Here is a 57671-nt window from a genome sequence, read left to right as displayed (position 1 = left end):
GGATGCGATCAGGGAACTATTGAATGTCCGCAATTGGGTCGTTACCAGCCGGTCCGCTTGTGGTCGCTCCTTAGCTCGGTGACGAGGTAATGAACTGGGTGGATAGCGGACCTTGGCTTAATCAGGTGGAAATGACCGAAAAATATTTGAGCACGTAGGAATCCACGTCTGGAACTGCGTTGGGGAGTCGGCCAACGGTTTCGCGGATCTCGCGATAAGAACCGAACCTGGGCAAGATCAACACGGACTGGTCCGCCCCATGCTGGTTGAGCAAGACCCAAGCCTTTCCTAGCGAGACTTGAGGCGGGTAGGTTGACGCGTCTTTTGTCTCGCCAACTCCGCGAATCGAAAGAACTGCAAATGTCTTGTCGCGGATTCGCTTAATCTCGGAAGAGACAAACGGCTCTTGCCGATGGTCCTACTCAAAGCCTTGAAGAGCCGACCAGCCCGCATTGTGAGAAAGCTCCGGGTCGTGGGTGAGGATGCACAAGAAGTCCGCGCCTAACATCACGAAGAAAGCGAAAGCGACAAGCATAATACATTTCATATCAGCAATGTCGCCGATTGGTTCGCGTGTCGTAATTATACAAGCGCCGTATGATTAAAGAGGTCACGCCAACAACTGCAATTTGGGTCGTTAGCGGCTGGTCTGCAGCAGGCTGCCCCCGGACCCGACAGCGAGGTCACGAGGTTGGTGGAAAGCGTCCGGTCGGTGTTGTGAAATGAGATGTGGTCTTGAGTCGTTGGCGGACTGTCTCTTTTCGAGCAAACCAGCCCGAAAGATCATACAGTGAGTTCATACCAAAGTACAGTGAACTCAGGCTCGTAAAGAGGTTGAATTGCTTCATTATGAGGTTTGCGCTTTCTCTTCCCATCGGGCGCGGAAGCTTCTACTTGCGCGAACCATTGCGCGGTCGAACGAATGTCAGCCCGAATGCCGAAGATGCAGCCACGCACGGGGCTCGAAGGCGCGTTCTTCGAGCATCGCGAGCGCCTCGTGCGCTTCCTCGCCGCGCGTGGCGCCGGCGATGCGGCCGAAGACCTCCTGCAGGAAGTCTGGCTGAAGATTTCGACCAGCCAGACAGGCCCAATCGCGTCGCCATTGCCCTATCTTTACCGCGTAGCCGACACCCTGATGATCGACCGCTTCCGCTCGCAGCGGCAGGCACTTCGGCGCGACAAGGCGTGGACTGAGCTCAGCGGCGGGCCAGAGGCCGGGATTTCCGATGCGCCGTCCGCCGATCGCAGCATTGCGGCGCGTGACTTCGTCAGGCTGGTGGAAGAGCTGCTCGCGCGGCTCGAACCCCCGCGCATCGCCGAAGTGTTCCGTCGCCACCGAATCGACGGAGTCCCGCAGCGACAGGTCGCCGCCGAGTTCGGCATCAGCTTAAGCACCGTGGAGAGCGATTTGAGGACTGCATATCGCGCCCTGGCCGATCTGAAAGAGCGCCACGATGAGGCGTAAACAGATCGACTCCGTCTGGTCGCCAGGAGGACTGCACGATGCAGCGTGACGACCTGATCCGCGATGAAGCCGTTGCCTGGGCCGTGCGCACGGGCGACCCCGCGTTCGCCGACTGGGAAGAGTTCGTGGCCTGGCTGGAGCAGTCGCCCGGTCACGCCGCGGCCTATGACCAGGTCGCGGCCTCGGTAGCCGACGCGGCCGATGGGCTGCGCGCCGCAAGACCGCAGGCTTCCAACGACGACGCGCTGCGTCCGGCCGTGCGGACCCGGCGCTGGTTCGGCGGTGCGCTGGCGGCGTCGCTGGTCGCTGTGTTGGCCATCTTTGCATGGCCATCGGGCAGCACGTACTACGAAGAGACCGCGCCGGGAGAGACGCGCATGATCGCCCTGGCGGACGGCGGGCGGATCGACCTCGCCGGAGGCTCGCGGGTCGAGCTCGATCGGAACGATCCGCGTCTCGTCCGGCTCGAGAGCGGTCGTGCGCTATTTACAGTCAGGCACGACGGGGACCATCCCTTCCGGGTCATCGCGGGGGACGATACGTTGCTCGATGTCGGAACCGTGTTCGATGTTAGGCTCGACAAGGCCAGTCTTGCGGTCGCAGTCGCGGAAGGCGCCGTGGTGTTTAATCCCGACCGACAAAAGGTTCGCCTCGCGCCCGGCGACCTGCTGCGAAGCGCGCGCGGCTCGGATACCTATGAACAAGTAAAGGTAGCGCCCGCGCAAGTCGGCGAATGGCGCGAAGGGCGCCTTACCTTCGACGGCACAAGCCTTGCCGATGCCGCCACGCAGCTTGAGCAGCTGACCGGAATTCCGTTCCGCGCCGCTCCCGGCAGCGAAACTCGCATTGCCGGCAGCATCATGCTGGACAGTGTGCGCGAGGATCCACGCGCCGCAGGGGCCTTGCTTGGCGTGCCGATGCGGCGCGACGGCGATACCTGGATACTCGGCGCAAACTGACATGATCCGGTCGCTCTACGTCGCGCTCGCGGCCGGCGCCGCCCTGGTCGCCAGTACGGCCCATGCCGAAAGCGTGCGCGTCGACGTCCCTGCCGGGCGTGCGGCGGATTCCGCCATCGCCATCGCCAAGCAGACCGGCACGAGCATAGTCATTACCGATCCCGATGTCGCCAATCGCAGTGTCAACGCCATTCGCGGGACGATGGACGCCGGCGAAGCGGTGCGCAGGCTTGCCCGCCTTGCCGATGCCCGTGCGGTTGCAGCAGGGAGTTACGGCTGGCGGCTGGTTCCGGCTCCCCAATCACGCCGGAGCGCGCCGGGCGCAACTCCGCCGCCGAGAGCGGCCCACGCGACGCCCACTCCCGCGCCTGGGGAAGTCGCCGAGGTCGAGGGTACGCCGATCATCGTCGAGGCGAGCAAGCGCGACCTTTCGCTTGGCGACTTTCCGGGACAGGTCTCGATGCTCGATGGCAAGGCGCTCGAACTGGGGGGAACGGGCGGGACCGAGAAGATCACCCAGAGGCTGGCGACGGTCTCCTCGACCCATCTCGGCAGCGGCCGCAACAAGCTGTTCATTCGCGGCATCGCCGATTCGAGTTTCACCGGTCCGACACAGGCGACGGTTGGGCAGTACTTCAGCGACCTGCGCCTAAGCTACAACGCGCCGGATCCCGATCTGCGCCTGTCCGATCTCGACCGGGTCGAGGTTCTCGAAGGGCCGCAGGGCACGCTTTACGGCGCGGGTTCGCTGGGCGGTATCATCCGGCTAGTGCCCAACACGCCCGATGCAGGCTTCACCGCCGCATTCGGACAGGTTGGTGTCGGCTACACCCAGCACGGCGCTGCCAGCGTCGACGGCACCGCAACTTTCAACCTGCCGATCGTCGGCGACCTCGCCGCGCTTCGCGTCACCGTGGATGCCGCAAGCCAGGGTGGGTACATCGACAAACCCCTGCTCGGCCGCGACAACGTCAATCGCACCGACCTCGTTGGCGGCAGGGCGATGGTTCGCGTCGAGCTGGCACCGAGCTGGCAGGTCGATCTCATCGGCCTCGCGCAGTCGACCGACAGCGCCGACAGCCAGTACGCCGACCGCCGCGGACCTCCGCTTACCCGGCAGGCAAGCGTCGCCGAGGGCTCGCAAAGCGACTACGCGCAAGGCCAGTTCGTCGTCACGGGCGAAATCGGGCCGCTCCGCTTCCGTTCCTCGACCGGCTACACCTCGCAGGACCTGCTCGAGCGCTATGACGCGACGGCGCCGGGCGATCCGCCGCGGCTGTTCATCCAGTCGAACGACACCGAGATGTTCGCCAACGAGACCCGGCTGTGGCAGCCGCTCGGCGACAGTGTCGGCTGGGTGGTCGGCGCGAGCTACACCCGCAACCGGATGCGCCTGACGCGGCAGCTCGAAGACCGGCAGACCTCGATCGCGACCACGGTCACGGGCGTTCGCAACGGGATCGACGAGCTGACGGTCTACGGCGAGGGCAGCCTGCGCCTGCTCGACAGCCTGGTCCTGACCGGAGGAACTCGCTACACCCGCTCGAAGCTCAATGGTCGGGGCGAGGACATCCTGCCGTCGCTAGAGGCGGCACTTGCTCGAGTGACTGCCGGGCGCACCGAGACCGCCTTCCTGCCTTCTGCTTCGCTGCTCGCCGAAGTCTTGCCCGATACGCAGCTTTATGTACGCTACCAGGAGAGCTTCCGGCCCGGTGGGCTGGCGGTCGAGGGGCCGGTGGTGCGTCGATTCGACAACGACCACAGCGCAACCTTTGAAATCGGCGCCCGGCACGGTAGCCGGGGTCGCGGCCCGTTCGATGTCGCAGCCAGCGTTTCCTATACCCGGTGGAACCAAATCCAGGCCGATTTCATCGATGTGTTCGGCTTTCCCAGCACCGCCAACATCGGCAACGGGCAGGTCTGGACCGCCACGCTCAACGGCGGGTTCGAAGTGGACTCGCGGTTGCGGCTCGATGCCGGGGTGAGCTGGAACCACAGCAACGTCGACGAACCGCAACTGGCCTTCGCCGCCCGCGTCACCCAGGTGCCGAACATTGCCGCCTTCACCGGACGGCTCGGCTTCGATTACCTGCGGCAACTCTCTGGCGACCTCGCCCTGACCGCGCAGGGCTGGCTCAACTACGTCGGCAAGTCGCGTCTCGGCATCGGGCCCGAGCTGGGCGAACTGCAGGGCGATTACCTCGACAGCGGTTTGACGGTCCGGGTCGGCCGGCCCGAGTTTGGCGTGACGTTTGGCGTGACCAACATCGCCGACGTTCAGGGTAACCGTTTCGCCCTCGGTACGCCGTTCGCGATCGGCCGCGACCAGGTCACGCCGCTGCGTCCGCGCACCATTCGCCTCGGCTTCGACGCCGCTTTCTGAAAATATTTCGCCCGCCGCCAAGGCTGCGCGCAAGGGGCTCCGTCCAGTCCGTCGATAACCGACGGGAAGGACCTCCATGCTTCGCTACCTGCTTGCTTCGACCGCCGTGCTCGCCATTGCGGCACCCGCTGCGGCCGAGACCATTTCCACCAAGGTAACCGCCCCGCTCAAGACCTCGACGGTCAAGGCGGGCCAGCCGGATTCGATCACCGTCGCCACCGCCGGCTCGGTGGTGCTGTCTGCCGGGACGGCGATCACCATGGACGACGACCACAGCGTCAATGTCCAGGGCGACCTGACTGTGACGGGAGCCAACGGCGGCGCGGGCATCGTTGCGGTCGCAGGCACGACGGGCGACATCACCAACTCAGGCAAGATTACGGTCGATGAGGCCTACACCGCGACCGACAGCGACAACGACGGCGACCTCGACGGCCCCTTCGCCGTCGGCTCTAATCGCTACGGTATCCGCACCGAGGGGGCGCACACCGGCAAAGTGGTCAATTCCGGCACCATCGCAATCGAAGGAAACGATTCCCACGGTATCCTGCTCGGCGGGCCACTGACCGGCGAATTCAAGCACGACGGCAAGACCACCGTGCTCGGCGACCGCAGCGTCGGCGTTGAGGCCGGGGCGATTTCGGGCAACGTCCGCCTCGCCGGCCAGGTGCAGGCGACCGGCAAGGACGCGGTGGGCACAAGGTTTACCGGTGATATCGACGGCGCACTGGTCGTCCAGGGCGGTATCGTCTCGACCGGCTATCGTTACACGACCGTTCCCGCCAGCACGTCCAAGCTCGACGCGGACGACTTGCTGCAGGGCGGCTCGGCACTGATGATCGAAGGCGATGTCGCGGGGGGTATCGTCCTCGCCATTCCACCCACCGACAGCAATCCCAACAGCACCGACGACGATGGCGACGGAATCGAGGATTCGAAGGAGGGTTCGGCCCAGATCACGACCTACGGCGCGGCCCCGGCGATGGTCGTCGGGGCCAGCGGCCGCGACATCGCGATCGGTCCGGTTGCGGGAACGGCGACGCAATTCGGCCTGCAGGCCGACGGCGGCATTGCCGGTCTCGGACTCTATTCCGGCGTCGAGGCCAATGGCCTGCAGGTCGGTGGGCGTGGCGGCGGGGTGACGATTGCCAAGGGCATCGGCATTTCCGGCACGGTCGTGGCTACCTCGATCGGGGCCAGTGCCACGGCCCTGCGTCTCGGCGCAGGTGCATCGACCCCGGTGCTGCAGGTCTCGGGCAAGGTCGAAGCGAGCGGCGGCAACAGCGCCACCGCCTACACGACCGCGGTGCAGATCGACGCCGGCGCCAACCTTCCGACCCTGCGCAACAGCGGCTCGATCAAGGCGACCGCCGGTACCGCAGGCACAGCGACCGCCATTCTCGACAAGAGCGGCGGCCTTGTCCTCATCGAAAACAGCGGCGCGATCACTGCAGTCGGCCCGGCGACGGACTCGGGTCGCCTCGTGGCGATCGACCTGTCGGCCAATACGAGCGGCGCGACGGTTCGCCAGACCGAGGTCGGCACCGGCCACACCGCCCCGTCGATGACCGGCGACATCCGCTTCGGCTCGGGGAACGACAAGCTCGAAGTCCTTGACGGGAACTTCAACGGCAACGTCCTGTTCGGTGGCGGCAACAACACCCTGTCGCTCGCAGGCGATGCGGTCCAGGCCGGCAAGGTCGGCTTCGGTGCTGGCAACGACACGATGACGCTGACCGGAACCTCGGCATATTCAGGGACGATCGACTTCGGAGGCGGCGACGACCTGCTGACGCTGGCCGGAAGCTCGAAGCTGAGCGGCAAGCTGATCAATTCTGGCGGCCTTGCCCTGAACGTGACCGGCGGGGCGCTCGGCCTGACCGGCCCGGTAACGCTCAAGTCGCTCACCGTGGGCTCGGCCGGCATCCTCGACGTCACGCTCGACAAGGCCGCCGGCGCAGGCACGTTCTACGACGTCACTGGCACGGCCAGCTTTGCGGCGAACGCCACCCTGTCGCTGCACATTGCTGACCTGACCGATGCGGTAGGCCGCTACACCATCCTCCAGGCCGGAACGCTCCAAGGCGCGGCGGGGATCAAGACCACGACCGACCTGATCCCGTTCATGTTCAAGGCCACGGTGGCGACAAATGCTCCGGCTGACACTCTGGCCATCGATGTGGCCAAGAAGACCACGACCGAACTCGGCCTAAACCAGTCGCAGAGCACGGCGTACAACGCGGTGTTCGCGGCGATCGGTGCCGACGACCAGATCGAAAAGATCTTCCTCGGCATCACCGACGGCAAAGTATTCCGGAATTCTGTGAGCCAGATGTTGCCCGACCATGCCGACGGCGCTTTCGAGGGTGTGAGCCTCGGCAGCCGGTCCTTCATCGCACAGGCCTTTGAGCCGGTAGGGCCGAAGTATTCGTTCGGCGGCCTCGATATCCTCTTCACCGCAGTTGGCTGGGCAACCGACAAGGACCAGGGCGCGACCGCGGCCTACAACCTCGACGGGTTCGGTTTCGGCGCCTCGGCCGAGATCGATACCGGGTTCGGCAGCATCGGCGGCTCGCTCGACTGGTTCTGGAACGAATACGACAACGGCAGCGATCAGAACCGCGTGCTGTCCAACAACTACGAGCTGGCCGCCTACTGGCGCGGCCAGTGGGGCGGCTTCGCGGCCTTCGCGCGCGGGTCCTACGGTTTCGTCGACTTCCGGGGCCGGCGCACCTTCAGCGGCGACATCGGCACCCAGCACGTCACGCGCAACGTCATCAGCAAGTGGAGCGGCAACATCGTCACCGCCAGCGGCGGCGTATCGTACGAGGGTGGCACCCGCCACTTCTTCTTCCGCCCGACGGTGACCGCAGATTACCTCAAGCTCGACGAGGACGGATACACCGACAAGGACGGCGGGGGCCTCAACCTCATCGTCGATGGCCGCAAGAGCGACGAATTCGCGGTCAATGGCGGGCTCGCGCTCGGCATCGACTTCACCGGAAACTCGCGGCGCGACGAGAACTGGTTCCGCATCGAGACCGAGGGCGGCTGGCGCGAGCTGGTCGGTGGTACGCTAGGTTCGACAACGGCCAAGTTTACCGGCGGTACCCCGTTCACGCTCGATCCCGAGCAGCGCGACAGCGGCTGGTACGCCCGCCTGCGCGCCCGCGGCGGCACGTCCGAATTCGAACTGAACGGTGAGATGGGTGTCGAAGACAACAGCGGCAACACCGCCTTCACGCTTCGGGGAACCCTGCGCATGCGTCTCTGACCGGTCATCGAATGCTGGTGGGATCACATGATAGGCCTTCCCGTACCCGGCCTGCGGTCCCAGCCAGTACCGGCGCCGAAGCCTCACCCCCAAGGCTTCGGCGCCACCACATTCAGAGGTCTGAGGCTTTGGCCGCTTCATCGCACGATCACTTAGCAATCTGCCCATTTCACTTCTTCTCGTCCTGGATTGGACGATTGCGAAACATATGCGTTGGCAAGACAACGGCGTAAAAGGGCAAGCTCTAGGCGAAATGAACGCAAAGTAGAACGGTCGGAACCAGGGTGAATTGCGAATCTTGCTCGAACGACCGCAATTGGGTCGATAGCGGAATGGCGGCTTCTAGGACGAATGTCGCTAAAGCAGCCGCTGCCACCAGCCAACGTCGCGCCAGGCGCCGAGCTTCCAGCCGACTTCGCGGTAAGTGCCGAGGTGGGTGAAGCCGACCGCCTCGTGCAGCGCCACGCTCGCCTCGTTGGGCAGGGCGATGCCGGCGAAGGCGGCGTGGTATTGCTGCGATAGACGGACAAGCAGGTTGTCGTAGAGCGCTCGACCGATGCCCTGCCGCGTGTAGGCCGGATCGACATAGACCGCCACGTCGCAGCTGCTGGAATAGGCCGCCCGCGTCCGGTGTGGCGAGCCGTAGGCGTAGCCGGCCACCTGCCCGTCCGCCTCCGCCACAAGCCAGGCGTGGCTCGCGCCATAGTCGGCGATGCGCCGGGCCATTTCGGCTTCGTCGGGCGGCTCGAGTTCGAAACTGATGCAGGTCTCGCGCACGAACGGCGCGTAGATTGCCGCGCAGGACGCGGCATCGCGCGCCTCGGCCGGGCGGATTATCGCGCTCAGACGAGCACCGCCGTGCCGCTGACGCTGACCATCAGCATCGAGCCGTTGCGGCCGACGACCTCGTAGTCGATGTCGCAGCCGATCACCGCGTTGCCGCCAAGGGCGCGGGCGTGGGCGCACATCTCGTCGATGGCCTGGTGGCGGGCGCGGCCGAGGACTTCCTCGTACTGGCCCGAGCGCCCGCCGATCAGGTCGGTGATCGAGGCGAACAGGTCGCGGACCATGTTGGCGCCGACGATGACCTCGCCTGTGACGATGCCGTAGTAGTCGCGCACCGGGTGCCCCTCGATGGCGTTCGTCGTGGTGACGATCATACCGGTCGGGTTGCGTCCCCAAGGAGTGCGGCTGGCCATTGGCGTGTCTCCGTCCTTGCGAAAATCACGCCGAGACTAGCGCAGGATCAGCCGGGGCCCAAGGCCGCCTTGCCAACGGTCGCAGGCGTCAGCCGAGACCGAGTGCCGCCTTATAGGTGTCGAGGATGGCTTCCATCTCGCTGCGATCGTCGGGCTTCATCTTCCGCAAGCGGACGATCTGGCGCATGATCTTGGGATCGTATCCGACCGCCTTGGCCTCGGCGTAGACGTCGCGGATGTCGTCGGCGATGCCCTTCTTCTCTTCCTCGAGGCGTTCGATGCGCTCGATCAGAAGGCGCAGGCGGTCGTCGGTGGCGTCGGCCATTAGGTACTCCGGTGAGTGAATGAGAATCGGTTGAGCGCGCTGATAGCGGCGCGCCCGCGCCGGGTGAACCGGGTGGAAAACTTTTCCTTAGTCTGCCTGGTTGAGCTTCACGCTCGCGGCCATCCGGGCCATCTGCTCCGGCGTCGCCTCGCCTTGGAACTTCGCCTTCCACTCTTCCTCCGGCATGCCGTGGATGACTTCGCGCGCGGCGGCCTTGTCGCCCTCGTAGCCGGCATCGCGGATCCAGTCGGCGAGGCAGTTGCGGCAGAACCCGGCGAGGCCCATCAGGTCGATGTTCTCGGCATCGTGGCGATGGCGCAGGTGGCGCACCAGCCGGCGGAACGCAGCGGCTGCGACGTCGTCGGGGAGCTGGTCGATTTGATCGGTCATTTCACTATTCCTTGTCTTGTCGCGCGGCTCTGACATAGGCACTTGCCGATGACAAAGCTCGAACCGCGCGGCCGCAAGGTCAAGATTCTCGCCACCCTCGGCCCTGCTTCGCGCGATCCGGAGATGCTCCGGCGGCTGCTGCGCGCCGGGGCCGACGCCTTCCGCGTCAACCTGAGCCACGGCGACCACGCGACCCATGCGGAGACGATCCGCACCGTCCGCGCGCTGGAAAAGGAAACGGGCCGCCCGATCGCCATCCTCTGCGACCTGCAGGGACCGAAGCTGCGCGTCGGCACTTTCAAGGACGGCGAAGCGCGCATCGCGCACGGTGCGACCTTCACGCTCGACCGCAAGGACGAGCCAGGCGATGCGACGCGCGCCTGCCTGCCGCATCCGGAGATCTTCGCGGTCATCGAAGTCGGCCAGCGCCTGCTTATCAACGACGGCAAGATTCGCCTGAGGGTGACCTCCGCATCGGCCGACGAGATCGTCTGCAAGGCCGAAGTCGGCGGTGTGATCTCCGACCGCAAGGGCGTCAACGTGCCCGACGCCGAAGTGCCGATCCCCGCGCTGACCGAGAAGGACCGCAAGGACCTCGCCTTCGCCATCCGCGAGGGTGCCGACTGGATCGGCCTCAGCTTCGTGCAGCGCCCCGAAGACCTCGCCGAGGCGCGGCGGTTGATGGGCGGATACGGCGCGCTCTGCGCCAAGATCGAGAAGCCGCAGGCGGTCAAGCGGCTCGACGAGATCATTGCCCTGTCCGACGGCGTGATGGTCGCGCGCGGCGACCTGGGCGTGGAGCTAAATCCCGAAGAGGTCCCGCCGCTGCAGAAGAAGATCGTCAACAAGACGCGCCTCACCGGCAAGCCGGTGATCGTGGCGACGCAGATGCTCGAATCGATGATCGAAAGCCCCGCCCCGACCCGCGCCGAAGTCTCCGACGTCGCCAACGCGGTCTACGACGGGGCCGACGCGGTCATGCTCTCGGCCGAAACCGCCGCCGGGAACTGGCCCGAAGAAGCGGTGCTGATGATGGACTCGATCGCCAAGCAGGTCGAGCAGGACGAGTCCTACCGGGAACGCGTCCACCTGCTCGACACGCCGTCGGACGCGACAACCGCCGACGCGCTGAGCCACGCCTGCCTGACCATCGCCGACACCGTCGCCATCAACACTATCATCGTTTTCACCGCGAGCGGGTCGAGCGCGCGGCGCGTGGCGCGCGAGCGGCCGGCGGTGCCGGTCATGGTGCTGACGCCTTCGGTCGCGACCGCGCGGCGCGTCGCCCTCCTATGGGGGGCGCACCCCGTTGCCACCAAGGACATCGGCAGCTTCGAAGAGATGATCGCCAAGGGCAAGCGCATGGCCCTGCGCCACGGCTTCGGCGCGGCAGGGTCGAAGGCGGTGGTGATGGCCGGCGTGCCGTTCGGCGTGCCCGGCGCGACCAACCTGCTCCACGTCGTCACCATCTCGGGCGACGAACTCGAGAAGCACCAGGGCGATTAACCCGCGGCGGCTTCCAGCCGCGCACGCGCTTCGGCTTCGCCAATAAGCGGTAGCAAAGCGGCCATGTCAGGGCCGGACGCACGGCCCGTCAAAGCGAGCCGCAGCGGCAGGAAGAGAGACTTGCCCTTGCGGCCCGTCGCTTCCTTGAGCGCGCCGGTCAGGCCATGCCACGGGTCGTCGCTCCACTGCAGCATGGCTGCAGCATCGGCGAGGTAGGCGCGGTCCTCGGCAGGCATGTCCGGCACCTCGACCGGCCCGGTCACGACCTCCCACCAGTCGGCTGCTTCGCCGACATGCGAGAGGTTCGGGCGGATCGCCTCCCAGCCCTCGCGGCTCATCCCGGCAGGCAGCCTTGCTGCAACATGGTCGAAGTCGAACTGGTGGACGACCGCAGCATTGAGGCGTTCCAGCTCGGCATCGTCGAAGCGCGCCGGGGCGCGGCCGAAGGTGCCGAGGTCGAAGCTCTCGACCAGCACCTCTCGCTGCAGAATCGGCTCGACCGGGAGCGAAGTCCCGATGCGTGCGAGCAGTGCGACGATGGCCTCTGGCTCGATGCCTTTATCGCGGAACGCATCGCAGCCAAGCGAGCCGAGGCGCTTCGAAAGCTTGCCCTCGCTGCCGGTCAGCAGCGCTTCGTGGGCGAAGCGCGGAGGTGCAGCATCGAGCGCAGTAAACATCTGAATTTGCAGCGCAGTGTTGGAAACATGGTCCTCACCGCGCAGCACGTCGGTGACGCCCATGGCGATGTCGTCGACCGCGCTCGGCAGCATGTAGAGCCACGATCCGTCGTGGCGGCGCACCACCGGGTCCGACAGTTGTGCCGGGTCGAAATGCTGCGGACCGCGGATGCCGTCGAGCCATTCGATCGCCTCGCCGTGGTCGAGCTTGAAGCGCCAGTGCGGCTGCTCTCCGGCGGCCTCTTTTGCTGCACGTTCGGCATCGCTCAGCTGCAATGCTGCACGGTCGTAGATCGGCGGCAGTCCGCGTCCGAGAAGGACCTTGCGCCTGAGTTCGAGTTCCTGCTGCGTCTCGTAACAGGGATAGACCCGGCCCGCTTCGCGCAGCCTCGCGAACGCCGTTTCGTAGTGCGCCAGCCGCTGCGACTGCCGCTCCTCGCCATCGGGATCGAGCCCGAGCCAGGCGAGGTCGGCGCGGATCGCGTCGACGTATTCCTCGCGGCTGCGCTCGGTATCGGTGTCGTCGATGCGCAGCAGGAAGTGTCCGCCCGCCTGCCGCGCCAGCATCCAGTTGTGCAGCGCGGTGCGGATGTTTCCGACATGGAGCCGCCCGGTGGGCGAAGGGGCAAAGCGGGTAACGATGGACATGGCCGGGTCAGCTAGACAAGAATGCGGCGGGGAGAAAGCTATTGATTGAAACCTCCGGTCCCGTTCGCAGCGGTTGTCTTGCCGCAGCCCTTGCCGTGGCCCTGCTTTCGGATCCGGCTTCGGCGACCACCATGTTTCCACAAAAGTTCACCTGCCCGGTCGGCGGCGAGACCTTCACGGACAACGTGATCGGAAGCTACACCACGTTCGGCCAGCGGCCCGACGGTCGTTCTTACGGCACGTTGCCGATTTATCCCCTCGTCGAATGTCCCGGGAACGGCTTTCCAATCTACCAGGAGGAGTTCACGCCGGAGGAACTGGCCAAACTCACAAAGCTGGTCGAGAGCTCCGAATTCCAGGCGCTGCGCAAGACCGAAACCTCGTACTTTCGGCTCTGGTGGCTGTTCCGCCAAATGGACAAGCCACCTACGCAGTTGGCGAATACGCTGCTGGTGGCCAGCTGGGAGAGCGACGACGACCCGGTCCGCAAGGCGCGGTACCAGGCCCTCTTCGTTACCGCCGCCGCGCAGGTCCCCCGGGAGGATGGCGAAGAATGGTACTACTACAACCTGCGGGCGGCGAACGCGCTGCGCGAGTTGGGGCGCTTCGAGGAAGCTGCCGACCTGTTGCACGCCATCGGGCCAAGCTCAGCCTCAATGGCTGACAAAGACGAGCTCGAAGCGGTGAACAAGCTGGTCGATGGCCTGACCCGCCTGATCGCGGAAGCCAATCCCGCGTCGGAGCCCACGAACCTCATTCCGCCGATGCAAGCCGCCCGGCGCTGCCTGGACGAAGCGTCCGCGCTTTCGCCGGTGGAAACGCAGGCCTGCGCCTCGCCGGACTATCGCGAGGCGATCGACGACTGGAGGGAATATCAGTCCAAGAGAAGCGAAGCGGACGGATACCTGGGCTAGCCGCCGCGGCTATTGCGAAAACAGCGTTACGCTGCGCAGCCCGCCCTTGAGGTCGATGCCGTTCTCGGGCGTGCGTTCGGCCTTCTTGGCGGAGTCGATCGCGCTGATCATCTGCACGACGTAGACCGGCAGCGGCTCGTCGCAGGGCTTGGCGTCGAGGCCGCCCGGCGGCGAGCGCTCGGTCGAAACCTTGCCGTCCTCGAAGGTGTAGCTCCAGCCGATCTGGCGGCAGTTGGGAAAGTCGATGCGCTCGTCGGTGATGCTCAGCGCAATCCCGTAAGCCGCATCGAGCGGTTGCCCGTCGATCCCGGCCACGCGGTATTCGCCGACGAGCGAGTCGAGCGGGGCCGGGGCCGGGGCCGGCGCGGCGGTACTCGGCGCGGGTTCGGGCGGCGGAGCGCCGCCGTCACACGCGGTCAGGGCCAGGGCGGCGAGAAGTGGAAGCAGCCGGTGCATGGCGGCCATGATGCGCCAGGATGGCGCGTCAGACCAGTTCCTTCATCGATGCCGGGTCGAAATCGGCCAGTTCGTCCTCGCGGCCGTCGCGGACCTTTTCGACCCACAGCGGGTCGGAGAGCAGCGCCCGGCCGACCGCGATGAGGTCGAACTCGCCGCGTTCCATCCGCTCGACGAGACCATCGAGTCCCTCGCGCTCGGCACCCTTGCCGCGGAACGAGCCGAGGAATTCGCTCGACAGCCCGACCGAGCCGACGCTGATCGTCGGCGCGCCGGTGAGCTTTTTCGCCCAGCCGGCGAAGTTGAGCCCGCCCTCGCCGTCGATCTCGGGGAACTCGGGCTCCCAGAAACGGCGCTGCGAACAATGGAGGATGTCGACCCCGGCGGAAACCAGCGGGCCGAGCCATTGCTCCATCTCCTGAGGCGTGGCGGCGAGACGCGTGTCGTAATCCTGCTGCTTCCACTGGCTGACGCGCAGGATCAGCGGATACTGCGCGCCGACCCGCGCACGCATCTCGCGCACGATCTCGGCGGCGAAGCGGCTGCGCTCGGCGATCGTCGCCCCGCCCCACTTGTCATTGCGCAGGTTCGTCCCCGGCCAGAAGAACTGGTCGATCAGGTAGCCATGCGCGCCGTGGATCTCGACCGTGTCGAACCCGAGATCGGCCGCGTCCCCGGCGGCGGCGGCGAAGGCCTCGATCGTGTCGGCAATCGCCTCCTCGCTCATCGGTTCGCCCACGCTCTCGCCTGGCTTGTTGATGCCCGAGGGCGTATCGAGCGCGCCGCGTTCGAACGAGGGGTCGGCCGTCGTGCCCCCGGTGTGCCAGATCTGCGGGCCCATCTTGCCGCCGGCGGCATGGACCGCGTCGATGACGCCTTTCCATCCGCCCAGCGGCGCTTCGGAATGGAAGTAGGGGATATGCGGCAGGTTGCGCGAAGCGGGCCGCCTGACCACCGTGCCTTCCGAGACGATCAGACCGACGCCGTGCGCGGCTCGGCGGGCGTAGTATTCGGCGTTCGGCTGCCCCGGAACGCCCTCGGGCGCCATGTTGCGCGTCATCGGCGCCATCACGATGCGGTTGGGCAGCGACAGCTTGGCGCTCGCGAACGGCTGGAACAGGACGCTGGTATCGGTCATCGGGAACTCCGTTTCGTTTCGCCACCCACGATGGGGTGCGGTGCAGTCCTGCTCAAGGGGCCTTGTCGGGGGTAAAGAAAAACCCCGCCGGATCGCGCCGGCGGGGCCATGTCCTGGTATCGCGGTGTCAGCCCTGGCGCTTGGCCGTGAACGACTCTCCGCCCTGCCCGGCAACGTCGCGCTTGAAGCTGATCTCGTCGGCCGAGACGATCTGCCCGGTGTAGGTGATGGCGAGCGGCTGGCCCTGGTAATTCAGGTTCTCGACGAAGGTGACCTTGTCGCCATCGACGGTGCCCTTGATGTCACCTTCGCCAAGGTTGGACTTGGCATGCCCGGTCAGCACCCCGCCCTCGACCTTGAAGGTGTAGGTATAGGTCTGCTCGCCGACCTGGCTGTCGAACTTCGTGGTCCAGGTTCCGCTGATGTCGGCGGCCGGTTCGGCGGCGACGGCCACTTGCGGCGCCAGGGCGACGGACGCGATCGCGACGAGCGCCGCGGCGGCGAATGCGTATGCAATCTGTTTCATGACAGTATCTCCCCTGAGTCCCCGTGCGGCAATCCTAGCGCCGAACGGGAACTTTGCCAGCCACAGCGTCCCGACCCTCGCTCGGGGCAAAGAAAAACCCCGCCGGATCGCTCCGGCGGGGTCTTGTTCTTTCCCGAGGCAGGCGAAGATTACTCTTCGTCTTCACCCTCGTCTTCGTCGCTCGCAGCGGGCTCACCGCCACCCATCGCGGCCTTCATGGCCTCTTCGCTGGGCACCGGATCGGCCTGCTCCAGGTAATCGCCGGCGTCGGCATCGGTGCCGTGGGTCTCGCCCTCGACCGCTGCCAGGGGATCGTCGCCGAGGTCGTCAGCAGGATCACGCATGGCTTCGGCCTTGCGCTCTTCCTCGGCCGAGTTGGCGGCGATCAGCGCTTCCTGCGCCTTCTTCCACGAAGCGCGCAGCGCGGCGTCGCGGCTGGAGGCGGTGACGCGCATCCGGTTCATGCCCGCGCCGGTACCGGCAGGGATGAGACGGCCGACGATCACGTTCTCCTTGAGGCCGATCAGCGTGTCCTTCTTTCCTTCGACCGCCGCCTGCGTCAGCACGCGGGTGGTTTCCTGGAACGAAGCGGCGGAGATGAAGCTGCGGGTCTGCAGGCTCGCCTTGGTGATGCCGAGCAGGATCGGCTTGCCTTCGGCGGGCTTCTTGCCCTTGGCCAGCTTGGCGTTGGCCTCGTTCATCTCTTCCAGGTCGACCTGTTCGCCCGGCAGCAGCACAGTGTCGCCACCGTCGGTGATCTCGACCTTCTGCAGCATCTGGCGAACGATCGTCTCGATGTGCTTGTCGTTGATCTTCACGCCCTGGAGCCGGTAGACTTCCTGGATCTCGTTCACGAGGTACTCGGCGAGCGCCTCGATCCCCAGAACCTCGAGGATGTCGTGCGGGTTCGGCGAGCCCGAGATCAGGGTGTCGCCCTTCTTCACGAAGTCGCCTTCCTGGACGTCGATCACCTTGGTCTTCGGGACCAGGTACTCGACCGGATCGCCCTCTTCCGGGATGATCGCGATCTTGCGCTTGGCCTTGTAGTCGCGGACGAATTCGATCCGGCCGCTGATCTTGGCGATGATCGCGTTGTCCTTCGGCATGCGCGCTTCGAACAGCTCCGCCACCCGCGGCAGACCGCCGGTGATGTCGCGGGTCTTGGCCGCCTCGCGCGAAGCACGGGCGAGAATGTCGCCGGCTTCGACCTCCTGGCCGTCCTCGACCGAGAGGATGGTGCCCGGGGCGAGCATGTAGCGCGCCGCCTCGGTCTCATCCGACTTCTTGGTCTTGCCCTTGCCCGCTGCATCGGCCTCGCCGAGCAGGGTCAGGCGCGGACGCAGGTCTTCCTTCTTGGAACGACCGGCGGCGCGGTACTCGGTGACCACGCGCTGGGCGATGCCGGTGGCTTCGTCGACGCGCTCTTCCATCGTCTTGCCGTCGGCCAGGTCCTGGTAGCGGACCACGCCCGACTGCTCGGTGATGATCGGCAGGGTGAACGGATCCCATTCCGCCAGCCGGTCGCCTTCCTTCACCTTGCCGCCGTCCTTGAACATCAGCACGGTACCGTAGGGCACGCGGTGGATCGCGCGCTCACGGCCCTCGGCGTCGATGATCGCCATCTCGCCGTTGCGGGCGAGCGAGAGGATGCGGTTCTTCTTGTCGACAATGGTCGGCATGTCGCGATATTCGATCTTGCCGTCCGAGATCGCTTCGAGGTGGCTCGTTTCGTTGAGCTGCGCCGCGCCGCCGATGTGGAAGGTCCGCATCGTCAGCTGGGTGCCGGGCTCGCCGATCGACTGCGCGGCGATGACGCCGACAGCCTCGCCGATGTTGACCGGCGTACCGCGAGCGAGGTCGCGGCCGTAGCAGCTCGCGCAGACGCCCTGTTCCGCTTCGCAGACCAGCGGCGAACGGATCTTGGCCGACTGCACTTCGGCTTCCTCGATGACCTTGACCATCGCTTCGTCGATCAGCGTGCCGGCCTTGACTAGCACTTCGCCGGTCTTGGCATCTACGATGTCCTCGGCCGAGGTACGGCCGAGGACGCGCTCGCCGAGGCTGGCAATGACCGAGCCGCCCTGGATGATGGCGCGCATCTCCATGGCGTTCTTGGTCTTGCAGTCCTCCTCGACGATTACGCAGTCCTGCGACACGTCGACGAGACGGCGGGTCAGGTAACCCGACGAAGCAGTCTTGAGCGCGGTGTCCGCGAGGCCCTTGCGGGCGCCGTGGGTCGAGTTGAAGTATTCAAGGACGGTCAGGCCTTCCTTGAAGTTCGAGATGATCGGGGTCTCGATGATCTCGCCCGACGGCTTGGCCATGAGGCCGCGCATGCCGGCAAGCTGCTTCATCTGCGCCGGCGAACCACGCGCACCGGAGTGGCTCATCATGTAGATCGAGTTGACCGGTGCCTCGCGCCCGTCGTCGTCCTTCGGCGTCGCGCGGATCTCGTCCATCATGGCGTTCGCCACCTGGTCGCCGCAACGGCTCCAGGCGTCGATCACCTTGTTGTACTTTTCCTGCTGGGTGATGAAGCCGTCCTGGTACTGCTGTTCGTAGTCGGCGACGAGCTTCTTGGTCTCCTCGATCATGTCGTTCTTGGAGTCCGGGATGATCATGTCATCCTTGCCGAAGCTGATGCCGGCACGGCAGGCGTGACGGAAGCCCAGCGCCATGATCGCGTCGGCGAACAGCACCGTGTCCTTCTGGCCGGTGTGGCGATAGACCTGGTCGATGACGTCGCCGATGTCCTTCTTGGTGAGGAGCTTGTTGATGACCGAGAACGGCACCGTGTGGCTCTTCGGAAGGCATTCGCCGATCAGCATGCGGCCCGGCGTCGTGTCGACGCGCGCCATGTACTCCTTGCCGTCCTCGCCCGTCTGCGGGACGCGGGTGGTGATCTTGGAGTGCAGCGTCACCGCGCCGACCTGCAGCGCCTGGTGGACTTCCTTGATGTCGGCCAGGACCTTGCCCTCGCCCGGCTCGCCTTCGCGGTCCATCGAGAGGTAGTAGAGGCCCAGCACCATGTCCTGCGAGGGCACGATGATCGGCTTGCCGTTGGCCGGCGAGAGGATGTTGTTGGTGCTCATCATCAGCACGCGCGCTTCGAGCTGGGCTTCCAGCGACAGCGGCACGTGAACCGCCATCTGGTCACCGTCGAAGTCGGCGTTGAAGGCCGAGCAGACCAGCGGGTGAAGCTGGATCGCCTTGCCCTCGATCAGTACCGGCTCGAAGGCCTGGATGCCGAGGCGGTGGAGCGTCGGCGCGCGGTTGAGGAGGACCGGGTGCTCGCGAATGACTTCGTCGAGGATGTCCCAGACTTCCTTGCGCTCCTTCTCGACCCACTTCTTGGCCTGCTTCAGGGTCATCGAGAGACCCTTGGCGTCGAGCCGGGCGTAGATGAACGGCTTGAACAGCTCGAGCGCCATCTTCTTGGGCAGGCCGCACTGGTGCAGCTTGAGCTCCGGACCGGTCACGATGACCGAGCGGCCCGAGTAGTCGACGCGCTTGCCGAGCAGGTTCTGGCGGAAGCGGCCCTGCTTGCCCTTGAGCATGTCGGACAGCGACTTGAGCGGACGCTTGTTGGCGCCGGTGATGACGCGGCCGCGGCGGCCGTTGTCGAACAGCGCATCGACCGCTTCCTGCAGCATGCGCTTTTCGTTGCGGACGATGATGTCCGGCGCGCGCAGCTCCATCAGGCGCTTGAGGCGGTTGTTACGGTTGATGACGCGGCGGTAGAGGTCGTTGAGGTCCGAGGTCGCGAAGCGGCCGCCGTCGAGCGGGACGAGCGGGCGCAGTTCCGGCGGAATGACCGGCACGACGTCGAGGATCATCCATTCCGGGCGGTTGCCCGAATCGATGAAGCTTTCGACCACCTTGAGGCGCTTGATGATCTTCTTCGGCTTGAGCGCCGACTTGGTCGTCGCCAGCTCTTCCATCAGCGCGTCACGCTCGGCCTCGAGGTCGAGGTCCATGAGCATGATCTTGACCGCCTCGGCGCCGATCCCGGCGGTGAAAGCGTCCTCGCCATACTCGTCCTGCGCGTCGAGCAGCTCGTCCTCGGTCAGGAGCTGGAATTTCTCCATCGGGGTCAGGCCCGGCTCGGTGACGATGTAGCTCTCGAAGTAGAGCACGCGCTCGAGCTGCTTGAGCTGCATGTCGAGCAGCAGGCCGATGCGCGAGGGCAGCGACTTCAGGAACCAGATGTGCGCGACCGGCGCGGCCAGTTCGATGTGGCCCATGCGCTCGCGGCGGACCTTGGTCACGGTGACCTCGACGCCGCACTTTTCGCAGACGACGCCCTTGTACTTCATGCGCTTGTACTTGCCGCACAGGCACTCGTAGTCCTTCACCGGACCGAAGATGCGGGCGCAGAACAGGCCGTCACGCTCGGGCTTGAACGTGCGGTAGTTGATCGTTTCCGGCTTCTTGATCTCGCCGAACGACCACGACCGGATGCGCTCCGGGGAGGCGATCCCGATCTGGATCTGGTCGAAGGTTTCCGGCTTGGCCAGCTGGTTGGTGAATTTGCTCAGTTCGTTCATTTTTTCAGTTCCCGTACGGGGTGAAATTCATAGGGCGGATGGGGAGAGTGCCGAGGCGCCCTCCGTCACTCCGCCGCCATCAGCGCCGGATCGTCGTCTTCGTCCTCGTCTTCCCCGAGGCTGGAGAGTTCGACGTTCAGGCCGAGGCTGCGCATTTCCTTCACGAGCACGTTGAAGCTCTCCGGGATGCCGGCCTCGAAGGTGTCGTCACCCTTGACGATCGCTTCGTAAACCTTGGTCCGGCCGACCACGTCGTCGGACTTCACGGTGAGCATTTCCTGCAGCGTGTAGGCGGCACCGTAGGCCTGGAGCGCCCAGACCTCCATTTCGCCGAAGCGCTGGCCGCCGAACTGCGCCTTGCCGCCCAGCGGCTGCTGGGTGACGAGCGAGTACGGACCGATCGAACGGGCGTGGATCTTGTCGTCGACTAGGTGGTGCAGCTTGAGCATGTAGATGTAGCCCACGGTGACCTTGCGGTCGAAGGCGTCGCCGGTGCGGCCGTCGTAGAGCGTGACCTGGCCCGAGCTGTCGAACCCGGCCTTCTCGAGCATCGCGGTGACGTCGGCTTCCTTGGCGCCGTCGAACACCGGGGTGCCCATCGGCACGCCGTTCTTCAGGTTCTCCGCCAGTTCGACGATCTCGTCGGTCGAGCGGCCCTTGATCTCGTCGGCGTAGTTCTCGCCGTAGATATCGACGAGCTTGTCGACCAGCGCGCTCGGCGGCTTCGAGGCCACCGGGTCCGGATTGGCTTCGCGCCACTTCTCGAGCTCGGCAGTGACCTGCTGGCCAAGGCCGCGCGCGGCGAGGCCGAGGTGGGTCTCGAAGATCTGCCCGACGTTCATGCGCGAAGGCACGCCCAGCGGGTTGAGCACGATGTCGACCGGGGTGCCGTCTTCCATGAACGGCATGTCCTCGGCCGGCAGGATGCGGCTGATGACGCCCTTGTTGCCGTGACGGCCGGCCATCTTGTCGCCCGGCTGCAGCTTGCGCTTAACTGCAACGAAGACCTTGACCATCTTGAGCACGCCCGGGGCAAGTTCGTCACCGCGTTCGAGCTTCTCCTTGCGGTCTTCGAACTTCTCCTCGATCGCTTTGACGGCGTCGTCGTACTGGCCCTTCACCGCTTCGAGCTGGGCCTGCATCTTGTCTTCGGCGACCGCGAACTTGAACCATTCGTACTTGTCGACGGTGTCGAGCAGGGCCGCATCGATCTTGGTGCCCTTCTTGATGCCCTTCGGCGCCGCCGAAGCGGTCTGGCCGTCGAGCATCTCGGCAAGGCGGTTGTAGGTCGCGCGGTTGAGAATGTTGCGTTCGTCCTCGCTGTCCTTCTTGAGGCGTTCGATTTCCTCGTTCTGGATGGCGCGGGTACGGTCGTCGATCTCGATGCCGTGGCGGTTGAAGACACGGACCTCGACGATCGTGCCGGCCACGCCCGGCGGCAGGCGGAGCGAGGTGTCGCGCACGTCGCTGGCCTTTTCGCCGAAGATGGCGCGCAGCAGCTTCTCTTCCGGCGTCATCGGGCTTTCGCCCTTGGGCGTGATCTTGCCGACCAGGATATCGCCCGGATGCACTTCGGCGCCGATATAGACGATGCCCGCCTCGTCGAGGTTGCGCAGGGCTTCCTCGCCGACGTTCGGGATGTCGCGGGTGATGTCTTCCGGACCCAGCTTGGTGTCGCGGGCCATGACCTCGAATTCCTCGATGTGGATCGAGGTGAACACGTCGTCCTTCACGATGCGTTCGGAGATCAGGATCGAGTCCTCGTAGTTGTAGCCGTTCCACGGCATGAACGCGACGAGGCTGTTGCGGCCCAGCGCCAGTTCGCCGAGGTCGGTCGAAGGACCGTCGGCGATGATGTCGCCGGCCTCGACCACGTCACCGACCTTCACCAGCGGGCGCTGGTTGATGCAGGTGTTCTGGTTCGAGCGCTGGAACTTCTGCAGCGTGTAGATGTCCACGCCGGGGTTGGTCGTGTCGACCTCGCCCGAGGCGCGGATCACGATGCGGGTGGCGTCGACCTGGTCGACCACGCCCGAGCGCATCGCGCCGATCGCGGCGCCCGAATCGCGCGCCACGGTCTCTTCCATGCCGGTGCCGACGAACGGCGCTTCGGCCTTCACCAGCGGCACCGCCTGGCGCTGCATGTTCGAGCCCATCAGAGCGCGGTTGGCGTCGTCGTTCTCGAGGAACGGGATCAGCGAGGCGGCGACCGAGACGAGCTGCTTGGGCGAAACGTCCATCAGCGTCACGTGCTCGCGCTGGCTCATCACGAACTCGCCGTTCTGGCGGGCCGAGACGAGCTCTTCCTCGAAGCTGCCGTCCTTGTTGAGTTCGGCCGAGGCCTGGGCGACGGTGTGCTTCTGCTCTTCCATCGCCGAGAGGTAGGTCACCTCACCCTTCACCTTGCCGTCGACGACGGTGCGGTACGGGGTTTCGATGAAGCCGTACTTGTTGACGCGGGCGAAGGTCGACAGCGAGTTGATCAGGCCGATGTTCGGGCCTTCCGGCGTTTCGATCGGACAGATGCGGCCGTAGTGCGTCGGGTGGACGTCGCGGACTTCGAAGCCGGCACGCTCACGGGTGAGACCGCCCGGGCCGAGCGCCGAAACGCGGCGCTTGTGGGTGACTTCCGAGAGCGGGTTGGTCTGGTCCATGAACTGCGACAGCTGGCTCGACCCGAAGAACTCGCGCACCGCGGCGACCGCGGGCTTGGCGTTGATCAGGTCGTTGGGCATCACGGTCGAGACGTCGACCGAGCTCATCCGCTCCTTCACCGCGCGCTCCATGCGCAGCAGGCCGACGCGGTACTGGTTCTCGAGCAGCTCGCCGACCGAGCGGACGCGGCGGTTGCCGAGGTTGTCGATGTCGTCGACCTCGCCCTTGCCGTCCTTCAGGTCGACCAGTTCCTTGACCACCGCGAGGATGTCTTCCTTGCGCAGCGTGGTCACGGTGTCTTCGGCGTCGAGGCCGAGGCGCATGTTGAGCTTGACGCGGCCGACGGCGGAGAGGTCGTAGCGCTCACCGTCGAAGAACAGGCCTTCGAACAACGCTTCGGCGGTTTCCTTGGTCGGCGGTTCGCCCGGGCGCATGACCTTGTAGATCGCCTCGAGGCCTTCGTCGCGGTTCTCGGCCTTGTCGACCTGCAGGGTGTTGCGAATCCACGGACCGGTGTTGACGTGGTCGATGTCGAGCAGGTCGAGCTGGTCGATGCCGGCCTTGTCGAGCTTCTCGAGGTTCTCCGGCGAGACTTCGTCGCCCGCTTCGATGTAGATGCGGCCGGTGCTCTCGTCGATCAGGTCGTCGGCGGCGTAGCGGCCGAAGATTTCCTCGGTCGGGATGAGCAGGGTCTTGAGCCCGTCCTTCTCGGCCTTGTTGGCTGCACGCGGCGAGACCTTCTGGTTGGCGGGGAACACTTCCTCGCCGGTCTTGGCGTCGACCAGCGCGAAGCTCGGCTTGGCGCCGCGCCACTGTTCGGCGACGAACGGGATTTCCCAGCCCTCGCCCTTCTTGCCGGTGGTCCGCTTCCAGGTGATGGTGTTGTAGAAGCGGTGCAGGATCTGCTCGCCGTCGAGGCCGAGGGCATAGAGCAGCGAGGTGACCGGCAGCTTGCGCTTGCGGTCGATGCGAACGTTGACGATGTCCTTGGCGTCGAATTCGAAATCGAGCCACGAACCGCGGTACGGGATCACGCGGGCAGCGAAGAGGAACTTGCCCGAGGAATGGGTCTTGCCGCGGTCATGGTCGAACAGCACGCCGGGCGAACGGTGCATCTGCGAGACGATGACGCGTTCGGTGCCGTTGATGATGAAGGTGCCGTTCTCGGTCATGAGCGGCATATCGCCCATGTAGACGTCCTGCTCCTTGATATCGAGCACGGAGCGGGTTTCGGTCTCGGTGTCGACCTCGAACACGATCAGGCGCAGCGTGACCTTCATCGGCGCCGCATAGGTGATGCCGCGCTGGCGGCATTCGGTGGTGTCGTACTTCGGGTCTTCGAGTTCGTAGTGCACGAAGTCGAGCTCGGCGGTGCCGGCGAAGTCGCGGATCGGGAAGACCGAGCGCAGGGTCTTCTCGAGACCCGAAACGTAGCCGGTGCTGCGGTCGGAACGCAGGAACTGTTCGTAGCTCTCGCGCTGCACCTCGATCAGGTTCGGCATTTGCACCACTTCGTGGATGTTGCCGAAGATCTTGCGGATGCGCTTGCTCTTGCTGCCGGCCTTGCTCGGGGCCTTGGTCTTGGTCGCCATGGGGTGGGACTTGCCTCTTCGCTTCGCGCCGGCAACTCGCGCCGGCTATTGAAATTCGCTCGGAGCGGTAGGTGCCGGGAGACGCAAAAGGGCCGCAGCTAGGGCGCACCTTACCGGTGGCCGGACTGCAGCCTCGTATCGAGTCTCACGGGAGCCGGGCTTCCTTCCTGAAACACACCCCCGCGTTAGGTGCGCCTTGCTCGAAGCGATCGGCTGAGCGCCATATAGGAATGCGGCCCTTCGCGGTCAACACCCGAACGCGGTGAAATTCCCCTCGTCAGGCAGGCGTGGTAACAGCAGTGCCGAACGATCCGGAAGAGGGAAAGGCATGGCGAAAATGGCGCGCTGGATGCTGGCGGTGCTGGCGCTTTGCGTCCTCGGCCCCGCGGCTTCCGGCGAGGCGGGCCCAGCGGCCCCGCGGATCGTCGCCGTCGGCGATTTGCACGGCGACTTTGCCGCCTTTCTCGATATCGTCGAGGCGGCGGGCGTGGCAGACGCAGGGGGGCGCTGGACCGGCGGAAAGACCACCTTCGTCCAGCTCGGCGACGTGCCCGACCGGGGTGCGGATTCGCTCAAGATCATCCGCTTCCTGCAAAAGCTCGAAAAGGCCGCGCCCAGGGCCGGCGGCAAGACGATCCTGCTGGTCGGCAACCACGAGGCGATGAACGTGACCGGCGACCTGCGCTACGTCTCGGCGGGCGAGTACGCCGCCTTCGCCGACGGCAAGTCGAAGGCGCGGCGCGACAGGCTTTTCGACCGCAACAGCGCCTCGATCATCGCCTCATACAAGGAGCAGGTGCCGGACGGCTCGATCCCCGCGATCAAGAGGCTGTGGGAAGGCACCTACCCGCTCGGCAAGATCGAGCACCGCCTCGCCTGGGCGCCCAAGGGCGAGATCGGCATGTGGGTCATGTCGCACCCCGCCGTCGCCGAGATCGACGGGACACTGTTCGTCCACGGCGGTCTCAGCGTGGAATATTCGGTCCGTCCGATCGCCGAGATCAACAAGCAGGTCCGCGCGGCGCTGGCGTCGGACACGGGCGAGGAACCTTCGATCCTCACCGATCCGCATGGTCCGCTCTGGTATCGCGGCAACGTCTCGCGCGCCGGCGAGGACGAGACCGAGCGCAAGGACGAGGTCGAGCCACCGTCTATCGAGGACGAGCTTGCGCAGGTCCTCGCCGCATATGGCGCGAAGCGGCTGGTCGTGGCGCACACGCCCGACCTCAACGGCATCGAGGCCAGCAACGGCGGGCGACTGGTCCGCGTCGATACGGGCATTTCGTCGGTCTACGGCGGTCCGCGCAGCTACCTCGAGATCACCGGCGGCAAGGCGCTGGCGTGGCGCAAGACGGCCGAGGGCAAGTGGGAGAGCATGGCGCTGCCGTCACCCGACTAGGCCGCAAGGAGACAGAGGGGATTGCGATGAAGCTTGCACTTTTGCTCGGCGCCATGGCGACAACTTTCGCCGCACCCGCGCTGGCCGATGACGAGCCAAAGCCGCTGTTTGCGCAGGACGCGCCGCTGACGATCACCATCGACGGCCCGATCCGCAAGATTTCGCGCAGCGCCGCGCGATCGACCGACCCCTACCCGGCGACACTGACGATTGACGGCGAGACGATCCCGATCACGCTCGCCGCGCGCGGACTGTCGCGAAGGCAGCCGACCAGCTGTTCGTTCCCGCCGCTGCGGGTGCAACTGACCGGCAAGCCGACTGAGACCTCGCCGTTCGCCGGGCAGAAGACCCTCAAGCTGGTCACGCATTGCCGCGAGAGGGGAGACTTCGAACGCTACGCGCTGCGCGAATACGCCGCCTATCGGCTGTACAACCGCCTGACGAGCGAAAGCCTGCGCGTCCGCCTCCTGCGCGTCCGCTATCTCGACGCCGGCAAGGATGTGTCGGAGCACTGGGGCTTCTTCATCGAGGACATCGACGATGCCGCCGAGCGCATGGGCGGCAAAGAGCTGGAGGTACCGGGTGTCTCCTACGCCGCGCTCGACAGCGCCGATGCCTCGCGGGTCGCGATGTTCCGCTACATGATCAGCGATCTCGATTTCGATACCGCGCAGGGCCCGGAAGGGACCGACTGCTGCCACAACTCCAAGCTCGTCGGAGAAACGAAGGAATCGCGATCCGCACTCATTCCGGTACCCTACGACTTCGACTTTTCGGGCTTCGTGAACGCCCCATACGCCTTGCCGCCGGAAAGCATCGGTGTCAGGTCGGTGCGCGAGCGCCATTACCGCGGACTGTGCCGCGACAACGAGACCGCCCGGCAGGCGGCGCGCGAATTCATCGCCGCGCGGCCCGCGCTGGAAGCGGAAATTCGCGGCATTACCCAGATCGAGGCAGACGATCGCGACCACCTGATCGGTTTCATCGCCGACTTCTTCGACGATGTCGCCACTCCCGACCTCGTGGAGAAGAAGCTGCTCAAGGATTGCCGCTAAGGGGCGATCTTCAGCCGCCGCGAGGGGGACAAGGGTACTGCGCCAGCGTCGCCTTGCGGGTGCGCGATCCCTCGTCGGCCAGCAGCAGCCGGCAGCCCCGTATCACAGCGATGCCTTCGGTCTGCGGGTGGCGCTGGTGGTCGAGCGTGTCCTTGGCCAGCAGGTTGCCGTTGCGGTCGATCTGCAGCAGCAGGCGATTGCGGCCCGAGACGACGAAGAGCCGGCTGTTGGATTCATCCCATTCGAAGCCTGACGGGGCGAATTCCGCGCGCTCCTTCCTCTTGAGCAAATCCCTGAGCGGCCGCGACAGCCAGGGCTCCTGCGCGGCCTGCTCGTCGCCGATGCGCCAGGTGTAGATTTCAAGGCGCGGCTTGCCCTCGTCCTTGCGCAGCCGCTTGCACAGGATCAGCAGGTGCCCAGCTTCCGGGGCGTTGGTCAGCCCTTCGATCTCGCACCGGGCGCCGACACCGCTGTCGTAGACGGTATAGGGCACGCGCTGGCCGCTCTTGCCCGGTCGGGCAGCGTAGATCAGTCCGTCGCTGGAAATGAGGAACACATCACCACCGGAATAGGCGATGCCTTCGAAATCGCCCTCGATCGTCGGATCGCCGAGGGCGAAGGTGCGCCGGACGTGCCCATCCTCAAGGTCAATTTCGTAAACGATGGCGTATTCGTCGTCGTGCGCGAACACGCTGTTTGGTCCGGCCACGGCCAGTCCCGAGACCTCCTGCAATTCGTTGCCGAGCGCGAAGCTGACGTTCCCCTCGGGCGCGGCTCCGCAGCAGGCAAGCACTGCGAGGAGAGGCGCGGCAACCGGTAGGCGGATCATTCCCGCGGGGCCTGCGCGGCAGGCGGTGCGATGAGACCGGCCTCGGGCGGTTCGGGTTTCACCTTGACGGAGTTGCGGCGCAGGAAACGATGCGCGCCCTTCACGCCGCCGTAGTCGGTAAGCCAGAGGGCGACGAACAGGTAGTTGAACAGCACCGTCGTCACGAGCGCGATCTCGATCGCCCCGACCCCGGCGGCGAGGCCCATGGCGATGGCGAGCAAGACGTAGAGCGCATCGCCCGAGCTCTTGAGCGTGTTGCGGAAGCGCACGGCACCAACGATCCCGGCGAGCGAGAAGGCCAGCGCCAGCGAATTGTGCACGAGGATGACGATGGCGGTGACGATCACCGGCAGGACGATCATCGTCTCGACCAGCGACTGGTCGAATTCCTTGCGGCTGCGGCTGGCCATGTACGACCAGCTTACCGGCAGGGCCGTGAGCAGGGCGCCGGTCACCGCGATGACCAGCCACAGCACGCTGCCGGCAAGGTTGGCGACGCGCGTGGCGCCGATTTCGATCGATTCGAAGGGGTCGCTGGCTGGCCCGGCGAGCAGGTTCTCCGCCCCGCCGATCGGCAGGAAGTCGGCGAAACCCGGGATGAACGCGGCGAGCGCGAAGACCAGCGCGGTGATCGCCGCATAATAGAGCGTCAGTATGACGAACAGCCTGGCAGCCCGCATTTGCGCCTCCCCTACCGTCCTCGCAGATACCCTATTGTCCCGGGCGCGCCAATCGCGACGCAGGCAGATATCGTTTTTCGATATTATCGATTGACTATATGGCGCACTTCCCTTATTGAATATCGATATTGCCCTTAGTGGAGATCGATAAATGTCTCGCCTGACCCGCACAGCCGCCGCTGCCATTGCCGCTCTGTTCCTTGCCGCCGGTACCATCGTTCCGGTCGTAACCGTCCCTGCCGCCCACGCGGCATCGCTCATCGCCGTACCGGCGCTCGCCTGAGGGGAGAGACACGATGGCTATCCTCGGAAAGGATCCGCTGATCGCGGTGCTGCGCTTCGTGATCGGCTTCGCGATGGGCATCTGCGCCCTCATCGTCATCGGACTTGTGTGCGCGATGGTCGCCCTGCCGTTCATCGACGTCTCGCTCGGCGATGCGGAAGTTGCCAAGGGACTGACGACAACCCAGGCCATCCTTTGCCTGGAGGCCCTGGCGGCGGCAATCGCCATCCTCATGGCCATGGGGTTCCAGTTCCTGCGCCTGCTCTGGCGCGTGCTCGCCAGCATTCGCGAGGGCGACCCCTTCGCCTCGGCCAACTCGGTGCGCCTGTCGCAAATGGCGTGGCTTGCGCTGGCCGCCAACATCTGGGGCGTCGTGCTGGGAGTCTATAGCTACTGGCTGTCGGGATTTTTCGACGACGAGGATTTTCAGGTCGACATCGATTCCGGCGGCGGCGTTCTGCTGGTGCTGGTGCTGTTCGTCCTCGCCCGGGTATTCCGGTACGGCACGGCCCTGCGCGAAGACCTCGAGGGGACCGTCTGATGCCGGCCGAAGACGACGCGGCGGAAGGAACGCGCATCGTGGTCAAGCTCGACGACCTGCTGCACGCCCGGCGCATGACCCTGACCGAACTCGCCGAGCGGGTCGGGCTGACGCTGGCCAACCTGTCGATCCTCAAGACCGGCAAGGCCAAAGCGATCCGCTTCACCACGCTGGAGGCGATCTGCCGCGAACTGGATTGCCAGCCGGGCGACCTGCTCGGATACGACGCCGGGGCCGATGCGTAGGAACCTGGTCGCAGGGATCGTCTGTGCGGCAATGCTGCTCACGGCCGGTCCCGCACCTGCCCAACAGGACCCAGCCGACGCCCCCCAGTTGACCACCGCACAGTGGCACGAGGATCTCGTCGCGATGGCAGCGGACCTGCGAGCCCGTCATGCCAACCTGTTCCACCAGGTGAGCGAGCAGCAGTTCGATGCCGCGGTGGCCGAGCTCGACGCACGAATACCGACCGCGCGGCGCAACGAGATCATCGTCGGCATGATGCGTATCGCGGCGATGATCGGCGACGGCCACACGCGGATCGAGCCGCGCAAGGACACGGCGTTCAAGTTCCCCTCGCTGCCGCTCAAGCTCTACCTGTTCGACGACGGCCTCTACGTCCGCGCCGTGCGGCCGGACCAGCGCGCGCTGCTCGGCGGCAGGGTGACCGCGATCGGCGGCGTTCCGATTGAAAAGGCGATCGAGCGGGTGAACCCGCTCATCTCGACGGACAATGCCATGGGACGCAAGCTCATGGCGCCGCTCTACCTTGCCATGCCCGACATCCTGCAGGCGCTGGGCCTGTCGGGCAGCACGAGTTCGGCCAGCCTGACGGTGGTGAAGGACGGAGTGACGCAGACTGTCGCCGTGCCCGCCGGCGATATCGATCCGCCGTGGCCGCCGGACACCGACGTGAGCCTCGTCACCCCCGAGGGCTGGCTCGATGCCCGCACTACCCCGGCACCGCCAAACTTCCTCGCCGCACCTCTCGATCTTCACCGGCTCATTCCGATGCCCGAGCGCGAGGCGGTCTATGCGCAGCTCAATCAGGTGACAGATCTCGACGACGAGACGTTGGCCGCATTCGGCTGGAAGATCCGCGAAGCCGCCGAGGCGATGCCGGCTAAGCGGATCGTGCTCGACCTGCGGCTCAACCAAGGCGGGAACGGTTCGCTGCGCAACGGCCTCGTCAGCGAGCTGATCCGCGCCGACGACGGGACGCGCGAACTCTATGTCCTCACCGGGCGCGGGACCTTTTCGGCCAGCCAGTTCATCCTCGACGATCTCGACCGGCTGACCGGCGCGCGGTTCGTCGGCGAACCGGCCTCGTCCAAGCCCACGAGCTATGGCGATTCCTTCCGCACGAAGCTGCCCAACAGCGGCCTCTCGCTGCGCACCTCGATCTACTACTGGCAGGCGGGCCAGAACCACGACCCCTGGACCTGGATCGACATCAGCGCGCCGATGACTTTCGCCGACTACGTCGCCGGCCGCGATCCCGCGCTCGAGGCGGCCTTGAGCTATGTCCCGCCCGCCCCCCTTGGCGCGCGGCTGGCGCAGGCCTACCGCGACGGCGGAGACGCTGCGCTGGACAAGGCGGTCGCCGACTACCTCGCCGATCCGCAGAACCGCTACGCCCAGCTCGGCACCCGGCTGGCGGAGGCCGCGCTGAACCTGTTCGGCAACGACAGACAGCACGAAGCGCTCGGCGTCGCCCAAGCCGGCGCCACAGCCTTCCCGGACGAACTCGATCCGCAACTGGTCCTCGCCTACGTCGCGGACAGCATGGGCGAGACGGCCCTAGCGGCAAGGGCCGCCGCCGCACTGGCGATCGATCCCGACGAGCGGCTGGCCCGCGACATAGCCGAACGGAGCAGCACGCCAGCGGACGACGAGTGAGCCTTTCCCTGTTTCGGCCAAGCTCGAAGCGATCTGTTGCGTGCCGGATTGCCAGCATGGGGGCCTCTTGGGATAAGAGCGCACACAACAAGGAGCTTCGGTGCGGTTAGGGCAATCTCTGGTCTTCATGCTCGACGAAACGGGGGCGTTCTTTCGTCGGGCATGGTGGCTGGCCATAACGTCGGCACTGCCGGGCTTGGCGTCGTACGCAATGTGGCGGCTACCGATGCCATGGGACAATTCGGCCGGGGTCCGGATCGTCAATGCAATGACGGCATTTGCCGTCGTCGCGCTCACTTATTGGGTTGTCCGGTTCATCGCCCTCGAACACGATCTTCGGGCAGCCTTGGGGGTTGATCGCAACTCAGTTCGGACATTCCTCCCCTATGCTGTCACGGCATTTTCCATAATCTGGTTATCACTCACGGTTTCAACGATGATTGGCAACATGGCGGGCACAACTCTGCGGCTGCTGCCGGAATTTCTGTTTTTCCTTGCTCCTTGGGCAATGACCGCGCCGTCAAGGTCGAATGTCATCGGGCCCGTCAGGTCGGTGAAGTTGGTCGCGCCCCATTTGGGTTGGGCGATCGGCCTGCTCTTCGCTGTGCTGCTGCTCAACACCATCCTCGTATTCGGCGTCGGCTTCCTTGGCGGGCGCTTGACCGCAGGAACCGCATTGACTTTTCTGGGCGGGTTTTCGTTGGCGAGCACAATCGGCCGGGCAGCGATCGAAGTGGCGTTCAACGTGATCTTCCCTGTGGCGACTTACGCATTGGCATTGCGGACGGGAGTAAGGGTGAACGAAGCCGCAGGTCTGAGCGCGGTCTTCGAGTGAGTTCTTGACTTTCGGGGCCAACACAGCCAATGGCCCGCTCCGACCGCTCAGGCGGTCATCCGTCCGAGACAGTTGCTGCGGGTTTCCCGCTTAATTTGCAGCCTAGACGGGGAAACGAGATTTTCCGCGGTGGCCCCGGCCGCCGCTCGGCACGTTCAACGCGTGCACTCCTTCCCCATCAACGGACTTTGCCCGTGTCGGTGAACGGCATGGGCGAACGTAGCCGGTCGTACGGGGTTCGCCCCTGCGATCACATGTGAAGGAGTAAGGCATGGATCGTTCGCAGAAAACCGATTCGGTCGCCCAGCTCAACGCGGTCTTCAACGAGGCGGGCGTGGTGGTCGTCACCCGCAACCTCGGCATGTCGGTGGCCCAGTCCACCGAACTGCGCGCGAAGATGCGTGATGCCGGTGCGTCCTACAAGGTTGCGAAGAACCGCCTCGCCAAGCTCGCCCTGAAGGACACCGACTACGCTTCGATCGAAGCGTACCTGAACGGCCCGACCGCACTCGCCTATTCGGCGGATCCGGTTGCCGCCGCCAAGGCCGTGGTCGATTTCGCCAAGACGAACGACAAGCTCGAAATCGTCGGCGGTTCGATGGGCAGCACCGCGCTCGACGCCGATGGGGTCAAGGCACTCGCCTCGATGCCGTCGCTCGACGAGCTGCGCGGCAAGATCGTGGGTCTCATCAACGCGCCGGCGACGAAGGTCGTCCAGCTCGTCAATGCGCCCGCGAGCAAGCTCGCCCGCGTCTTCGGGGCCTATGCGGCCAAGGAAGCGGCGTAAGCGGTTTTTGCAATTGCGAATTCGCCGGGCGCCCAACGGCCCCGGTCCATCATTTGAACGGAGTATGAGTCATGGCCGATATCGCCAAGCTTGTTGAAGAACTGTCGAAGCTGACCGTCATGGAAGCCGCTGAGCTTGCCAAGGCGCTCGAAGAAGAGTGGGGCGTCAGCGCCGCCGCTGCCGTTGCCGTTGCTGCCCCCGCGGGCGGTGGCGCCGCTGCCGAAGCCGCCGAGGAACAGACCGAATTCGACGTCATCCTCACCGGCGACGGTGGCAAGAAGATCCAGGTCATCAAGGAAGTCCGCGCCATCACCGGCCTGGGCCTGACCGAAGCCAAGGCCCTCGTCGAGAGCACCCCGAAGGCGGTGAAGGAAGGCGTGAACAAGGCCGAAGCCGAAGAGATCAAGAAGAAGATCGAAGAAGCCGGCGGCACCGTCGAGCTGAAGTAAGCTTTTCGCCTACTCTTCGATCCGTTTCGGATCACCAAGGGGGCGGTGCCGCGAGGCGCCGCCCTTCTTCGTTGCGGCTAGGGCCTGTTGCACTAGGGAGGGCCGACGTTGATCACGGTGTAGACCGCCGGCTCGTCGCCGATGTTGCGCACCGCGTGCCAGTCCTGCGACAGGAAGACCATCACCGAGCCGGGCCCGATTTCCTCGGTCACGCCGTTGACCTCGACCTCTACCCGCCCCGATTGCAGCACCAGCACTTCCTCGTAGCGGTGGCGGTGGGGCTCGTGCGAATTGGCCCCGGTCTCGACGATCGTGGCGTGGATTTCGAGCAGGTCGAGCGTGCGCGAGGAGCGATTGATGAGGAAGGCCTGCTTGCCGAACGCCTTGTTCTCCCAGGTGAAATCGCTGGCCGAGAAGACCGTCGGGGCATTGCCAGGCCGCGGCGGCGGGGAGACTTCGGGCGGCGTCGCCTCGACTGCCGCATCGTAGGCCGAGGGCGGCTCGGCTCCTGCCAGACCGCCCGCCGCGCCAAGCAGCAGCAGCCCTTTCAGTATCCGTCCGGTCATCGCGTCTCTCCCTTCCCCTACTCCTCCACCGGCTTGCCTCGCGCCGCGCGCGCCTCCTGCGTGATCATTCGGTCGATGCCGGCGCGGTAATTGCCCTCGCCTTTCTGCAGGTCGAGCCGCTCGCTGTCGTTGGCGCGATAGGCCGCTTCGGCCTTGTCGACGTCCTGGAGACTGTCGCCCAGTTCCTCCAGCGCGGCACGGGCCATCTGCACCGCGCTCTCCATCACTTCGCGGATCGCATAGTCGAGCGGCGCGTCGCGAAGGTCGATCAGGCTGCGGCGGTCGAACACGCGGGCGTAGATCTTTGCTTGCGGGAAATGCTCGCGCACCGATTGCAGCAGGTCGGCGGTCGGGTTGTCGCCGTCGAGGCAGAACAGGATCATGCTTGCCTCGCCCGCCCCGGCCTGGCGCAGCAGGTCGATCCGCGTGCCGTCGCCGAAATAGACCTTGGCCCCGAACGTGCCGGCGACGTCGATCATCTCGGTATCGGTGTCGATCAGCGTCACGGGGATGTCGGAGAGGATCAGCATCTGCGCCACGGTCTGGCCGAAGCGGCCGTAGCCGACGACCAGCGCGCTGGCCCCGTCGCGCCGCGGCCCGTCACGAACTTCGGCGACCGGGACCTCGCGGCGGATGCGCTTGGTGAGCATCATCAGGAACGGCGTGGTCGCCATCGAAAGCGTGACGATCGCGCCGAACAGGCTCGCCGCCTCGGGCTCGATCAGCAGGCCTTGCTGCGCGCGGGTGAACAGCACGAAACCGAATTCGCCACCCTGGCTGAGCAGCAGGCCGAGCGCGAGCGCCCCCTGCCAGCGCATCCCGAAGGCAAGTCCGAGCGCGCCGATCACCACGGTCTTGGTGGCGATCAGCGCCAGCGCCGTGCCGACCACGAACAGCGGGTTGGCGGCGATCACCGAGAGATCGAGCATCATGCCCACGGCGAGGAAGAACAGCCCGAGCAGGATCGAACGGAACGGTTCGACGTCGGCCTCGATCTCGTGGCGGAAGGGGGTATCGGCGAGCATCACCCCGGCGATGAAGGCCCCGAGCGCGGTCGACAGGCCGAGCGCCTCCATCAGCGCCGCCGCCGCGACCACCACCGCCAGCGCCGCGACGATGAACATCTCGCGCTCGCCGAGCCGCGAGATCAGTCGGAACAGCGGCCGCACGAGAAAGCGCCCGGCAAGGACCAGCCCGGCCACCGCCAGCAGCGTCTGGATCACCATTTGCCAGCCGGGTGGCCCGGTATCCTGCGCCGGGTTGCGGCTCAGCGCGGCGACGATGGTCAGCAGCGGGATGATCGACAGGTCCTGGAACAGCAGGATCGAGAACGCCCGCTCGCCGAACGGGGTGTGCAGCCGCCCGGCCGACTGCAGCATCGGCAGGACCTGCGCGGTCGAGCTGAGCGCCAGCGGCAGGCCGATCGCCAGCGCCGCGCCTATTGTGAACGGTGTGGCGAAATAGAGTAGCGCGCTCAGCGCCAGCCCGCACAGCACGACCTGCAGCAGGCCAAGCCCGAAGATCTCGCTCTTCATCGCCCACAGGCGACTCGGCGACAGCTCGAGCCCGACGATGAACAGCAGCAGGGTAATGCCGAGTTCGGCGACGGGGATCATCGCCTCGGCATCGCCGGCAAGGTTCAGGACATGCGGCCCGACAACCGCACCGGCGACGAGGTAGCCGAGAGTGGCGCCCAGCCCGAGCTTGCGGAACAGGAGCACGAAGCCGAGCCCGAAGCCCAGCAACAGCACTCCGTCCATCAGGAACGAAGCGCTGTGTTCCATGCCCGAGGCCTTACAGCGACTTGATGTAGGCGATGATGTCCGCCCGCTTGCCGGCGTCCTTGATCCCGGACAGCGCCATGGTCGTGCCCGGCACGACGCCCTTGGGGTCGGCGAGGTAGCGGTCGAGCGTCTCATCGTTCCAGGTGAGCCCGGAAGTCTTCATCGCTTCGGAGAACTTGAACCCGGCGACAGCGCCGGCCTTCTCGCCATAGATGCCGGCGAGCGAGGGGCCGATAATGGTCTTGCCCGGTTCGGTCGAATGGCAGGTCGCGCACTGCGTGAACGCTTCGGGCGGACCGGCGGCGGCGACCTTGGCCGGTGTCGGGGCATGTGTCGGCGTTGACGTCGGAGTTGGGGCCGGAGCCGCGGCGTCGCTCGCCGACGGGGTCGGCGCAGCGCTGGCATCGGCTGTCGGGGCATCGCTCTCCGCGGCCACGGGTTCGGCCATCGTCGGCGTAGCGCTCGGCTCTTCGGCGGGGGTTTCGCCGGAACCGCAGGCGGCAAGGATGAATGCGAGCGTTGCGGCAACGGCAAGGCGGGACGTCATGACGGTCTCCTGAAGACTTTCGCCGGTGTCCTACCGTGGCGCGCGCGATTCACAAGCGCCAGTTGAACCGGACCCCGATCATGTCGATGCCCGGGTTCTGTTGAGCGTTGAAGATGCGCCCCTGGCTGATGTGCACCCAGCTCACCTCAATCGCCACCCGTTCGGTCACCTGCGTGCCGACGGCGATCTCCGGTTCGAACAGCACCCGGCTGCCAAGCTCCGTGTGGCGGCCTGTGAAGGGGTCGATGCGTTCGGACGGCCCATCGTGCACCACCAGCCCGACACCCGGGCGGACATAGACCGGTCCCTTGCCGATCTTCCACGAAAGTCCGACCCCGGCGAAGCTGGTGCCACCGCCGGTGTTGAGCGAGGCGATGACGTAAGGCGACGGCTTGCCGATCGCGCCCAGTTGCTCGATGGGGTCGAACCGGTAGCCCAGTTCGGCGTCCGCCCCGCTCTCGCCCGTGTAGAGCGTGAACGGTGTGTCGACCTCGTGGACATAGGCACCTGCAAAGACCTCGCCCGCCTGCGCGGGAACCGCGCACATTCCGGCGATGGCAAGCGAAAAGCGATGCATCGGAATCACTCCGAACAAGAGGCATTAGGCGCTCGGCTGTTGCAAGCTTGCAGCAAACCCAAGGAATGTTTCTGCCGCAACCATTCGTCGCTTCCCCGGCCCCGGCAGCGCTCCTATCCGGGTCGGCTTTGCGACGAGCAGACGACCATTACCACGGATCCGATCCTTAGGCCCCCGCATTCGCGGGAAGGCTGGCGCGGCGAGATTCTCGCCACCCTGGCGCTCGCCTGGCCGCTGGCGCTCGCCAACCTCGCGCAGATGCTGGTCCACGCCATCGACGTCATCTTCGTCGCCCGGCTAGGCGATGCCGAACTTGCAGCGGCGAGCCTGGGCATTTCGCTGTTCGCCGTGATCCTCGGCCCACTGACCGGCATGGCCGGGATGACCGCGGCGCTGATCGCGGCGGAGCTTGGCCGCAAGAAGCACGCGGTGCGCGAAGTGCGGCGCTCGGCGCGTATGGGGCTGTGGCTGGCCATCGGGCTCGGCCTGCTGGCGCTGCTGCCGCTGCAGTTCACCGAAGAGCTGATGATTGCGACCGGGCAGGACCCGCACGTGGCCGAACTGGCGGACCGCTTCCTCGCCATCCTGATGTTCGCGACGCTGCCGATGCTGGTGGCCAACGTGCTGCGCAACTTCGTCTCCTCGCTCGGCCGGCCGATCTTCGCCACGATGATCACGGTCATGGCGGTCGGCGTCGGCGCGCTCGCCAACTACGCCTTCGTGTTCGGCCACTTCGGGTTTCCGGCGCTCGGCCTCGAAGGCTCGGCTTTGGCCAGCGTGACCGTGTCGTGCTTCAGCGTGCTGGCCTATGTCGTCGCGATCCACAGCGACCGCCGCCTGCGCCGCTACCGGGTGTTCGGCAACTGGTGGCGGCCGGAATGGACCCGGCTGCGCGAGCTGGTGCTCAAGGGCACCCCGGTCACCCTGACGATCCTCGCGGAAATGGGCCTGTTCAGCAGCGCCGCCTTCCTGATGGGGCGGATCGGGGCGATCGAGCTCGCCGGCCATGCGCTGGCGCTGCAGCTTGCCGCGCTCGCTTTCCAGGTCCCGTGGGGCGTGTCGCAGGCGGCGACGATCCGTGTCGGCTATTTCTACGGCGCGCGCGATCCTGCGGGCGTGGGCCGGGCGGGCTGGTGTGCGCTGATGATCGGTTCGGGCTTCATGGTGCTCACCGCCAGCCTCATGCTGTTCGTGCCGACCGCGATCCTGCGGCTCTACGTCGATCCCGACCTGCCGCGGAATGCCGCCATGGTCGGCTTCGCGGTCCAGTTCATGGCCGTCGCCGCCGCGTTCCAGCTGTTCGACGGAGTCCAGGCCGTCGCGGCGGGGGCCCTGCGCGGCCTGCAGGACACGCGGGTGCCGATGTGGCTGGCGCTGTTCGGCTACTGGGTGCCCGGCCTCGGCACGGCGGTCTGGCTTGGCTTCTACACCCCGCTCGCCGGAGTGGGCATCTGGATCGGCCTCGCGGTCGGACTGGTCGTGGTGGCGTGCCTGTTGACCTGGCGCTGGGCGGCGCGCGACCGGATCGGCCTGGCGCCCGCCTGACCCGGCCCGGCCTGCCCGGCATAATTTAGTTCGCGACTCTGCTTGACGCCCACGCGGCGCGTACTCATATGCGCGCCGCTGGCACTCGATGAGAGAGAGTGCCAATCACAGGTTCACTTTGTAGAGAGGCTACCACAATGGCATTTCGTCCGCTGCACGATCGCGTGCTGGTTCGCCGCATCGAGGCCGAGGAAAAGACGGCTGGCGGCATCATCATCCCCGACAACGCCAAAGAAAAGCCGAGCGAGGGCGAAGTCGTCGCCGTCGGCACCGGTGCGAAGGCCGAAGACGGCACCGTCACCCCGCTCGACGTGAAGGCGGGCGATCGCGTGCTGTTCGGCAAGTGGTCGGGCACCGAGGTCAAGCTCGACGGTGAGGACCTCCTCATCATGAAGGAAAGCGACATCATGGGGATCATCGGCTGAGGCCGGATTTTACCCCAGGACACTGTCAACGTGTCAACCTGACAACATCTAATTCGAAAGGTTTGCCCCATGGCTGCCAAGGACGTAAAATTCTCACGCGACGCGCGTGAGCGGATTCTCAAGGGCGTGGACACGCTCGCCAACGCTGTGAAGGTCACGCTCGGCCCCAAGGGCCGCAACGTCGTCATCGACAAGAGCTTCGGCGCGCCGCGCATCACCAAGGACGGCGTTACCGTCGCCAAGGAAATCGAGCTCAAGGACAAGTTCGAGAACATGGGCGCGCAGATGCTGCGTGAAGTGGCCTCGAAGACCAACGACCTCGCCGGTGACGGCACCACCACCGCCACGGTGCTGGCCCAGGCCATCGTCCGCGAAGGTATGAAGTCGGTCGCCGCCGGCATGAACCCGATGGACCTGAAGCGCGGCATCGATCTCGCCGTGACCAAGGTCGTCGAGAACCTGCAGGGCCGTTCGAAGGCCGTTTCCGGCTCGGCCGAAATCGCCCAGGTCGGCATCATTTCGGCCAACGGCGACAAGGAAGTCGGCGAGAAGATCGCCGAGGCGATGGAGAAGGTCGGCAAGGAAGGCGTGATCACCGTCGAAGAGGCGAAGGGTCTCGAATTCGAGCTCGACGTCGTCGAGGGCATGCAGTTTGACCGCGGCTACCTCAGCCCCTACTTCGTCACCAACCCGGAGAAGATGATCGTCGAGCTGGATAACCCCTACATCCTGATCCACGAGAAGAAGCTGTCGAACCTGCAGTCGATGCTGCCGGTGCTCGAAGCGGTGGTGCAGAGCGGCCGCCCGCTGCTGATCATTGCCGAGGACATCGAAGGCGAGGCGCTGGCCACGCTGGTGGTCAACAAGCTGCGCGGCGGCCTCAAGGTCGCGGCGGTCAAGGCCCCGGGCTTCGGCGATCGCCGCAAGGCGATGCTGCAGGACATCTCGATCCTGACCAAGGGCGAGATGATCTCCGAAGACCTCGGCATCAAGCTCGAGAACGTCACGCTCGGCATGCTCGGTGAAGCAAAGCGCGTCACCATCGACAAGGACAACACCACGATCGTCGATGGCGCCGGCAATGCCGACGACATCAAGGCACGGGTCGAGCAGATCCGCGCCCAGATCGAGACCACGACCAGCGACTACGACCGCGAGAAGCTGCAGGAGCGGCTGGCCAAGCTCGCCGGCGGCGTTGCGGTGATCAAGGTCGGCGGCGCTTCGGAAGTCGAGGTGAAGGAGCGCAAGGACCGCGTCGACGACGCTCTCCACGCGACCCGCGCCGCGGTCGAGGAAGGTATCGTCCCGGGTGGCGGCACCGCGCTGCTTTATGCCACTGCGGCCCTCGAAGGCTTCAAGGGCGCGAACGACGACCAGACCCGCGGTGTCGACATCGTCCGCCAGGCGATCATGGCGCCGGTGCGTCAGATCGCCGAGAACGCCGGCCACGACGGTGCGGTGGTTTCGGGCAACCTGCTGCGCGAGGGTGACGAAGCGCAGGGCTTCAACGCCGCGACCGACACTTACGAGAACCTCGCCGCTGCCGGCGTGGTCGACCCGACCAAGGTCGTTCGTACGGCGCTGCAAGACGCGGCTTCGGTCGCCGGCCTGCTGATCACCACCGAAGCGGCGATCAGCGAAGTTCCGGAAGACAAGCCGGCGATGCCGATGCCCGACATGGGCGGCATGGGCGGCGGCATGGGCTTCTAAGCCCAGCGCCAGACAGGCAAGCGAGGGGCCGGCGGAGCGATCCGCCGGCCCTTTTGCTTTGCTACGTGTAAGCCCTGATTAACGGTCCAGGAGGTGGTTGACCGCTGCACTGCAGCAAAGCTAGAGGATCGCAAAACGGTCGCAAGCAAGGGGTTGTGACCTGTGGCTGCGAAGAAGAAATCCGTCATCACGCGTATGGGCCGGCGCCTGCGTCGCCCCATCAATCGGTGGTTGGCCGGGCGATCGTTGATCGGCGACGACAAGATCGTGCCGGCAGAAGTGGTGCCAGGGCTCGCAGCGCTGCAACCGCATTGGCAAGCAATCCGCGACGAACTCGAACCATTGCTGGCCGCGCGCGAAGCAATCCCCTCGCTCGGCGACATTTCTCCCGACCACAAGCGCATCGCCCCGGGCCAGCACTGGAAGAGCTACTTCTTCAAGGGCTACGGTTTCCGCTCCGACGAAAACCTTGCGCAGTGCCCGCTCACCGCAGAGTTGATCGAGCAGGTACCTGGCCTCGTCGTCGCCTTTTTCTCGATCATGGAGCCGGGCACCCACGTCCCGCGCCACCGCGGGCTGACCAAGGCCTGGCTCAACTGCCACCTGCCGCTCAGGGTGCCCAAAGGTCCTGGCCGCTGCGAGATCGATGTCGGCGGTACGATGTGCCAGTGGCGCGAAGGCGAATGGCTGGTGTTCGACGAGACCAACGAGCACGAGGTGTGGAACGAAAGCGAAGAACTGCGCGCCGTGCTGTTCCTGCAGGTTCGCCGGCCAATGACCAGGGTGGGCCGCGCGGCCGCCGGCCTGTTGTTCCAGGCGATCCGACATTCGCCTTTCGTGCAGGACGTGAAACAGGAAATCGGCGCGCGGTGAGGGCATTGACAGGGCGCTTGGCCACAAGCGCCCTGCACTCTATCCTCGCTCGTAGACCGGAGAGGAGATTCCCATGCGCCGAAGCCTTCTACTGTTCACCTTTGCATCGCTGAGCCTGGCCACCGCCAGTGTCCCTGCCGCGGCCGAAACCCCCAGTTATGCCGCGGCAATCGCGGATTCGCGCCGGCCCGCCGCCGACACCGAGCGCGACGCGGCGCGGCTGCCGGAGCAGGTCCTCGAGTTCACCCAGGTGAAGCCGGGCGACGTGGTCGGGGACTACCTGATGGGCGGCGGCTACTGGACCCGCATGCTCGCCGCCGAAGTCGGTCAGTCCGGCAAGGTGTATGGCTTCACCGCCGACGAGTTCGTTAACTTCCGTCCGGCCTATGCCGACGAGCAGGATGCGGTGGTCAAGGACTACGACAACGTGGTCAAGGTGCGCTCGCCGATCGCCGCACCGGCCTTCTCCGAACCGCTCGACATGCTGCTCACGGTGCAGAACTTCCACGACTTGTTCATCACCCAGATGCCCGAAGGAACCGGGTCCAGGGCGATCAAGGCGTTCTACGATGCGCTGAAGCCCGGCGGTACGCTGGTGGTGATCGACCATTCTGCGCCCGATGGCAGCGGCATCGGCAAGACCAGCGAGTTGCACCGCATCGACCGGCAGTTCGTCATCGATGCGCTGACCGCCGCCGGCTTCGCGCTCGACGGCAGCGCCGACTTTTATGCCCGGCCCGACGATCCGCGCGACGCCAACGTGTTTTCGCCTGCGATCCGCGGCAAGACCGACCAGTTCGCGCTGCGATTCAAGAAGCCCGGCTGAGCCTGCAAACCTCTCGAATATAGGTTAGTTTTGGGCAAAGAGCCGTCCGCGGACTCGTCTCGACCAGATGGGCCCGTCCATTCGTCGCTTGCAATATTGCCAGCGGGCGACAGAAAGGATTAACCTTTCCTCAGGATTGGACGGGTAGTTTTTTCAGAATGGTTTTTCGTACGATCGGACGCCTGATCGCCCCGCTGGCACTCGCGCTTGCCATGGCGGTCCCGGCACATGCCAACGACGCTCAAGGCTCCAGCCTCGAGGCAGCCTTCGACAGCACCTTCGGCACCGACTCTCGCGTACCGCGCGATTTCACCCCGCGTTTCGACAGTCCGTTCGAGCGACTGGTCGCACAACTTGCGGACGGATCGAACGGTCGCATCGGCGTTGCCGCAGTCGACCTCTCTACCGGACAGGAAGTGGGCGTGCTGGGCGACCAGCGCTTCCCGATGGCCAGCACCAGCAAGGTTGCCATTGCCGCGACCTATCTCGAGGGAGTCGACAAGGGCCGGTGGACGTTGACCCGCGAACTGCCTCTGCTCGTCCCGGTGCGCTCGGCGCCATTTTCGAGCAAGGCCGCACCGGTCAAGGAAGGGCAGTACTACACCGCGCTTGAGCTGATCGACCTGATGCTGACGCGCAGCAACAATGCGGCGACCGATTCGCTGCTCCATGCGGTAGGTGGCCCCGCGGCTGTCAACGACTGGGCGCGACGGGCCGGAATCAAGGGCTTCAACCTGTCACGCGACATCGCCACTCTGGTGCGCGACGACGGCGAGTTCGACCCGGCTTCGCATATAGACATCCGCGATAGTTCGACGCCGCGCGACATGGTCCTTCTGCTGACCGGCCTGTACCAGGGGCAATGGCTGAGCGCCGAGAGCCGCCGCGTGCTGATCGATACGATGGAGCGTTGCCGCACCGGCACGCACCGCATCCCGGCACTGTTGCCGGAGAACGTCCGCGTGGCGCACAAGACAGGCTCGCTCAACAACACTTCCAGCGATGTCGGCATCATGATGGCGCCCGACGGCCGGTCGATCGCGGTTGCTATCTATGTCACCGGCCAGGGTTCGCGGGCCAATCGCGAGGCGAAGATCGCCAGCATCGCCCGGGCAATCTACGACGGCTATGCTCAGAGCTACGCCCAGCGCCAAGCCGAAGCGCGTGAGTGGACGTCGGCCAAGTACTCAGACTCGGGCGGCTGACGCCTTTCTCCGGACGGGCGGAGGGCAAAAGAAAAGGGCGCGGCCTTCCGGCCGCGCCCTTTCCTTTTGTTCGCTTGACGCGCGAGGATTACTCGGCGGCTTCGCTGGTCGCTTCGCTAGCAGCTTCAACGGCTTCGCTAGTGGCTTCGGTGACTTCCGAAGCGGCGTCGGTCGCGGCGTCAGCAGCGGCGTCGACGTTGGCTTCAGCGTCGGCCATGGCCGAATCAGCGGTTTCCGAAGCGGCGTCTTCGGTGGCTTCCGAGCAAGCGGCGAGCGACAGGGCGCCGGCGGCAATCGCGGCAACGAGAACGATCTTGCGCATGTTTTAGTATCCTTAAACAGCGAGTTTGGAATGCGTTGGACAGGCTGTTTGCCTTACCCCCCGCGAAACCCACCCTGGGGTGAATTCCGGAGGCGGGAAATAATGGCGACTTTGTGGCAAAGCAAGCAGATTGTGGCGATGCGCCATATTTGGTTCATCGCGGTGCAAGGCGATTTCCCACCCCCAGAGCGCTGACCCGGCGGGGCAAAAGCATGGCAAAACGTGCTGACCTGACCCGCGCTCGCTGCTACCACCCGCGCCATGGCCGATAAGCAGCACCTCTATCTCGTTGACGGGTCGAGCTACATTTTCAGGGCCTACCATCGCCTGCCGCCGCTGACCAATCCGGAAGGTACGCCGGTCGGCGCGGTCTACGGCTACACCACGATGCTGTGGAAGCTGGCCGACGACCTCGACAAGGCCGAGGGGCCGACACACCTGGCGGTGATCCTCGACAAGTCGAGCCATTCGTTCCGCAACGAACTCTACGCTGAATACAAGGCGCACCGGCCCGACCCGCCCGAGGACCTGGTGCCGCAGTTCCCGCTGATTCGCGACGCCACCCGCGCCTTCAGCCTGCCGTGCATCGAGGAGCAGGGCTACGAGGCCGACGACCTCATAGCCAGCTACGCCAAGGCGGCGACCCGCAAGGGCTGGGACGTCACGATCGTATCGAGCGACAAGGACCTGATGCAGCTCATCGGCCAGTGCGCCGAAGACCATCTCGACCCCGGCGTCGCCGAAGGCGGCTGCATCGATATGCTCGACACTATGAAGGACGCCCGCATCGGCCGCGAGGAAGTCATCGAAAAATTCGGCGTCCCGCCCGAAAAGGTCGGCGATGTCCTCGCGCTGATGGGAGACAGCGTCGACAATGTGCCGGGCATCTTCGGCATCGGCCCCAAGACCGCGAGCAAGCTCATCGCCGAAAACGGCGATCTTGCCGCAGCCCTCGATTCGGCGGCCGACATGAAGCCCTCCAAGCTCAGGGAGCGCCTGCTCGAAGGGCGCGACATGGCAATGCTCAGTCGCGAGCTGGTCGAACTGAAGAGCGACATCGCACTACCCGTGGCGCTCGAAGACATGAAGCTCGACGGTATTCCACCCGAGCCGCTGGCCGAGTTCCTCACCACACACGGCTTCAACTCGCTGCTCAAGCGCCTCCACGCCGGAAGCGGCAGCCCAACACGCACGACCAACCTCAACCCGGCGAAGCAGGAGACCGCCGGGGCGCCGGCCTCGCGCGAAGGCAACCGCCAGGCGCCGCCCGAGATGCCGCCGGTCGACCGCTCGGGCTACGAATGCGTGCAGACGATGGAGCGGCTGCAGGCGTGGATCGATCGCGCCTTCGCCGCGCGCCTGGTCGCGGTGGATACCGAGGCCAGCAGCCTCGATTCGATCCAGGCCGACCTCGTCGGGGTGAGCCTTGCCCTCGGTCCGAACGATGCCTGCTACATCCCGCTCGGACACGGCGGCAGCGACATGTTCGCCGAAAAGCCGGAGCAGGTGCCGCTTGCCGATGCCGTCGCCACGCTCAAGCCGCTGCTCGAAAGCGATGCGGTGCTCAAGGCCGGACAGAACATCAAGTACGACATCAACGTCCTCGCCCGGCATGGCATCGCGCTGGGCCCGGTCGACGACACGATGATCATCAGCTTCGACATGGACGCCGGGCGGCAGGCCGACGGGATCGGCGGCGGGCACGGGATGGATGAACTCAGCGAACGCCACCTCGGCCACACCACGCTCGCCTTCAAGGACATCTGCGGCACCGGCAAGAAACAGATCCCGTTCGGCGAAGTGCCGATCGCGCGGGCGACCGAATACGCCGCCGAGGACGCCGACGTCACCTGGCGGCTGCATACCCTGCTCAAGCCGCGGCTAGCGCTCGAAGGCAGCACGCGGGTCTACGAGCGAGTCGACCGCCCGCTGATCCCGGTCGTCGCGCAGATGGAACGTCACGGCATCAGGGTCGACCGCGCGAGACTCGCCAAGCTGTCGGATGAATTCGCCACCGAGACGGCCAAGCTGGAGGGCGAGATCCATCAACTCGCCGGGCAGGAATTCACCATCGGCAGCCCCAAGCAGCTGGGCGATATCCTGTTCGACAAGCTCGGTTACAAAGGTGGACGCAAGGGCAAGAGCGGGCAGTATTCGACCGACCAGGGAATCCTCGAAGGCCTCGCCGCGCAGGGCGCCGAGATCGCCCAGAAGGTGCTCGACTGGCGCCAGCTGGCCAAACTCAAGAGCACTTATACCGACGCGCTGCAGGAAGCGATCAACCCGGCGACGGGCCGCGTTCACACCAGCTATTCGCTGGTCGGCGCGCAGACCGGGCGGCTCTCATCGACCGACCCCAACCTGCAGAACATCCCGATCCGCACCGCCATCGGGCGGCAGATCCGCGAGGCCTTCGTGCCCGAGGAGGGCAACGTCCTGCTCGCGGCCGACTATTCGCAGATCGAGCTGCGTCTCGCCGCGCACATGTGCGACGTGCCGACGCTGAAGGAAGCGTTCCTCGCCGGCGAGGACATCCACGCCCGCACCGCGCAGGAAATGTTCGGTACGGTCGACCGTGACACCCGCGCCCGGGCCAAGACGGTGAACTTCGCGATCCTCTACGGCATCAGCCGCTGGGGCCTCGCCGGCCGCCTCGGCATCGAGCCGGACGAGGCGCAGGCGATCATCGACACCTATTTCCAGCGCTTCCCCGGCATCCAGGCCTACATTCACTCGACGCTCGAGCAGGTCCGCACGCGCGGCTATTCGGAGACACTGTTCGGCCGCAAGACATGGTTCCCCCGCATCACCTCGACGCACCAGGCAGAGCGGCAGGGCAGCGAGCGCGCGGCGATCAACGCGCCGATCCAGGGGACCAGTGCCGATATCATCAAGCGCGCGATGGTCCGCATGATGCCCGCGCTCGACGAAGCCGGCTTGGGCCACGTGCGAATGCTGCTGCAGGTCCACGACGAACTGGTCTTCGAGCTGCCCGAAGGTGACGTGGATACCGCCGGTCCGGTAATCGAACGCGTGATGGCGGAAGCAGCTCTGCCGGCGGTCGAACTGACCGTTCCGCTCGGCATCGAAATCGGCCACGGCAAGAGCTGGGACGCGGCGCACTGAGCCCGCCCCAGGCAGCGAAGCGGTAGTCGGCGGACGGACGCCGGGGTTGAAGCTGCCGCACGCACCCCCTACCCGGCTGGCATGACCGATACGATCGACAGCCTCGCTGCCAGCTTCCAGCCCTGGGCATGGGACGTGATTGTCGCGACGGTCGCCGCAATCCTTGGCGTCGCGCTGGCACTGTTTGTGCACCGCCTGCTGTTCAACCTTCTGCGCAGGCTGGCCAGCCACAACACCACCGAGACCGACGATGTCATTGTGGATGCGATGGAACGTCCGACGCGCTGGTCGATGGCCGTGCTCGGCCTCGTGCTTGCCGCGCGCGAGACACCGGCGCTGGACCTTGTCTGGGTCAAGTTCGCCGGGCTGGTCATGCCGCTGCTGCTCGGCTGGATCGCCTACAGTCTGGTCAAGGGCTTCGCGCAGGCGATGACGATCCATGCCCTGAGCTCCGACGACATCGCCGCGGCGCGAAGCCGCCAGACCCGTATCGCCATTCTCTCGCGAACCGCGCTGCTGGTCATCGTGGTCGTCACTGTGGGCCTCGTGCTGCTCGATATTCCCGGCGTGAAGGATGTCGGCACGACGTTGCTTGCCTCGGCCGGCCTCGCCGCCCTCGCCGTCGGCGCCGCGGCGCAACCCGCGCTCAAGTCGCTCATCGCTGGGCTGCAGATGGCGATCACCGAACCGGTGCGCATCGGCGACCTCGTGGTCATCGACGGCCACACCGGTCGAATCGAGGAAATCCGCATGAGCTTCGCCATCATCCGCACCTGGGACGAGCGGGCCGTCCTTGTGCCGACGTCTCGCTTCCTCGACTCGAGCTTCGAGAACTGGTCGCGCAGGAGCGAGAAGCTGACCGGCCCGGTCTTCCTTCACCTCGACCCTTCGACCGAAATCGAGCCGATCCGCACAGAGTTCCTCAGCTTCCTCGAAACCCAACCCGAATGGGACCACCGCACCGGCGCGCTGCTGATGACCGAGGCCCACCCGGAAAGCATCGAACTGCGCCTCGGCATGAGCGCGGCGACGATAAGCGACTTGTGGGTGCTGCGCTGCGCGGTCCGAGAGCACATGATCGACTGGCTGCGCCGCGAGATGCCCGGCGCACTGATCCGTCGCCGGCTCGAGGTGGAACAGGCCAACGCAAAGGTGGCGAAGCGCAAGTAGGCGGGGCCAGCGCCCCGCCCGATCAATTGCCGTGCTTGCTGTCGCGCGTGCTCTCGACCATGCCTTCGTGGACGAAGCCGATCGGGGTCACTTCGAGCGCTTTGCGCTTCAGTTCGCCCTTCATCTTGGCGTATTCCGATTCCATCTGCTGGGTCACCGTCGGGCGGCTGTCTTCGAGCGCCTCGGTGAAATCGGCGTTGGTCACTTCGCCGGTATCCGCCCCACCCTTGCGGATGGCGATCAGGCCGGCGCGGCGCACGACGTCTTCGAGGTCCGCGCCGGTGTAGCGCTCGGTCTTCGCGGCAATGGCCTTGAGGTCGACGTCCTTGGCGAGCGGCATGTTGCGGGTGTGAATGCCGAGGATGCGTTCGCGACCGGGCGCGTCGGGCGGACCCACATAGACCAGTTCGTCGAAGCGGCCGGGCCGCAAGAGCGCGGGGTCGACGAGATTGGGCCGGTTGGTCGCGCCGATCACGACGATCGAGTTGAGCTCCTCCATCCCGTCCATCTCGGCAAGGATGGTGTTGACCACCCGCGCCGTGACCTGCGGCTCGCCTGCCCCGGTGCCGCGCGCAGGTACGAGGCTGTCGATCTCGTCGATGAAGATCACGCAAGGCGCCACTTGGCGGGCGCGGGCGAACATGCGGCTGATCTGCTGCTCGCTCTCGCCGTACCACTTCGACAGCAGATCGGAGCTCTTCATCGAGATGAAGTTCGCCTCCGCCTCCTTGGCCACCGCCTTGGCGAGCAGGGTCTTGCCGGTCCCCGGGGGGCCGAACAGCAGGAAGCCCTTGGCCGGACGGATGCCGAGCCGGTCGAAGGCCTGCGGGTTCTTGAGCGGCAGTTCGACGCCTTCCTTGAGGCGTTCCTCGGCTTCGTCCACGCCGGCGATGTCGTCCCAGCCGACCTTGGGCGCCTGGACCATGACCTCGCGCATCGCGCTCGGCTGGACCCGCTTGAGCGCCTCGCGGAAGTCGCTCTTCTCTACCTGCAATTCGGCAAGGACCTCGGGCGGGATTTCACGGGCGTCGAGATCGAGTTTCGGCATGATCCGGCGCACCGCCTCGATCGCCGCCTCGCGGGCCAGCGCGGCGAGGTCGGCGCCGACGAAGCCGTGGGTCGAGCGCGCCAGCTCGGTAAGGTCAACGCCTTCGCCAAGCGGCATGCCGCGGGTGTGGATGGCAAGGATTTCGCGGCGACCGCCCTCGTCGGGGACGCCGATCACGATCTCGCGGTCGAAGCGGCCGGGGCGGCGCAGAGCCTCGTCGATCGCGTCGGGCCGGTTGGTCGCGGCGATGACAACGAGGTTGGTGCGGCTTTGCAAACCGTCCATCAGCGTCAGCAACTGGGCGACGAGGCGCTTTTCAGCTTCGCCCGACACGTTCTGCCGCTTGGGCGCGATCGAATCGATTTCGTCGATGAAGACGATGGCCGGCTGGCTGCGCTCGGCCTCCTCGAACACTTCGCGCAGGCGCTTCTCGCTCTCGCCATAGGCCGACCCCATGATCTCGGGGCCGTTGATGGTGAAGAACTCGGCATCGCTCTCGTTGGCAACAGCCTGGGCGAGCCGGGTCTTGCCGGTGCCGGGCGGGCCGTGGAGCAGCACGCCCTTGGGCGGATCGACGCCGAGGCGGGTGAACAGTTCGGGATAGCGCAACGGCAGCTCGACCATCTCGCGCAGCTGCTTGATGGTGTCTTCCATCCCGCCGACGTCGTCGTAGTTGATCAGGCCGCGGGCATCGCGCGGTTCCTCGAATTCCGAGCGTAGTTCGACCTCGGTGTTCTCGTCGATGTGGACCACGCCCTTGGGAGTGGTCGAGATGACCTGCAGGCGAATCTGGGTGAGCGCATAGGCTGGGGCGTTGAACATCCGCGCGACCTGCGGGGGGACGTTCTGCACCGGCTGCTGGCCGTGAGTGGCGACGAGGTCGCCGGCGGCGAGCGGCCGGTTGAAGAACACCCGCTTGAGCGCTTCCGTCGGTCCCTGCAGCCGCATCTCGCGCTGGGCTGGCGCAAACACGACGCGAGTCGCCGCCTTGGTCTCGGCGCGGCGGATGGTGACATGTTCGCCGCTGGCGGTTTCGGCGTTGGCGCGCTGCAAGCCATCGAGGCGTACGACCTCCAGCCCCGCGTCCTCTTCATAGGCCGCCATCGCCACCGCCGCGGTTACACGCTTGCCTTCGATCTCGATGAAATCGCCTTCGGTGATGCCGAGGGCCTGGAACGCACTGCGCGGCAAGCGGGCTGTGCCACGGCCGCTTTCTTCCTGCCTGGCCGCGGCAACCTGCAGCCTGATGGTTCCCTCTTCGACCTTTGCCGCAACTTGCGCGTCTGCCATGGGCTCGCTCTCTTCCGCCTGTTTTTGTCTCGTGTCGGGGCAAAGCTAGGAATGCGCGCGAGCGAATCCAAGGCGTGCCACGAGTCAAAGCGCACGGACCGCAATGGCGGTTCCATGCGCCGGCAGGGAACTTGCCGCGACGGATTGAGGCAATAAAAAAGCCCGGGCGTTGCCGCCCGGGCTCAAAGTTTTGGGAGAGGATGCCTGAAAGGCAGGTTCCGTATGCTGCAAGCGCGAAGACTTCGCAAGTGCGAAAAGGTCACCGCATATTGCGTCTTATGCAAGTCATTTGTTTTTAAACGCTAAAAATGCGCCAAATAGGCTTCAAGGACCTGAGGCCCCATTCACGTTGCGTTGCACCATTTTGTTGTTTTGACCTTCAGACAGGGCGTGACTCGGGCAAATCGAGGCGCTAACCGGGCCGCATGCAGAAACTCTATCCCAACGCCGCCGCAGCCCTCGACGGGGTGCTGCGCGACGGCATGCTCATCGCCAGCGGCGGCTTCGGCCTGTGCGGCGTTCCCGAACGGCTTCTCGACGCGATCCAGGCCAGCGGCGTGAAGGACCTGACCTTCGCCAGCAACAACGCCGGGATCGACAACGAAGGCATCGGCAAGCTGCTGCGCACCCGGCAGGTGAAGAAGATGATCAGTTCCTATGTCGGCGAGAACAAGGAATTCGAGCGCCAGTACCTCGCCGGCGAACTCGAGGTCGAGTTCTGCCCGCAGGGTACTCTGGCCGAGCGCATGCGCGCCGGCGGCGCGGGCATTCCCGGCTTCTACACCAAGACCGGCGTCGGCACGCAGGTGGCCGAGGGCAAGGAAGTGAAGACTTTCGACGGTGAGGACTACATCCTCGAGCGCGGGATCTTCGCCGACCTCGCCATCGTCAAGGCGTGGAAGGCCGACGAGACCGGCAACCTCCAGTTCCGCAAGACCGCGCGCAACTTCAACTTGCCGGCCGCCACTTGCGGCAAGATCACCGTGGTCGAGGTCGAGGAAATCGTGAAGCCGGGCGAGCTCAACCCCGACTGCATCCACCTGCCCGGCGTCTACGTCCAGCGCATGGTGCTCGGCGCGCCCTACGACAAGAAGATCGAGTTCCGCACCGTGCGCGAGCGGGAGGCGGCATGATGACCACCCATGACCACCTGACCAAAGGCTGGACCCGCGACCAGATGGCCGCGCGCGCCGCACAGGAGCTTGAGGACGGCTACTACGTCAACCTCGGCATCGGCATCCCGACGCTTGTCGCAAATCACATCCCGGCGGGCATGCAGGTCACGCTGCAGAGCGAGAACGGGATGCTCGGGATCGGCCCGTTCCCGTACGACGACGAGGTCGACGCCGACCTGATCAACGCCGGCAAGCAGACCATCAGCGAGCTGCCGCATAGCGCCTACTTCGACAGCGCCGCCAGTTTCGCCATGATCCGCGGCGGGCACATCGACCTGACCGTGCTCGGGGCGATGGAGGTCAGCGAGAAGGGCGACATCGCCAATTGGATGATCCCCGGCAAAATGGTCAAAGGCATGGGCGGAGCGATGGACCTCGTCGCAGGCGTGAAGAAGATCATCGTGGTGATGGAGCACGTCTCCAAGAACGGCGATCCCAAGTTCATTCCCGAATGCACGCTGCCGCTGACCGGGACCAACGTGGTCGACATGATCATCACCGACCTGTGCGTGTTCCAGCGCCCCGACCATGCGAGCCCGTTCAAGCTGGTCGAGCTGGCGCCGGGCGTCACGGCCGACGAGGTCGCGGCCAAGACCACGGCGAACTACACCGCCTGACCTTGCGGCATAAGCCCGGCTTATGCGCCGCGCCGATCGCTTGATTGGCGCGGCGCCCGCTTCCGCGCTAGCGAGAAAGCGGAAGGAGGGCTCATGGCCTACACGCTGATTACCGCAAACCGGAATTATTCGAGTTGGTCGCTGCGGCCCTGGCTGCTGATGAAAGCGCTCGACATTCCCTTCGAGGACCGCCTCGAACAGTTCACCAAGCCGGACAACTTCGAGGATTTCCGCGCCTTCTCGCCGACCGGGCAGGTGCCGGTGCTGCTCGACGGCGAAGCGACGGTGTGGGACTCCTTGGGCATCGCGCTCTATCTCGCCGACCGCCACGAAGGCGTCTGGCCCGAGGCACCCGCCGCGCGCGCCTTCGCCCAGTGCGTGGTCGCCGAGATGCACGGCGGCTTTTCGGCCCTGCGCAACGATTGCACGATGAACGTCGGCGTTCGCGTGGCGACGAAGCCGCATTCCGCAGCCCTGCAGCGCAACGTTTCGCGTGTTCGGGAGATCTTCGAACAGGGAATCGAGCGCTTCAATGGACCATGGCTGTGCGGCCCCGAGTTTACCGCCGCCGATGCCTTCTACGCCCCGGTCGCCTTCCGCATCCGCACCTACGGTCTCGATGTCGGCAAGGGCCAGGCGTGGGTCGAGCGCGTGCTCGATCATCCGGCGATGCTCGACTGGGAACGGCAGGCGCTGGCCGAAACGTGGCGCGAGGCAAGCCACGAAGAAGAACTCGCGGCGGCCGGCTCGATCACCGCGGACTACCGGGCGGTCTAGTTCTGTTTGGCGAGCGGCAATGTGTTGACAATGCGCAACATCCGTCTATTTCTGTAATTACAGAAATGAATGGAAGACGAGTCGTGGCGATCAGCGACATCCCGGAAGCCGAAGCCTTCATCCTCCACTGGGGGGAGATGGGTTCGCATTGGGGCGTCAATCGGTCGGTCAGCCAGGTCCACGCCCTGCTATACCTGTCCGACCGCCCGCTGCACGCCGAAGAAATCTGCGACGAACTCGGCCTCGCGCGCAGCAACGTCTCGAACGCTTTGAAGGAACTGCAGGGCTACGGCATAGTCCGCCGCACCCACGTGTCGGGCGACCGGCGCGACCATTTCCTCGCCGAGACCGACCTGTGGGACATGCTCATGAAGATCGTGATCGAGCGCAAGAAGCGCGAGATCGATCCGACGATCATGGTCCTTTCCGACCTCGCAGCGCAGCTTGAAGGACGCGAGGACGTGCCCGCCCATATCCGCGAGCGGATCGGGCGAATGCACGACTTCATGGGCACCCTCGCCAACTGGTACGACGATATCCGCCGCCTGCCGCGCTCGACCCTGATCGCCCTGATGAAGCTTGGCGGCAAGGTCGCTCGCTTCGTCCCCACCCGCAACCAGACCGGAAACTAGGATCAATCAGGTGTGAGCCACACCCTGTCCAACTTACGCATCCCTCAATTTCTGTTTCTACAGAATTTACAGGAGGTCACGATGAAGGTCGCGCTACTCGCATTCCTTCGCTCTGTCGCAATGGGAGCCTTTGCAGGAGGCGCGCCCATGCTGATCTTTACTTTGCCTGCCGTACTCGAGGGGGGCCAAGTCGACGCACTCGGTATCGCGATCGTCACCATGCCCCTCTGGTATTCGTTCGGAATAACCTTTGCTGCAGCGCTCGTCATTGGACTGCCGCTCACCGCCATTTTGCGCCGCTGGGACTGCGAAACCGCCGTCAACTATGGCGTGTTGGGCGCACTCTTCGGCTTCCTTATTCCTGTCATGACATTCGGGATTGCCAGCGATTGGCTGGGACTGGCTCTAACCCTGGCGGTCCCGGGAACGCTAGCCGGCGCCATCACCGCCACCACGTGGGGCTATTGGCGCGAAGGCCTGCGCTGGGCCAGTGACCCCGAACCTCCCGACCAACCCGCCAAGCCCATCCACGACCTGATCCACTGAAGGAGACGCACCATGACCGAAGTCAGCTATTTCGCCTATCTCGCCTTCGCCATCGGCATGACGGTGTGGGTCGCGCGGACGCTCAGCACCAACGGGGTGATCTTCCTGATCGACTGCTTCGGCCACGACGAGACGCTGGCGCGCAGCACCAACCACCTGCTGGTGGTCGGGTTCTACCTCGTCAACCTCGGCTTCATCCTGCTGACCCTGCAGTTCGGCAGCGAGCCCGAGACCATTGCCGACGCGATCCGCTTCGTCGCCACCAAGGTTGGCCTCGCGGTGCTGGTGCTGGGCTTCTGGCACTTCTTCAACATGCACCAGATCGCACAATACGGCCGCAAGGTCGGCCGCTGGGTGCGTGACAACCGCCCGGCGACGATTTGACCCGCAACGACCGAAGGGGCCGCGTCACGAGTGTGGCGCTGCCTCGTCGCGTCTAGGCGATGATCTCGAAGTCGTCCTCGCCAACCGGACGAGCGAATTCGCCCCAACGGTCCGTCGCGCGCCAGTAGTCGGCCAGGCCCGCATCACGCAGGAGGTCCTTGAACCCGGTCGACTGCCGCACCCGCGCGAACCCGGGTTGCCAATGCTCCTGCATGAAATGGAGCGGCTGCTCGCTGCTTGGGCCCTCCCGAAAGATTGCGAGCACCGTCTCGTCGTCTCCGTAGTAGGCAAACCAGTGCGCAAGGCTGGTGAGGTGCAGCGGAAACTGGAGCTGCGGATCGGTCAGGGCCTCTCGGATTACTTCGAGCGCGGCCGCCGGATCGTCTTTCACAGCGACAAGATCGCGAGCATAGGGCTGCCGCTGCTCCATCCCGCTACCGAGTTGGCTGGCGTAGAGGCCAAAGACCCTGTCATGATCGCGCGTCGCCATTGCCCGCACCAGGGCCTGCCAGACGGTCGCGCTCGCGGTCGGATGAATTTCGTGGCACCGCTCGAATTCGCGATCGGCTTCTTCCAGCCGGCCGGCACAGCTGAGATTGTGCTGCAGGACATAGGATCCGCCCAGCGACAGAGGATCGGACCGGACGACCTTGGACTGTTGTTCAACTGCTTCCTGCGCCCGCCCCAGCGCCAGCATCGCGTGGCTCACCACCGACCAGTTGTTGTCGCCGCGTTCGACAAAGTAGGCGATGCCCTCCTCCACGGCCGGCCAGTCGAACGCATTCGCCGACCGCAACAGGCGCAGCGCGGCAACGTCGGGCTGGTCGGGGCCGAGCTGCACAGCGCGGGCATAGCTGCGCGTTATCTCCGCCCTTTCCGCCTCGGTGGGTCGTGTGAACAAGCCGAGATTCTGCTGGATGGTGGCGAGACCTGCCCAAGCGGAGGCGAAGGCGGGATCAATGCGGACCGCATCGCGATAGGCGTCGGTCGCCTTTGCCAGGTTGCCGAAGTCCATAGACGCGCGCAGCGCGCGGGCGCGGATGTAATGATCGTATGCCTCGGCATTGCGCGTGCCGCGGTTCTCTATCTCGCGTTTCTCGCTCGGCAGCAGGCGGACTTTTAGCGCACCGACGATCGCCTCAGAAAGCTCGTCCTGGATCTCGAAGATGTCGGCCAGTTCGCGGTCGTAGCGTTCGGCCCAGACATGCCCGCCGGTGGCTCCGTCGATCAGCTGGGCCGTCACCCGTACGCGGTTGCCCGCCTTGCGAACGCTGCCTTCGAGCACATGGGTGACACCGAACTGGCGGGCGACGTCCTTGATGTCGACGTGCTTGCCCTTGAAGGTGAAGGCGGTGTTGCGGGCGATCACGAACAGCGCCGAGACCTTGGACAGGTCGGTAATGATGTCCTCGCTGATCCCGTCTGCGAAATACTCCTGCTCGGCATCGTCCGACATGTTGGCAAATGGCAGGACGGCAATCGAGACCTGGTCCGGTGCCGTGCCGACCGGCTGAGCGGTCGCGGCACTTCCCTTGCCGACGAAGTCGCGCACATGGCCGGCGAAGGTCCGCCATGCCGGATCGCCGGGATCGCCCTGCCAGTGCGCCAGTTCGGCAGTCTGCACCAGCTCGAACATGATCGGCCGGTCGCACTGCTCGATCGTTACGGGGATCAGGGTTTTGTTGCGCTCCGCCAGCGTCGCCTCTGCACGCACCCAGCGCGAGACAACGGACTTCTTCGACCAGAGCACGACGACGGCCCGGGCGTTCCTCAGCGCCGCTTCGGTCACTTCGTCGTAGGCCTCGCCCGAACGCAGGGCGACGTCCCACCAGACCTCGAGCCCCTCGGCCGCGAAGCCATCGGCAAAGTGCTTCGCCCGCGCGGCGTCCTCGCGGTTGTAGGACAGGAAGATGTCGGGTGCGGCCAAGCTTTTCCCCTTGTCGGCACTCATAGCTGCGCGCCGAGTGCGCTTTATTCCGGAGGCCCCGTTATATGACAAGGGAGCAATGCCGCGCACCCGGTTTCGCTGGCGCAAGGCGCTCGCCGCAGGCTATGCCCCGGCAACCAGGATCGGGAGGGAGCCTCACATGAAAACGCGCCGCGACGCGCCCTGGCTGGCGCTGACCATCCTTGCCGGCATCGCCACCGTCGGCTTCGTCGACCGCATCGTCGTCAATGTGCTGGTCGAGCCGCTCAAGGCGGAGTTCGGCCTCAGCGACACTCAGGTCTCGCTGCTCGGCTTCGCTTATGCCGCGGTCAATATCGTGCTCGCGATCGTCATAGCCCGTCTTGCCGAGCGGTTCCGCCGGCTGACGCTGATTTCGGCCGGCACAATGCTGTGGTCGCTCGCCACTGCCGCCTGCGGCTGGGCGGGAACCTGGACTCAGTTGCTGCTCGCCCGGGTCGGCGTCGGTGTGGGCGAGGCAATCGGACTGCCCGGGAACCAGTCGGTGATCGCAGACTATTTCCCGGCCAACCGGCGCGGCCTTGCTATCTCGGTGTTGTTGCTCGCCCCACCGGTTGGAGCCTTCATCGGCTTCGTCGGAGGCGGCGCCATCGCCCAGTCCTACGACTGGCGCTTCACCTTCCTCATGGCGGCCATTCCCGGTGCGGTGCTGGCCGTGCTCGCCTGGCTGTTCATCGAGGAGCCGACACGCGGACGGCACGACGCCGGCGCCAGCGACGAAGTGCCCTCGCTCGGCCGGGTGGTGACACGGCTGTTCGGCCTGCCGAGCGCGCGCAACCTGGTGATCGGATCGACGATCGCGGCGACGCTGGGGTTCGGCATCAATTACTTCTTCACCTCGCTGATGATGCGGCAGTTCGCGCTCGGGATCGGCGAGGCGGGGCTCTACGCCGGGGTCACCGCCAGCCTGCCGGCGGCGATCTCGGTGGTGCTGTCGGGCTGGCTCGGCGACAGGTTCGGCGAGAAGCACCCGGCGGCCTACGCCCTGGTGCCCGGTGTCTGCCTGCTCATCGGCGGCCCCCTCTACGCCTTCGCGATCACCCGCGGCGACCTGACCGTGCTGCTGACACTGGTCAGCATCTCGACCGTCTTCATGTTCGGCTACCTCGGAATTACCTTCGCCACGCTGCAGAACCTCATGCACCCGCG

Annotated in this window: 49 protein-coding genes (1 of these 49 cut by a window edge); 30 read left to right on the top strand and 19 right to left on the bottom strand. The window is 65.5% G+C overall.

Annotated features, from left to right (window positions below; genetic code table 11):
- Nucleotides 1–934 precede the first annotated feature (934 nt).
- The 4 genes from GRI89_RS16685 to GRI89_RS16670 all read left to right on the top strand — a co-directional run bounded on the left by GRI89_RS16685 (nt 935) and on the right by GRI89_RS16670 (nt 8081).
- Nucleotides 935–1465, top strand: a complete 531-nt coding sequence (locus GRI89_RS16685) for an RNA polymerase sigma factor (protein ID WP_328598320.1) — start codon at nt 935–937, stop codon at nt 1463–1465.
- Between the two features lie 38 nt (nt 1466–1503).
- Nucleotides 1504–2424 carry a FecR family protein gene (locus GRI89_RS16680; protein WP_159798014.1) on the top strand — a complete coding sequence of 307 codons (921 nt, stop codon included), beginning with the start codon at nt 1504–1506 and terminating at the stop codon, nt 2422–2424.
- Between the two features lies 1 nt (nt 2425).
- Nucleotides 2426–4807: a TonB-dependent receptor gene (locus GRI89_RS16675; protein ID WP_159798012.1), complete on the top strand. Its 2382-nt coding sequence runs from the start codon at nt 2426–2428 to the stop codon at nt 4805–4807.
- Between the two features lie 76 nt (nt 4808–4883).
- On the top strand, nt 4884–8081 hold the full coding sequence (locus tag GRI89_RS16670; RefSeq protein WP_159798010.1) for an autotransporter outer membrane beta-barrel domain-containing protein: 3198 nt from the start codon (nt 4884–4886) through the stop codon (nt 8079–8081).
- A 357-nt stretch (nt 8082–8438) separates the two neighbouring features.
- Here GRI89_RS16670 and GRI89_RS16665 read toward each other — a convergent pair whose 3' ends face one another.
- From GRI89_RS16665 to GRI89_RS16650, 4 genes are all read right to left on the bottom strand, one after another.
- Nucleotides 8439–8915 (bottom strand): arsinothricin resistance N-acetyltransferase ArsN1 family B, encoded by a 477-nt coding sequence (locus tag GRI89_RS16665; RefSeq protein ID WP_328598329.1) that lies wholly within the window; start codon nt 8913–8915, stop codon nt 8439–8441.
- Nucleotides 8916–8923: 8 nt separating this feature from the next.
- On the bottom strand, nt 8924–9241 hold the full coding sequence (locus tag GRI89_RS16660; protein WP_159798207.1) for a heavy metal-binding domain-containing protein: 318 nt from the start codon (nt 9239–9241) through the stop codon (nt 8924–8926).
- Between the two features lie 127 nt (nt 9242–9368).
- Nucleotides 9369–9605, bottom strand: a complete 237-nt coding sequence (locus tag GRI89_RS16655) for a DUF2312 domain-containing protein (protein ID WP_159798008.1) — start codon at nt 9603–9605, stop codon at nt 9369–9371.
- Between the two features lie 87 nt (nt 9606–9692).
- Complete coding sequence (locus GRI89_RS16650) at nt 9693–9995, bottom strand: DUF1244 domain-containing protein (RefSeq protein WP_159798006.1); 303 nt, start codon at nt 9993–9995, stop codon at nt 9693–9695.
- A 48-nt stretch (nt 9996–10043) separates the two neighbouring features.
- Between GRI89_RS16650 and pyk the strand changes: the two genes are divergently transcribed.
- Nucleotides 10044–11501 (top strand): pyruvate kinase, encoded by a 1458-nt coding sequence (gene pyk / locus GRI89_RS16645; protein WP_159798004.1) that lies wholly within the window; start codon nt 10044–10046, stop codon nt 11499–11501.
- On the opposite strand, the gene gltX is transcribed toward pyk, so the two are convergent.
- A complete protein-coding gene (gene gltX / locus GRI89_RS16640; protein ID WP_159798002.1) occupies nt 11498–12826 on the bottom strand; it encodes a glutamate--tRNA ligase in 1329 nt (442 codons plus the stop codon). The two genes, pyk and gltX, sit on opposite strands and share 4 nt — an antisense overlap.
- Before the next feature lie 41 nt (nt 12827–12867).
- On the opposite strand from gltX, the gene GRI89_RS16635 reads away from it, so the two are divergent.
- Nucleotides 12868–13740, top strand: a complete 873-nt coding sequence (locus GRI89_RS16635; protein ID WP_159798000.1) for a hypothetical protein — start codon at nt 12868–12870, stop codon at nt 13738–13740.
- A gap of 9 nt (nt 13741–13749) precedes the next feature.
- Here the strand turns inward: GRI89_RS16635 and GRI89_RS16630 are convergent, their stop codons facing one another.
- The 5 genes from GRI89_RS16630 to rpoB form a co-directional block, all read right to left on the bottom strand.
- Entirely contained in the window at nt 13750–14205 is a 456-nt protein-coding gene (locus tag GRI89_RS16630; protein WP_159797998.1) for a hypothetical protein, read from the bottom strand.
- 19 nt (nt 14206–14224) lie between these two features.
- Nucleotides 14225–15334, bottom strand: a complete 1110-nt coding sequence (locus tag GRI89_RS16625; protein ID WP_159797996.1) for an NADH:flavin oxidoreductase — start codon at nt 15332–15334, stop codon at nt 14225–14227.
- A 127-nt stretch (nt 15335–15461) separates the two neighbouring features.
- Nucleotides 15462–15860: a hypothetical protein gene (locus tag GRI89_RS16620; protein ID WP_159797994.1), complete on the bottom strand. Its 399-nt coding sequence runs from the start codon at nt 15858–15860 to the stop codon at nt 15462–15464.
- Nucleotides 15861–16009: 149 nt separating this feature from the next.
- Entirely contained in the window at nt 16010–20407 is a 4398-nt protein-coding gene (gene rpoC, locus GRI89_RS16615; RefSeq protein ID WP_159797992.1) for a DNA-directed RNA polymerase subunit beta', read from the bottom strand.
- A gap of 65 nt (nt 20408–20472) precedes the next feature.
- Nucleotides 20473–24654: a DNA-directed RNA polymerase subunit beta gene (gene rpoB / locus GRI89_RS16610; protein WP_159797990.1), complete on the bottom strand. Its 4182-nt coding sequence runs from the start codon at nt 24652–24654 to the stop codon at nt 20473–20475.
- Nucleotides 24655–24982: 328 nt separating this feature from the next.
- On the opposite strand from rpoB, the gene GRI89_RS16605 reads away from it, so the two are divergent.
- Both GRI89_RS16605 and GRI89_RS16600 read left to right on the top strand, forming a co-directional pair.
- Complete coding sequence (locus GRI89_RS16605) at nt 24983–26053, top strand: metallophosphoesterase (protein ID WP_159797988.1); 1071 nt, start codon at nt 24983–24985, stop codon at nt 26051–26053.
- Nucleotides 26054–26079: 26 nt separating this feature from the next.
- Nucleotides 26080–27108: a CotH family protein gene (locus tag GRI89_RS16600; protein WP_159797986.1), complete on the top strand. Its 1029-nt coding sequence runs from the start codon at nt 26080–26082 to the stop codon at nt 27106–27108.
- A gap of 10 nt (nt 27109–27118) precedes the next feature.
- On the opposite strand, the gene GRI89_RS16595 is transcribed toward GRI89_RS16600, so the two are convergent.
- Both GRI89_RS16595 and GRI89_RS16590 read right to left on the bottom strand, forming a co-directional pair.
- Complete coding sequence (locus tag GRI89_RS16595) at nt 27119–27937, bottom strand: SdiA-regulated domain-containing protein (protein WP_159797984.1); 819 nt, start codon at nt 27935–27937, stop codon at nt 27119–27121.
- Entirely contained in the window at nt 27934–28617 is a 684-nt protein-coding gene (locus GRI89_RS16590) for a DUF4956 domain-containing protein (RefSeq protein WP_159797982.1), read from the bottom strand. Before GRI89_RS16590 ends, GRI89_RS16595 begins: the two co-directional genes overlap by 4 nt.
- 151 nt (nt 28618–28768) lie before the next feature.
- Between GRI89_RS16590 and GRI89_RS18210 the strand changes: the two genes are divergently transcribed.
- The 7 genes from GRI89_RS18210 (at nt 28769) to rplL (ending at nt 33411) form a co-directional block, all read left to right on the top strand.
- On the top strand, nt 28769–28900 hold the full coding sequence (locus tag GRI89_RS18210; RefSeq protein ID WP_268891793.1) for a hypothetical protein: 132 nt from the start codon (nt 28769–28771) through the stop codon (nt 28898–28900).
- 13 nt (nt 28901–28913) lie between these two features.
- Nucleotides 28914–29441, top strand: a complete 528-nt coding sequence (locus tag GRI89_RS16585; protein ID WP_159797980.1) for a DUF2975 domain-containing protein — start codon at nt 28914–28916, stop codon at nt 29439–29441.
- Nucleotides 29441–29686, top strand: a complete 246-nt coding sequence (locus GRI89_RS16580; protein WP_159797978.1) for a helix-turn-helix domain-containing protein — start codon at nt 29441–29443, stop codon at nt 29684–29686. Before GRI89_RS16585 ends, GRI89_RS16580 begins: the two co-directional genes overlap by 1 nt.
- Nucleotides 29679–31340 (top strand): S41 family peptidase, encoded by a 1662-nt coding sequence (locus tag GRI89_RS16575; RefSeq protein ID WP_159797976.1) that lies wholly within the window; start codon nt 29679–29681, stop codon nt 31338–31340. Before GRI89_RS16580 ends, GRI89_RS16575 begins: the two co-directional genes overlap by 8 nt.
- 127 nt (nt 31341–31467) lie before the next feature.
- A complete protein-coding gene (locus tag GRI89_RS16570; RefSeq protein WP_159797974.1) occupies nt 31468–32175 on the top strand; it encodes a hypothetical protein in 708 nt (235 codons plus the stop codon).
- A 271-nt stretch (nt 32176–32446) separates the two neighbouring features.
- A complete protein-coding gene (gene rplJ / locus GRI89_RS16565; RefSeq protein ID WP_159797972.1) occupies nt 32447–32962 on the top strand; it encodes a 50S ribosomal protein L10 in 516 nt (171 codons plus the stop codon).
- Between the two features lie 71 nt (nt 32963–33033).
- The gene (rplL, locus tag GRI89_RS16560) at nt 33034–33411 is read left to right on the top strand and encodes a 50S ribosomal protein L7/L12 (protein ID WP_159797970.1); all 378 of its coding nucleotides are present in this window, start codon (nt 33034–33036) and stop codon (nt 33409–33411) included.
- Between the two features lie 92 nt (nt 33412–33503).
- Here the strand turns inward: rplL and GRI89_RS16555 are convergent, their stop codons facing one another.
- Genes GRI89_RS16555 through GRI89_RS16540 form a run of 4 tightly spaced genes read right to left on the bottom strand, consistent with a single transcriptional unit; the run spans nt 33504 to nt 36885 of the window.
- Entirely contained in the window at nt 33504–33977 is a 474-nt protein-coding gene (locus GRI89_RS16555; RefSeq protein WP_159797969.1) for a cupin domain-containing protein, read from the bottom strand.
- Nucleotides 33978–33994: 17 nt separating this feature from the next.
- A complete protein-coding gene (locus GRI89_RS16550; RefSeq protein ID WP_159797968.1) occupies nt 33995–35761 on the bottom strand; it encodes a cation:proton antiporter domain-containing protein in 1767 nt (588 codons plus the stop codon).
- 10 nt (nt 35762–35771) lie between these two features.
- Nucleotides 35772–36308, bottom strand: a complete 537-nt coding sequence (locus tag GRI89_RS16545; protein WP_159797967.1) for a c-type cytochrome — start codon at nt 36306–36308, stop codon at nt 35772–35774.
- A gap of 49 nt (nt 36309–36357) precedes the next feature.
- A complete protein-coding gene (locus GRI89_RS16540; RefSeq protein WP_235913497.1) occupies nt 36358–36885 on the bottom strand; it encodes an acyloxyacyl hydrolase in 528 nt (175 codons plus the stop codon).
- A gap of 162 nt (nt 36886–37047) precedes the next feature.
- Between GRI89_RS16540 and GRI89_RS16535 the strand changes: the two genes are divergently transcribed.
- From GRI89_RS16535 to bla, 6 genes are all read left to right on the top strand, one after another.
- A complete protein-coding gene (locus GRI89_RS16535) occupies nt 37048–38430 on the top strand; it encodes an MATE family efflux transporter (protein ID WP_328598328.1) in 1383 nt (460 codons plus the stop codon).
- A 137-nt stretch (nt 38431–38567) separates the two neighbouring features.
- On the top strand, nt 38568–38855 hold the full coding sequence (groES, locus tag GRI89_RS16530) for a co-chaperone GroES (protein ID WP_159797964.1): 288 nt from the start codon (nt 38568–38570) through the stop codon (nt 38853–38855).
- 69 nt (nt 38856–38924) lie between these two features.
- Nucleotides 38925–40565, top strand: coding sequence for a chaperonin GroEL (groL, locus tag GRI89_RS16525; protein WP_159797963.1), 1641 nt, complete (start codon nt 38925–38927; stop codon nt 40563–40565).
- A gap of 246 nt (nt 40566–40811) precedes the next feature.
- Nucleotides 40812–41438, top strand: a complete 627-nt coding sequence (locus GRI89_RS16520) for an aspartyl/asparaginyl beta-hydroxylase domain-containing protein (RefSeq protein ID WP_235913484.1) — start codon at nt 40812–40814, stop codon at nt 41436–41438.
- A gap of 73 nt (nt 41439–41511) precedes the next feature.
- Nucleotides 41512–42264: a class I SAM-dependent methyltransferase gene (locus GRI89_RS16515; RefSeq protein ID WP_159797961.1), complete on the top strand. Its 753-nt coding sequence runs from the start codon at nt 41512–41514 to the stop codon at nt 42262–42264.
- Nucleotides 42265–42422: 158 nt separating this feature from the next.
- On the top strand, nt 42423–43469 hold the full coding sequence (gene bla / locus GRI89_RS16510; protein WP_159797960.1) for a class A beta-lactamase: 1047 nt from the start codon (nt 42423–42425) through the stop codon (nt 43467–43469).
- 88 nt (nt 43470–43557) lie between these two features.
- Here the strand turns inward: bla and GRI89_RS16505 are convergent, their stop codons facing one another.
- Nucleotides 43558–43791 carry a hypothetical protein gene (locus tag GRI89_RS16505; protein ID WP_159797959.1) on the bottom strand — a complete coding sequence of 78 codons (234 nt, stop codon included), beginning with the start codon at nt 43789–43791 and terminating at the stop codon, nt 43558–43560.
- Between the two features lie 261 nt (nt 43792–44052).
- On the opposite strand from GRI89_RS16505, the gene polA reads away from it, so the two are divergent.
- Both polA and GRI89_RS16495 read left to right on the top strand, forming a co-directional pair.
- Entirely contained in the window at nt 44053–46917 is a 2865-nt protein-coding gene (polA, locus tag GRI89_RS16500; RefSeq protein WP_159797958.1) for a DNA polymerase I, read from the top strand.
- An 81-nt stretch (nt 46918–46998) separates the two neighbouring features.
- Complete coding sequence (locus GRI89_RS16495; RefSeq protein ID WP_159797957.1) at nt 46999–48087, top strand: mechanosensitive ion channel family protein; 1089 nt, start codon at nt 46999–47001, stop codon at nt 48085–48087.
- 22 nt (nt 48088–48109) lie between these two features.
- Here the strand turns inward: GRI89_RS16495 and GRI89_RS16490 are convergent, their stop codons facing one another.
- Nucleotides 48110–50425, bottom strand: coding sequence for a CDC48 family AAA ATPase (locus GRI89_RS16490; protein ID WP_159797956.1), 2316 nt, complete (start codon nt 50423–50425; stop codon nt 48110–48112).
- A gap of 425 nt (nt 50426–50850) precedes the next feature.
- Between GRI89_RS16490 and GRI89_RS16485 the strand changes: the two genes are divergently transcribed.
- From GRI89_RS16485 to GRI89_RS16460, 6 genes are all read left to right on the top strand, one after another.
- Complete coding sequence (locus GRI89_RS16485; protein ID WP_159797955.1) at nt 50851–51558, top strand: CoA transferase subunit A; 708 nt, start codon at nt 50851–50853, stop codon at nt 51556–51558.
- Nucleotides 51558–52217: a CoA transferase subunit B gene (locus GRI89_RS16480; RefSeq protein ID WP_159798203.1), complete on the top strand. Its 660-nt coding sequence runs from the start codon at nt 51558–51560 to the stop codon at nt 52215–52217. Before GRI89_RS16485 ends, GRI89_RS16480 begins: the two co-directional genes overlap by 1 nt.
- A gap of 93 nt (nt 52218–52310) precedes the next feature.
- Entirely contained in the window at nt 52311–52994 is a 684-nt protein-coding gene (locus GRI89_RS16475; RefSeq protein WP_159797954.1) for a glutathione S-transferase family protein, read from the top strand.
- Between the two features lie 65 nt (nt 52995–53059).
- Nucleotides 53060–53626, top strand: coding sequence for a GbsR/MarR family transcriptional regulator (locus GRI89_RS16470; protein ID WP_159797953.1), 567 nt, complete (start codon nt 53060–53062; stop codon nt 53624–53626).
- A 147-nt stretch (nt 53627–53773) separates the two neighbouring features.
- Nucleotides 53774–54172: a hypothetical protein gene (locus GRI89_RS16465; protein WP_159797952.1), complete on the top strand. Its 399-nt coding sequence runs from the start codon at nt 53774–53776 to the stop codon at nt 54170–54172.
- A gap of 12 nt (nt 54173–54184) precedes the next feature.
- Nucleotides 54185–54556: a hypothetical protein gene (locus GRI89_RS16460; RefSeq protein WP_159797951.1), complete on the top strand. Its 372-nt coding sequence runs from the start codon at nt 54185–54187 to the stop codon at nt 54554–54556.
- A gap of 52 nt (nt 54557–54608) precedes the next feature.
- Here the strand turns inward: GRI89_RS16460 and GRI89_RS16455 are convergent, their stop codons facing one another.
- On the bottom strand, nt 54609–56483 hold the full coding sequence (locus tag GRI89_RS16455) for a TIR domain-containing protein (RefSeq protein WP_159797950.1): 1875 nt from the start codon (nt 56481–56483) through the stop codon (nt 54609–54611).
- A gap of 160 nt (nt 56484–56643) precedes the next feature.
- Here GRI89_RS16455 and GRI89_RS16450 point away from each other — a divergent pair, with 160 nt between their 5' ends.
- Nucleotides 56644–57671: the 5' portion of a spinster family MFS transporter gene (locus GRI89_RS16450; RefSeq protein WP_159797949.1), read on the top strand. The gene runs 238 nt beyond the window's last position; the window shows 1028 of its 1266 coding nt (coding positions 1–1028); it begins with the start codon at nt 56644–56646; the stop codon falls past the right edge of the window.

This window comes from Croceibacterium salegens, from assembly GCF_009827435.1.
Lineage (GTDB): Bacteria > Pseudomonadota > Alphaproteobacteria > Sphingomonadales > Sphingomonadaceae > Croceibacterium_B > Croceibacterium_B salegens.
The sequence above is the reverse complement of the archived record's forward strand: the minus strand, read 5'-3'. Positions and strand labels throughout refer to the sequence as shown.

What these genes read in the sequence shown, in the direction of transcription:
- GRI89_RS16685 (WP_328598320.1), top strand. Translation starts at nt 935, where the DNA reads ATGCCGAAGATGCAGCCACGCACGGGGCTCGAAGGCGCGTTCTTCGAG.
- GRI89_RS16680 (WP_159798014.1), top strand. Translation starts at nt 1,504, where the DNA reads ATGCAGCGTGACGACCTGATCCGCGATGAAGCCGTTGCCTGGGCCGTG.
- GRI89_RS16675 (WP_159798012.1), top strand. Translation starts at nt 2,426, where the DNA reads ATGATCCGGTCGCTCTACGTCGCGCTCGCGGCCGGCGCCGCCCTGGTC.
- GRI89_RS16670 (WP_159798010.1), top strand. Translation starts at nt 4,884, where the DNA reads ATGCTTCGCTACCTGCTTGCTTCGACCGCCGTGCTCGCCATTGCGGCA.
- GRI89_RS16660 (WP_159798207.1), bottom strand. Translation starts at nt 9,241, where the DNA reads ATGATCGTCACCACGACGAACGCCATCGAGGGGCACCCGGTGCGCGAC.
- GRI89_RS16655 (WP_159798008.1), bottom strand. Translation starts at nt 9,605, where the DNA reads ATGGCCGACGCCACCGACGACCGCCTGCGCCTTCTGATCGAGCGCATC.
- GRI89_RS16650 (WP_159798006.1), bottom strand. Translation starts at nt 9,995, where the DNA reads ATGACCGATCAAATCGACCAGCTCCCCGACGACGTCGCAGCCGCTGCG.
- pyk (WP_159798004.1), top strand. Translation starts at nt 10,044, where the DNA reads ATGACAAAGCTCGAACCGCGCGGCCGCAAGGTCAAGATTCTCGCCACC.
- gltX (WP_159798002.1), bottom strand. Translation starts at nt 12,826, where the DNA reads ATGTCCATCGTTACCCGCTTTGCCCCTTCGCCCACCGGGCGGCTCCAT.
- GRI89_RS16630 (WP_159797998.1), bottom strand. Translation starts at nt 14,205, where the DNA reads ATGGCCGCCATGCACCGGCTGCTTCCACTTCTCGCCGCCCTGGCCCTG.
- GRI89_RS16625 (WP_159797996.1), bottom strand. Translation starts at nt 15,334, where the DNA reads ATGACCGATACCAGCGTCCTGTTCCAGCCGTTCGCGAGCGCCAAGCTG.
- GRI89_RS16620 (WP_159797994.1), bottom strand. Translation starts at nt 15,860, where the DNA reads ATGAAACAGATTGCATACGCATTCGCCGCCGCGGCGCTCGTCGCGATC.
- rpoC (WP_159797992.1), bottom strand. Translation starts at nt 20,407, where the DNA reads ATGAACGAACTGAGCAAATTCACCAACCAGCTGGCCAAGCCGGAAACC.
- rpoB (WP_159797990.1), bottom strand. Translation starts at nt 24,654, where the DNA reads ATGGCGACCAAGACCAAGGCCCCGAGCAAGGCCGGCAGCAAGAGCAAG.
- GRI89_RS16605 (WP_159797988.1), top strand. Translation starts at nt 24,983, where the DNA reads ATGGCGAAAATGGCGCGCTGGATGCTGGCGGTGCTGGCGCTTTGCGTC.
- GRI89_RS16600 (WP_159797986.1), top strand. Translation starts at nt 26,080, where the DNA reads ATGAAGCTTGCACTTTTGCTCGGCGCCATGGCGACAACTTTCGCCGCA.
- GRI89_RS16595 (WP_159797984.1), bottom strand. Translation starts at nt 27,937, where the DNA reads ATGATCCGCCTACCGGTTGCCGCGCCTCTCCTCGCAGTGCTTGCCTGC.
- GRI89_RS16590 (WP_159797982.1), bottom strand. Translation starts at nt 28,617, where the DNA reads ATGCGGGCTGCCAGGCTGTTCGTCATACTGACGCTCTATTATGCGGCG.
- GRI89_RS18210 (WP_268891793.1), top strand. Translation starts at nt 28,769, where the DNA reads ATGTCTCGCCTGACCCGCACAGCCGCCGCTGCCATTGCCGCTCTGTTC.
- GRI89_RS16585 (WP_159797980.1), top strand. Translation starts at nt 28,914, where the DNA reads ATGGCTATCCTCGGAAAGGATCCGCTGATCGCGGTGCTGCGCTTCGTG.
- GRI89_RS16580 (WP_159797978.1), top strand. Translation starts at nt 29,441, where the DNA reads ATGCCGGCCGAAGACGACGCGGCGGAAGGAACGCGCATCGTGGTCAAG.
- GRI89_RS16575 (WP_159797976.1), top strand. Translation starts at nt 29,679, where the DNA reads ATGCGTAGGAACCTGGTCGCAGGGATCGTCTGTGCGGCAATGCTGCTC.
- GRI89_RS16570 (WP_159797974.1), top strand. Translation starts at nt 31,468, where the DNA reads ATGCTCGACGAAACGGGGGCGTTCTTTCGTCGGGCATGGTGGCTGGCC.
- rplJ (WP_159797972.1), top strand. Translation starts at nt 32,447, where the DNA reads ATGGATCGTTCGCAGAAAACCGATTCGGTCGCCCAGCTCAACGCGGTC.
- rplL (WP_159797970.1), top strand. Translation starts at nt 33,034, where the DNA reads ATGGCCGATATCGCCAAGCTTGTTGAAGAACTGTCGAAGCTGACCGTC.
- GRI89_RS16555 (WP_159797969.1), bottom strand. Translation starts at nt 33,977, where the DNA reads ATGACCGGACGGATACTGAAAGGGCTGCTGCTGCTTGGCGCGGCGGGC.
- GRI89_RS16550 (WP_159797968.1), bottom strand. Translation starts at nt 35,761, where the DNA reads ATGGAACACAGCGCTTCGTTCCTGATGGACGGAGTGCTGTTGCTGGGC.
- GRI89_RS16545 (WP_159797967.1), bottom strand. Translation starts at nt 36,308, where the DNA reads ATGACGTCCCGCCTTGCCGTTGCCGCAACGCTCGCATTCATCCTTGCC.
- GRI89_RS16540 (WP_235913497.1), bottom strand. Translation starts at nt 36,885, where the DNA reads ATGCATCGCTTTTCGCTTGCCATCGCCGGAATGTGCGCGGTTCCCGCG.
- groES (WP_159797964.1), top strand. Translation starts at nt 38,568, where the DNA reads ATGGCATTTCGTCCGCTGCACGATCGCGTGCTGGTTCGCCGCATCGAG.
- groL (WP_159797963.1), top strand. Translation starts at nt 38,925, where the DNA reads ATGGCTGCCAAGGACGTAAAATTCTCACGCGACGCGCGTGAGCGGATT.
- GRI89_RS16515 (WP_159797961.1), top strand. Translation starts at nt 41,512, where the DNA reads ATGCGCCGAAGCCTTCTACTGTTCACCTTTGCATCGCTGAGCCTGGCC.
- bla (WP_159797960.1), top strand. Translation starts at nt 42,423, where the DNA reads ATGGTTTTTCGTACGATCGGACGCCTGATCGCCCCGCTGGCACTCGCG.
- GRI89_RS16505 (WP_159797959.1), bottom strand. Translation starts at nt 43,791, where the DNA reads ATGCGCAAGATCGTTCTCGTTGCCGCGATTGCCGCCGGCGCCCTGTCG.
- polA (WP_159797958.1), top strand. Translation starts at nt 44,053, where the DNA reads ATGGCCGATAAGCAGCACCTCTATCTCGTTGACGGGTCGAGCTACATT.
- GRI89_RS16495 (WP_159797957.1), top strand. Translation starts at nt 46,999, where the DNA reads ATGACCGATACGATCGACAGCCTCGCTGCCAGCTTCCAGCCCTGGGCA.
- GRI89_RS16490 (WP_159797956.1), bottom strand. Translation starts at nt 50,425, where the DNA reads ATGGCAGACGCGCAAGTTGCGGCAAAGGTCGAAGAGGGAACCATCAGG.
- GRI89_RS16485 (WP_159797955.1), top strand. Translation starts at nt 50,851, where the DNA reads ATGCAGAAACTCTATCCCAACGCCGCCGCAGCCCTCGACGGGGTGCTG.
- GRI89_RS16480 (WP_159798203.1), top strand. Translation starts at nt 51,558, where the DNA reads ATGACCACCCATGACCACCTGACCAAAGGCTGGACCCGCGACCAGATG.
- GRI89_RS16475 (WP_159797954.1), top strand. Translation starts at nt 52,311, where the DNA reads ATGGCCTACACGCTGATTACCGCAAACCGGAATTATTCGAGTTGGTCG.
- GRI89_RS16470 (WP_159797953.1), top strand. Translation starts at nt 53,060, where the DNA reads ATGAATGGAAGACGAGTCGTGGCGATCAGCGACATCCCGGAAGCCGAA.
- GRI89_RS16465 (WP_159797952.1), top strand. Translation starts at nt 53,774, where the DNA reads ATGCTGATCTTTACTTTGCCTGCCGTACTCGAGGGGGGCCAAGTCGAC.
- GRI89_RS16460 (WP_159797951.1), top strand. Translation starts at nt 54,185, where the DNA reads ATGACCGAAGTCAGCTATTTCGCCTATCTCGCCTTCGCCATCGGCATG.